Annotated in this window: 52 protein-coding genes and 1 riboswitch (1 of these 53 running past the window's edge); of the genes, 27 read left to right on the top strand and 25 right to left on the bottom strand. The window is 33.4% G+C overall.

The window, feature by feature from the left end; all coding sequences use genetic code 11:
- A protein-coding gene (gene mmp11, locus QZV68_RS00260; RefSeq protein WP_296877443.1) for a methanogenesis marker protein 11 crosses the window boundary here: on the top strand, positions 1-492 show its 3' portion. Its footprint begins 447 nt before the window's first position; the window shows 492 of its 939 coding nt (coding positions 448-939); its start codon lies beyond the left edge, outside the window; the stop codon is at positions 490-492.
- A 34-nt stretch (positions 493-526) separates the two neighbouring features.
- On the opposite strand, the gene QZV68_RS00255 is transcribed toward mmp11, so the two are convergent.
- Entirely contained in the window at positions 527-2224 is a 1698-nt protein-coding gene (locus QZV68_RS00255; RefSeq protein ID WP_363136708.1) for a glycosyltransferase, read from the bottom strand.
- 144 nt (positions 2225-2368) lie between these two features.
- On the opposite strand from QZV68_RS00255, the gene QZV68_RS00250 reads away from it, so the two are divergent.
- Genes QZV68_RS00250 through QZV68_RS00240 form a run of 3 tightly spaced genes read left to right on the top strand, consistent with a single transcriptional unit; the run spans position 2369 to position 6861 of the window.
- Complete coding sequence (locus tag QZV68_RS00250; protein WP_296877439.1) at positions 2369-4522, top strand: Tex family protein; 2154 nt, start codon at positions 2369-2371, stop codon at positions 4520-4522.
- A gap of 55 nt (positions 4523-4577) precedes the next feature.
- Entirely contained in the window at positions 4578-5597 is a 1020-nt protein-coding gene (gene purE / locus QZV68_RS00245) for a 5-(carboxyamino)imidazole ribonucleotide mutase (RefSeq protein WP_296877437.1), read from the top strand.
- Positions 5598-5604: 7 nt separating this feature from the next.
- Positions 5605-6861 (top strand): UbiD family decarboxylase, encoded by a 1257-nt coding sequence (locus tag QZV68_RS00240; protein ID WP_296877436.1) that lies wholly within the window; start codon positions 5605-5607, stop codon positions 6859-6861.
- A 35-nt stretch (positions 6862-6896) separates the two neighbouring features.
- On the opposite strand, the gene amrS is transcribed toward QZV68_RS00240, so the two are convergent.
- From amrS to QZV68_RS00215, 5 genes are all read right to left on the bottom strand, one after another.
- Positions 6897-7769, bottom strand: coding sequence for an AmmeMemoRadiSam system radical SAM enzyme (gene amrS / locus QZV68_RS00235; protein ID WP_296877435.1), 873 nt, complete (start codon positions 7767-7769; stop codon positions 6897-6899).
- Entirely contained in the window at positions 7756-8679 is a 924-nt protein-coding gene (gene thiL, locus QZV68_RS00230; RefSeq protein ID WP_296877433.1) for a thiamine-phosphate kinase, read from the bottom strand. The genes amrS and thiL overlap by 14 nt, the downstream gene beginning before the upstream one ends.
- 58 nt (positions 8680-8737) lie before the next feature.
- Positions 8738-9220, bottom strand: a complete 483-nt coding sequence (gene cfbA, locus QZV68_RS00225) for a sirohydrochlorin nickelochelatase (protein WP_296877485.1) — start codon at positions 9218-9220, stop codon at positions 8738-8740.
- Positions 9221-9299: 79 nt separating this feature from the next.
- A complete protein-coding gene (gene cfbA, locus QZV68_RS00220; RefSeq protein WP_296877431.1) occupies positions 9300-10211 on the bottom strand; it encodes a sirohydrochlorin nickelochelatase in 912 nt (303 codons plus the stop codon).
- Positions 10183-10581, bottom strand: a complete 399-nt coding sequence (locus QZV68_RS00215) for a Zn-ribbon domain-containing OB-fold protein (protein ID WP_296877429.1) — start codon at positions 10579-10581, stop codon at positions 10183-10185. Before QZV68_RS00215 ends, cfbA (QZV68_RS00220) begins: the two co-directional genes overlap by 29 nt.
- 172 nt (positions 10582-10753) lie before the next feature.
- On the opposite strand from QZV68_RS00215, the gene QZV68_RS00210 reads away from it, so the two are divergent.
- Positions 10754-11698, top strand: coding sequence for a hypothetical protein (locus tag QZV68_RS00210; protein WP_296877428.1), 945 nt, complete (start codon positions 10754-10756; stop codon positions 11696-11698).
- A complete protein-coding gene (locus QZV68_RS00205) occupies positions 11688-12554 on the top strand; it encodes a hypothetical protein (RefSeq protein ID WP_296877426.1) in 867 nt (288 codons plus the stop codon). Before QZV68_RS00210 ends, QZV68_RS00205 begins: the two co-directional genes overlap by 11 nt.
- An 11-nt stretch (positions 12555-12565) precedes the next feature.
- On the opposite strand, the gene QZV68_RS00200 is transcribed toward QZV68_RS00205, so the two are convergent.
- From QZV68_RS00200 to QZV68_RS00185, 4 genes are read right to left on the bottom strand one after another with little or no spacing between them, the layout of a single operon-like run.
- A complete protein-coding gene (locus QZV68_RS00200; RefSeq protein ID WP_296877424.1) occupies positions 12566-13825 on the bottom strand; it encodes a magnesium transporter in 1260 nt (419 codons plus the stop codon).
- A 35-nt stretch (positions 13826-13860) separates the two neighbouring features.
- The gene (locus QZV68_RS00195) at positions 13861-14460 is read right to left on the bottom strand and encodes a potassium channel family protein (RefSeq protein WP_296877423.1); all 600 of its coding nucleotides are present in this window, start codon (positions 14458-14460) and stop codon (positions 13861-13863) included.
- A gap of 9 nt (positions 14461-14469) precedes the next feature.
- Positions 14470-15543 carry a precorrin-3B C(17)-methyltransferase gene (gene cobJ, locus QZV68_RS00190; protein WP_296877421.1) on the bottom strand — a complete coding sequence of 358 codons (1074 nt, stop codon included), beginning with the start codon at positions 15541-15543 and terminating at the stop codon, positions 14470-14472.
- Positions 15544-15555: 12 nt separating this feature from the next.
- Positions 15556-16218, bottom strand: a complete 663-nt coding sequence (locus tag QZV68_RS00185) for a hypothetical protein (protein WP_296877419.1) — start codon at positions 16216-16218, stop codon at positions 15556-15558.
- Positions 16219-16379: 161 nt separating this feature from the next.
- Here QZV68_RS00185 and QZV68_RS00180 point away from each other — a divergent pair, with 161 nt between their 5' ends.
- Positions 16380-18104, top strand: coding sequence for a DNA-directed DNA polymerase II small subunit (locus tag QZV68_RS00180; protein WP_296877417.1), 1725 nt, complete (start codon positions 16380-16382; stop codon positions 18102-18104).
- A gap of 12 nt (positions 18105-18116) precedes the next feature.
- Positions 18117-18704: a class II aldolase/adducin family protein gene (locus tag QZV68_RS00175; RefSeq protein WP_296877415.1), complete on the top strand. Its 588-nt coding sequence runs from the start codon at positions 18117-18119 to the stop codon at positions 18702-18704.
- On the opposite strand, the gene QZV68_RS00170 is transcribed toward QZV68_RS00175, so the two are convergent.
- On the bottom strand, positions 18701-18868 hold the full coding sequence (locus QZV68_RS00170) for a ribbon-helix-helix protein, CopG family (RefSeq protein WP_296877413.1): 168 nt from the start codon (positions 18866-18868) through the stop codon (positions 18701-18703). The two genes, QZV68_RS00175 and QZV68_RS00170, sit on opposite strands and share 4 nt — an antisense overlap.
- A gap of 150 nt (positions 18869-19018) precedes the next feature.
- On the opposite strand from QZV68_RS00170, the gene QZV68_RS00165 reads away from it, so the two are divergent.
- Positions 19019-19267 (top strand): UPF0147 family protein, encoded by a 249-nt coding sequence (locus tag QZV68_RS00165; protein ID WP_296877411.1) that lies wholly within the window; start codon positions 19019-19021, stop codon positions 19265-19267.
- 19 nt (positions 19268-19286) lie between these two features.
- Here the strand turns inward: QZV68_RS00165 and QZV68_RS00160 are convergent, their stop codons facing one another.
- Complete coding sequence (locus QZV68_RS00160) at positions 19287-20303, bottom strand: cobalt-precorrin 5A hydrolase (protein WP_296877409.1); 1017 nt, start codon at positions 20301-20303, stop codon at positions 19287-19289.
- Positions 20300-21337, bottom strand: coding sequence for a cobalamin biosynthesis protein (locus tag QZV68_RS00155; RefSeq protein WP_296877407.1), 1038 nt, complete (start codon positions 21335-21337; stop codon positions 20300-20302). The genes QZV68_RS00160 and QZV68_RS00155 overlap by 4 nt, the downstream gene beginning before the upstream one ends.
- Before the next feature lie 63 nt (positions 21338-21400).
- Between QZV68_RS00155 and QZV68_RS00150 the strand changes: the two genes are divergently transcribed.
- Together QZV68_RS00150 and QZV68_RS00145 are read left to right on the top strand one after the other, a co-directional pair.
- Positions 21401-21883, top strand: a complete 483-nt coding sequence (locus tag QZV68_RS00150) for a DUF2299 domain-containing protein (protein ID WP_296877405.1) — start codon at positions 21401-21403, stop codon at positions 21881-21883.
- Positions 21884-22517: 634 nt separating this feature from the next.
- Positions 22518-23681 (top strand): Cdc6/Cdc18 family protein, encoded by a 1164-nt coding sequence (locus QZV68_RS00145; protein ID WP_296877403.1) that lies wholly within the window; start codon positions 22518-22520, stop codon positions 23679-23681.
- On the opposite strand, the gene pyrB is transcribed toward QZV68_RS00145, so the two are convergent.
- Together pyrB and hisG are read right to left on the bottom strand one after the other, a co-directional pair.
- A complete protein-coding gene (pyrB, locus tag QZV68_RS00140) occupies positions 23674-24609 on the bottom strand; it encodes an aspartate carbamoyltransferase (RefSeq protein ID WP_296877402.1) in 936 nt (311 codons plus the stop codon). The genes QZV68_RS00145 and pyrB overlap by 8 nt on opposite strands.
- 4 nt (positions 24610-24613) lie before the next feature.
- Positions 24614-25474, bottom strand: a complete 861-nt coding sequence (hisG, locus tag QZV68_RS00135) for an ATP phosphoribosyltransferase (RefSeq protein ID WP_296877400.1) — start codon at positions 25472-25474, stop codon at positions 24614-24616.
- A gap of 242 nt (positions 25475-25716) precedes the next feature.
- Here hisG and QZV68_RS00130 point away from each other — a divergent pair, with 242 nt between their 5' ends.
- Both QZV68_RS00130 and QZV68_RS00125 read left to right on the top strand, forming a co-directional pair.
- On the top strand, positions 25717-25923 hold the full coding sequence (locus QZV68_RS00130; RefSeq protein ID WP_296804509.1) for a histone family protein: 207 nt from the start codon (positions 25717-25719) through the stop codon (positions 25921-25923).
- A gap of 40 nt (positions 25924-25963) precedes the next feature.
- A complete protein-coding gene (locus QZV68_RS00125) occupies positions 25964-27283 on the top strand; it encodes an amidohydrolase family protein (RefSeq protein WP_296877398.1) in 1320 nt (439 codons plus the stop codon).
- Here the strand turns inward: QZV68_RS00125 and tfrA are convergent.
- Positions 27276-28919: a fumarate reductase (CoM/CoB) subunit TfrA gene (gene tfrA, locus QZV68_RS00120; RefSeq protein ID WP_296877396.1), complete on the bottom strand. Its 1644-nt coding sequence runs from the start codon at positions 28917-28919 to the stop codon at positions 27276-27278. The genes QZV68_RS00125 and tfrA overlap by 8 nt on opposite strands.
- A 221-nt stretch (positions 28920-29140) precedes the next feature.
- Between tfrA and QZV68_RS00115 the strand changes: the two genes are divergently transcribed.
- Positions 29141-29515 (top strand): DUF120 domain-containing protein, encoded by a 375-nt coding sequence (locus QZV68_RS00115; protein WP_296877394.1) that lies wholly within the window; start codon positions 29141-29143, stop codon positions 29513-29515.
- A gap of 23 nt (positions 29516-29538) precedes the next feature.
- Here the strand turns inward: QZV68_RS00115 and QZV68_RS00110 are convergent, their stop codons facing one another.
- Both QZV68_RS00110 and QZV68_RS00105 read right to left on the bottom strand, forming a co-directional pair.
- Positions 29539-30348 (bottom strand): Ig-like domain-containing protein, encoded by an 810-nt coding sequence (locus QZV68_RS00110; protein ID WP_296877392.1) that lies wholly within the window; start codon positions 30346-30348, stop codon positions 29539-29541.
- Positions 30320-32353, bottom strand: a complete 2034-nt coding sequence (locus QZV68_RS00105) for a right-handed parallel beta-helix repeat-containing protein (RefSeq protein ID WP_296877390.1) — start codon at positions 32351-32353, stop codon at positions 30320-30322. Before QZV68_RS00105 ends, QZV68_RS00110 begins: the two co-directional genes overlap by 29 nt.
- Positions 32354-32821: 468 nt before the next feature.
- A riboswitch (FMN riboswitch) is annotated at positions 32822-32953 on the top strand.
- A 50-nt stretch (positions 32954-33003) separates the two neighbouring features.
- On the opposite strand from QZV68_RS00105, the gene ribB reads away from it, so the two are divergent.
- Complete coding sequence (gene ribB, locus QZV68_RS00100) at positions 33004-33687, top strand: 3,4-dihydroxy-2-butanone-4-phosphate synthase (protein WP_296877388.1); 684 nt, start codon at positions 33004-33006, stop codon at positions 33685-33687.
- Here the strand turns inward: ribB and QZV68_RS00095 are convergent, their stop codons facing one another.
- The 3 genes from QZV68_RS00095 to gatA all read right to left on the bottom strand — a co-directional run bounded on the left by QZV68_RS00095 (position 33688) and on the right by gatA (position 37050).
- Complete coding sequence (locus tag QZV68_RS00095; RefSeq protein WP_296877386.1) at positions 33688-34092, bottom strand: hypothetical protein; 405 nt, start codon at positions 34090-34092, stop codon at positions 33688-33690. It lies immediately after the preceding gene.
- On the bottom strand, positions 34092-35585 hold the full coding sequence (locus QZV68_RS00090; RefSeq protein WP_296877384.1) for a DJ-1/PfpI family protein: 1494 nt from the start codon (positions 35583-35585) through the stop codon (positions 34092-34094). The genes QZV68_RS00095 and QZV68_RS00090 overlap by 1 nt, the downstream gene beginning before the upstream one ends.
- A gap of 94 nt (positions 35586-35679) precedes the next feature.
- The gene (gene gatA / locus QZV68_RS00085; RefSeq protein ID WP_296877382.1) at positions 35680-37050 is read right to left on the bottom strand and encodes an Asp-tRNA(Asn)/Glu-tRNA(Gln) amidotransferase subunit GatA; all 1371 of its coding nucleotides are present in this window, start codon (positions 37048-37050) and stop codon (positions 35680-35682) included.
- A 108-nt stretch (positions 37051-37158) separates the two neighbouring features.
- Between gatA and QZV68_RS00080 the strand changes: the two genes are divergently transcribed.
- The gene (locus QZV68_RS00080; protein WP_296877380.1) at positions 37159-37953 is read left to right on the top strand and encodes an HAD family hydrolase; all 795 of its coding nucleotides are present in this window, start codon (positions 37159-37161) and stop codon (positions 37951-37953) included.
- Positions 37954-38046: 93 nt separating this feature from the next.
- Here QZV68_RS00080 and QZV68_RS00075 read toward each other — a convergent pair whose 3' ends face one another.
- Positions 38047-38760: a sugar phosphate isomerase/epimerase family protein gene (locus QZV68_RS00075; protein WP_363136698.1), complete on the bottom strand. Its 714-nt coding sequence runs from the start codon at positions 38758-38760 to the stop codon at positions 38047-38049.
- 67 nt (positions 38761-38827) lie between these two features.
- Between QZV68_RS00075 and QZV68_RS00070 the strand changes: the two genes are divergently transcribed.
- The 6 genes from QZV68_RS00070 (at position 38828) to albA (ending at position 44713) form a co-directional block, all read left to right on the top strand.
- Positions 38828-39241, top strand: a complete 414-nt coding sequence (locus tag QZV68_RS00070) for a PadR family transcriptional regulator (RefSeq protein ID WP_296877376.1) — start codon at positions 38828-38830, stop codon at positions 39239-39241.
- Entirely contained in the window at positions 39225-40271 is a 1047-nt protein-coding gene (locus QZV68_RS00065) for an ATP-binding cassette domain-containing protein (protein ID WP_296877374.1), read from the top strand. Before QZV68_RS00070 ends, QZV68_RS00065 begins: the two co-directional genes overlap by 17 nt.
- Positions 40258-41412, top strand: a complete 1155-nt coding sequence (locus tag QZV68_RS00060) for an ABC transporter permease (RefSeq protein WP_296877372.1) — start codon at positions 40258-40260, stop codon at positions 41410-41412. The genes QZV68_RS00065 and QZV68_RS00060 overlap by 14 nt, the downstream gene beginning before the upstream one ends.
- 11 nt (positions 41413-41423) lie before the next feature.
- Positions 41424-42623 carry a PQQ-binding-like beta-propeller repeat protein gene (locus QZV68_RS00055; protein ID WP_296877370.1) on the top strand — a complete coding sequence of 400 codons (1200 nt, stop codon included), beginning with the start codon at positions 41424-41426 and terminating at the stop codon, positions 42621-42623.
- An 87-nt stretch (positions 42624-42710) separates the two neighbouring features.
- Positions 42711-44246, top strand: coding sequence for a 2-isopropylmalate synthase (locus tag QZV68_RS00050; protein ID WP_296877368.1), 1536 nt, complete (start codon positions 42711-42713; stop codon positions 44244-44246).
- A 191-nt stretch (positions 44247-44437) separates the two neighbouring features.
- Positions 44438-44713: a DNA-binding protein Alba gene (gene albA, locus QZV68_RS00045; RefSeq protein ID WP_296877366.1), complete on the top strand. Its 276-nt coding sequence runs from the start codon at positions 44438-44440 to the stop codon at positions 44711-44713.
- A 9-nt stretch (positions 44714-44722) separates the two neighbouring features.
- On the opposite strand, the gene QZV68_RS00040 is transcribed toward albA, so the two are convergent.
- Both QZV68_RS00040 and QZV68_RS00035 read right to left on the bottom strand, forming a co-directional pair.
- Positions 44723-45382 (bottom strand): PHP domain-containing protein, encoded by a 660-nt coding sequence (locus QZV68_RS00040; RefSeq protein ID WP_296877364.1) that lies wholly within the window; start codon positions 45380-45382, stop codon positions 44723-44725.
- A 5-nt stretch (positions 45383-45387) separates the two neighbouring features.
- Positions 45388-46416, bottom strand: coding sequence for a DUF1786 domain-containing protein (locus tag QZV68_RS00035; protein WP_296877362.1), 1029 nt, complete (start codon positions 46414-46416; stop codon positions 45388-45390).
- A 92-nt stretch (positions 46417-46508) separates the two neighbouring features.
- Here QZV68_RS00035 and QZV68_RS00030 point away from each other — a divergent pair, with 92 nt between their 5' ends.
- The 3 genes from QZV68_RS00030 to QZV68_RS00020 all read left to right on the top strand — a co-directional run bounded on the left by QZV68_RS00030 (position 46509) and on the right by QZV68_RS00020 (position 49558).
- A complete protein-coding gene (locus tag QZV68_RS00030) occupies positions 46509-47810 on the top strand; it encodes a TrpB-like pyridoxal phosphate-dependent enzyme (RefSeq protein WP_296877361.1) in 1302 nt (433 codons plus the stop codon).
- A 395-nt stretch (positions 47811-48205) separates the two neighbouring features.
- On the top strand, positions 48206-48985 hold the full coding sequence (locus QZV68_RS00025; protein ID WP_296877359.1) for a ParA family protein: 780 nt from the start codon (positions 48206-48208) through the stop codon (positions 48983-48985).
- Positions 48986-49558: an AAA family ATPase gene (locus QZV68_RS00020; RefSeq protein WP_296877357.1), complete on the top strand. Its 573-nt coding sequence runs from the start codon at positions 48986-48988 to the stop codon at positions 49556-49558. It abuts the gene before it with no gap.
- 196 nt (positions 49559-49754) lie between these two features.
- Here QZV68_RS00020 and QZV68_RS00015 read toward each other — a convergent pair whose 3' ends face one another.
- On the bottom strand, positions 49755-50867 hold the full coding sequence (locus QZV68_RS00015) for a radical SAM protein (RefSeq protein ID WP_296877355.1): 1113 nt from the start codon (positions 50865-50867) through the stop codon (positions 49755-49757).
- A gap of 405 nt (positions 50868-51272) precedes the next feature.
- On the opposite strand from QZV68_RS00015, the gene QZV68_RS00010 reads away from it, so the two are divergent.
- Positions 51273-52139 (top strand): hypothetical protein, encoded by an 867-nt coding sequence (locus QZV68_RS00010; protein WP_296877353.1) that lies wholly within the window; start codon positions 51273-51275, stop codon positions 52137-52139.
- A 598-nt stretch (positions 52140-52737) separates the two neighbouring features.
- The coding region (locus QZV68_RS00005) for a hypothetical protein (RefSeq protein ID WP_296877351.1) at positions 52738-57671 on the top strand (4934 nt) is incomplete at its 3' end.

Below are 57671 nucleotides of genomic sequence, written 5' to 3'. Positions count from 1 at the left end.
AAAAAAGTTGTTATTGGTGTTGATGATACAGACACTAAAGATGCGGGAGCTACTTGGACAATGGCTCATAATTTAGGTGTTGAACTTGCAAGCGAAGGCTATGAATACTTAGATCATATTATTGTTCAATTGTATCCTCATAATCCTCATAAAACTCAAAATTGCGTATCAATTGCTCTTACATTTGCTGTTGAAGAATCAAAAAAGGAAGATTTGATAAACAGAGTTATCGAAATTCTTAAAAGAGATACATTATCTGATAAAACAGCTATAGCCATATTGGAAGGTCTTGATATTCCTGAAAAATTAAGGGAATATTCAATAGCTACAAAATCAGGTATGATGGATATTGAAACTGCAGAAGAAACTGCCGAAGAATTAAACATTCCTTTGATTGCAGTAACTGGTAATCAAGGAAAAGTTGGTGCTTTAGCGGCACTTGGACTCTATAATGATGTAGAAGAAGCAGTAAAAGCTTATGATAAAAAATAATCTAAGAATTTTTTCTTAGATTTTAACTATTTTTTTAATCAAATATTAAATTCAGGAAACTGCCCTGACTGTCTCTTACAAACTGTCTTGTTGATGTGTGTTCCGAATCTTTAAAGACAATGTCTATTTCTGAACTTCCATAGTTAAAAGTAGTATTTTCAGGATTGGTTAACGTAGCAACATTTTCACCATCGATTGCTATGGAATAGGATGAATTAGCTCTGAATACTCCAGAAGAATTGGATACAGATACATTATCGACAAATATCTCAAAGTTTGAAGAATTCCTGTCTCTTGAAGTGATTATAAATTTTTCGACAGAGGTAATATTTTGATTATCCCTGCTTTGTGTGACAAGGGATTGTTCAAAGATTTCTTTCATGCGACTGTTTTGAATAATATAACCAGGTTCAAGGTTTAATGTTTTTCTAGCCTGACTAGGTAACCTAATAATGTCATCTTCACCATTTCTTGACTCATTGACAATGTAGATGGAATCTCCAATCTGAATTGTGTCATTAACCTTTATGCCCAACGTCATCATTGCCTCATCGGGCATGCGAATTTGATCTGATTCATTTTCGATTGCAACATCGATTGTGAATGGCCCCCTGACTGAAATTGAATTGTCAGTGGTGGAATCTGCATAGATAATTAGATTTCTTGAGTTCGGCTCAATTGACAGTACTCCATTTTCAAAGTGAGCCGCACCGATGAATGTTGAAATCATAAGCAGCAGGATAATTATGGAAATAATTAACGGAAAATGAATTTTGACAAATGATTTTAGCAAGCTGATACGCGGTGTTTTTCTAAACATTACGATTGACTTTACAATAACCTTGACAATATAGAATATTGATATGATAATGCCCAGAACAGAAATTAAAACTCCTATTGTAAGAGGAACCATTTTTACAAAAAATACTGTAAACAGACCAAGAATGATTAAAGATAAACCAACAACAGACATACGAATGAAATAACCAATTTCATCAATCATTATGACCCTACCGTACTTATTTGCACGGCTTATAATAGTTCTAACGACTTCATTAGCCATCATGTTTAAATCCGCAAGAGGGGACATGTCATGCTCTATAGCACCAATGTCAACTTCAAGAATAGAAATTCCAAGTACATCAGCATCAATAACGATTCCTACATCAACACCGTAGTCCTTTTCAAAATTGATTTTTTTCAATGTGTCTTTACGTGCCGCAAACTGACCGCTTAACGGTTGCTCAAAAGAAATTTCAGGGAAAAAGAAATTAAGTAATGGTTTGGCTGTAAGTTCAGTTACACGTCCACTGGCACGTGAAAATTTAGTTTTAGTGATTTCAGCTTCTCCAAGTAAAATTGGCTTGATCATTGATTCAACTTTTTTAGATGTCAGATTGTAAATGTCAGCATCAATAAAAGCTATGATATCGCATTCCGCCTGACTATATCCAGTATATAATGCTTCCCCTTTACCCTTATTTGATTCATGATTGATAACGATAGCGCCTGCTTTAATAGCTTCCTCTTCTGTGTTGTCAGAGGAACCATCATTAACAACGATGATTTCATCTACAAACGACACATTGTTAACTACTTCCACAACCTTAGCTACGGTATCCTCCTCATTGTATGCGGGAATAATAACTGAAACCTTTTGATATTTTTTCTTAGGCTTTTCAGTTCTAATACTGGCAAGCAAAAATGCAAGAATTACAAAAAACCAATACAATAAATTCACCTGAAAGTTTAATTATTTATAAATATATCATTCAAGTACTATAAATATATCAGTTTTTAAGAGACTAAAACAATAATTTAAAGAACACGTAAAACAAAAATTAATCTATTAAACTCATTCCAAAGGTAGTAATTAATGATAGTAGATAAACTTCAAAACGAACTAAATTTAGCCAATTGGCAAGTTGAAAAAGTAATCAAATTGATAGATGACGGAAATACTATACCATTCATTGCAAGATACAGAAAGGATGTTACCGGTTCATTGAACGATGAAACATTGCGAAAATTTGATGAAAGATTGAAATATCTAAGAAACCTGGAAGATAAGAAAGAAAAAGTTATAAAAAGAGTTGAAGAACTTGGAAAGCTAACAGATGAGCTTAAAAATAAGATTTTAAATGCTGACACACTCGTCGAACTTGACGATTTATACAGGCCTTATAAGAGTAAAAAAAGAACAAGAGCCACAATCGCTCGTGAAAGAGGTCTTGAACCATTGGCAGAAATAATTCTAGCTCAAGACATTAATGAAAGTGTCAAAAAAATAGCCAAGAAGTATATTAATCCTGAAAAAGAGATAAATACCGCTGAAGATGCTATAAAAGGTGCAAAAGACATAATTGCAGAAATAATTTCAGACAATTCAGAGTTCAGAAAAAAGATTAGACATAACACTTTTTTTACAGGTCAAATAAAGACAAAAGCTAAAGACAAAGATTCTACCAGCGAATATGAAATATATTATGATTATACCGAAGATTTAAGAAAAATACCTCCCCACAGGATTTTAGCTATAAACAGGGCTGAAAAAGAGGGCGTGATTAAAGGAAAAATCGTGTGCCAAACAGATGAAATCATAAAGTATCTCAACAGGCATATGCTGAAAAACATATCAAGAATTCCGGAAAAAATAGAATACAATAAATTTACTACACCAACCATTATGGAATCTGTTGAGGACTCATATAAAAGACTGATTTCACCTGCAATCGAGCGGGAAATCAGGAATTTCCTAACTGAGAAGGCCGAGGAAAAATCAATTAATGTATTTGCAAAAAACCTAAATCAGTTACTTATGGAAAGTCCTCTTGTAGGAAAGACAATCCTTGGCTGGGACCCTGCTTTTAGAACCGGGTGTAAACTAGCAATAATTGATGAAACCGGGAAAGTTCTTGATACTGCATTGATCTATCCAACAGAACCTCAAAATAAAGTTACAGAATCAATTAAAACTGTTCGAGAGTTGATTGACAGATATGGAATTAACGTAATAGCTATCGGAAACGGTACCGCTTCAAGAGAATCTGAACAGATTGTAGCAGACATCATTAGGGGAACAGATGTTGAATATATCATTGTCAATGAAGCAGGAGCATCTGTTTATTCCGCATCAAAATTGGCTGATGAGGAATTTCCTGATTTTTCAGAAGGTGAAAGAAGTGCGGTTTCAATTGCAAGAAGACTTCAGGATCCTCTTGCTGAACTTGTTAAAATAGACCCAAAATCCATTGGTGTCGGACAATATCAGCATGACATGAACCAAAAGCAGTTGACGGAATCATTGGGAGGGGTTGTAGAAAAGGTAGTGAATGAAGTTGGAGTTGACCTGAATACCGCATCAGTAAGTCTGCTTAACTATGTATCCGGAATTGGAAATTCAACAGCAAAAAACATTATCAGCTACAGGGAAGAAAACGGAAGCTTTAAAAATAGGGAAGAACTATTGAATGTTAAAAAACTTGGTAAAAAAACTTATGAACAGTGTGCAGGTTTTGTAAAAATCGATAACCCGGAATATCCTCTGGACAACACCACAATCCATCCGGAATCCTACGATGCCACATTCAAGTTACTTAAAAAGCTTAACTACACAACTGATGACATTGGAAAATCCCATCTTAAACTAAACGACATTGACATGGATGAAATCTCTAAAGAACTGGATATTGGAGTTGAAACCCTAAAAGACATAGTGAAAGAACTCAAAAAACCTGGTCGTGACCCTCGTGAAGATATGCCGAAACCGATTCTTAGAAAAAATGTCTTAAATCTTGAAGATCTCGAAATTGGAATGATAATGCAGGGAACTGTCAGAAACATTGTTGATTTTGGTGCATTTGTTGACATTGGAGTTCATCAAGACGGATTAGTCCATATATCACAATTAGTGGAGGACAAATATGTAAAACACCCTCTTGACATTGTTGCTGTTGGAGATATTGTTGACGTTAAAGTTCTGGATGTGGATATTAAAAGAAGAAGGATTAACTTATCAATGATAATTTAAATATTTAAAAATCAATATAATATAATAATAAAAATTTTTTTTAGAAGGGATTTTTATGACACCAAAAATAATGATTATTCTTGGAAGTGGATCTGATATTGCTGTTGCTGAAAAAAGTATGGATATTTTAGATAAACTCGAAATACCATACAGTTTGAAAATTGCTTCTGCACACAGAACCCCTAATTTAATTCGTGAAATTGTCGAACAGGGCACTGATGCTGGAATTGAAGTGTTTATTGGAATTGCTGGTCTTGCAGCGCACCTGCCAGGTACAATTGCCGCATATACACCTAGACCTGTTATCGGTGTTCCGGTTGATGTAAAGACTGGTGGAATAGATGCATTGCAATCAATTGTTCAAATGCCTTATCCATCCCCTATTGCGACCGTAGGAATAGACAGGGGAGATAATGCAGCTATATTGGCCGCTCAGTTCATTGGACTTCACAACGATGAAGTTCGCCAAAAGGTTATAAAACTAAGAAAAGAATATGCTGAAAAAGTTAAACAAAGCAATGAAGATATAGTCCAAAAAATTGAGAGAAAATACCTCCAAAATGATTTTTTAAGAATTAAAAACCTAGAAATAAATGAGATAGAAGTTGATGATTCAGTATGTGTCAAAAATAAGGATGCTGAAGTTGTGATTATTGTTGGAAGACAAACCGATGTAGGAACGGCCAAAAAAGTTGGAATCATACTAGACAGGCTTAAAATTTCATACGACTTAAAAGTCGTCTGTCCGATAAGGTCAACCAAGAAATTCACAAATTACGTTAAATGCATGAAAAATGCAAAAATTTTCATTGGAATCAGTTCAAACTCTTCACAGGTAACTGGAGGGATTATAGGACTCACTGACAGACCGGTAATTGGAGTCCCTTGTACTAATGAACAGGGAAATGATTATATGCTCACTACAGTGAGTATGCCTCCAGGAGTGCCTGTTGCAACTGTTGGAGTTAACAACGGTAAAAATGCTGCAGTTTTAGCCGGTGAAATCCTTTCTATTGACGATCCTAATATTACAGAAGTTTTAGAAAAATTAAAAGACAAAAAAATTAACTTATAGTGATAATATGAAACTCGAAGGCGACAACATTATTGAAATTACAGATGAACTTTCATCAGAATTTGAAGTTTCAAAGGTATTAAGAGAGTATCCAAAGGATACAGTCATTGTTAAAAACATCAAAGGATACGACATGCCAGTAGTTACCGGAATCTGCAATACCCGTGACAAAATAGCAAAATCCATTAATTGTGAAGTTTCTGAAATTACCCAAAAAATTATTGACGCTATGGAAAAACCGATTAAAGTGGATAAATTTACTGATTTTTCAGACTATGACAACTTAGATGTGGATTTGGATAAAATTCCAATTTTAACCCATTACAAAAGAGATGGCGGAGCATATATTACCGCAGGCGTTGTCTTTGCACGTGACCCTAAAACTGGAATTCAAAATGCTTCAATTCATAGAATGATGGTTTTAGACAACAAAAGACTCGTCATAAGGATTGTTCCAAGAAATCTCTACACCTATTTCCAAAATGCTCAGGAATTGGGTGAGGATTTGGAAATTGCAATAGCTATCGGAATGGACCCTGCAATTTTACTTGCAAGTACCACCTCAATTCCTATTGACTACAATGAAATGGAAGTTGCCAATGCATTTAAGGACGGCGAACTCGAATTGATTAAGTGTGGAGATTTGGAAGTTCCTAAAGCTGACATCATTCTGGAAGGAAAAATTTCAGTAACAGAAACCGTTGCTGAAGGTCCTTTCGTTGATTTGACTGACACTTACGACATTATCCGTGACCAGCCAATCATTAACTTGTCTAAAATGCACATTAAAAAAGACAATCCTTGTTATCATGCAATTGTTCCGGCAGGATTTGAACATAAACTACTTCAAGGCCTTCCACAAGAGCCAAGAATATACAAGGCAGTTAAAAATGCAGTTCCTACTGTTGAAAATGTTGTTTTAACTGAAGGCGGCTGCTGCTGGTTGCATGCTGTCATATCCATCAATAAGCAAACCGAAGGAGATGGAAAAAATGCAATTATGGCGGCATTGTCTGCACACCCTTCACTCAAGCACTGTACTGTTGTAGACACTGACGTTAATGTGTTTGATGCTGAAGACGTTGAATATGCAATAGCTACACGCGTAAAAGGTGACCGTGACATTATGATTGTTCCGAATGTGCGAGGCTCCTCTTTAGATCCTGTAGCTGAAAGTGATGGAACAACTACCAAAATTGGTGTTGATGCCACTAAATCACTTAAAACATTGGAAAAATTCGAAAGAGTTAGTTTTGGAGAATAAACTAACTTTTAATTTTACTTTTTTTTAAAAAAAACTTAAATATTACCTAAATATACATTCTCTATTCCTTTTTCTTGAGCAATTTCTTTTGCCTTAAACAATATTTCAGGCCTTGTTGGTGTAATATCATTTAATTTATAATAGGGAAATGCTCTTGAGAAATGCAGCGGAACATCAGAACCCAATTCACTGACTACAAAATCACACAGTTCATTAATTTCATCTAAAGAGTCATTATAATCATTGATTATTAAGTTTGTTATTTCCAAGTGCTTGCCCTCATCATAAACTCTTTTCAAATTATCCAATACAATGTCAAGGTCTGCACCACAAACTTTCCTATAGAAATCTTTAGACATTGATTTCAAGTCTATATTGAAAGCATCGACAAAAGTCAAAACCTCTTCGAGAGATTTATCTGAATAATATCCGTTGCTTACATAGATTACTTTCAAACCCTTTTGCCTTGCAAGCAGTGAAGTTTTTTTGCTGAAGGGTAAGTGTATCGTAGGTTCATTATATGTCCAAGCAATTGACTTACAATTATAGTTAAGTGCATTTTCCACAATCGCTTCTGGTGTTATTTTAATACCTCTTGAATACTTATCATATTCATGAGATATCATATAGTTCTGGCAATGCAAACAGGTCATGTTGCATCCAAAACCTCCTATGGAGTATGTTAATGTTCCCGGCAGGAACTGATTCAAAGGCTTTTTTTCAACCGGATCAGGACTTAAAGACGATACAATACCATATGATTCATCAAATAACTCACCGTTAATATTTTTGTGCTGTCTGCAAATTCCATACTTGCCGTCGGCAATCTTACAGTAATTAGCGCAAATCTCACAACGAATTTTCTGTGTCTTTGAACTTTTTTTATACAGCTCATTACTCACTAACATAATGCTCATATCCTTTATTTCTGATTTCCTCAACAAGCCCGTTTTCCAGCGTGAGTTCAACAATATCTGAATCTGTTACCTCACCAATCACATTAAATTCGATTGGCAATTTTTCCGAATCATCTTTACTGATTGTGAAAAGAAGTTCAAAATCTTCTCCAACATGGAAAATCAGATCCAAATAATCCAAATCTAGTTCACTAGCCAATGATTTATACTCATCGGAGATGTTTAACATTTCTTCATAAATCATGAAACCGTAATTATTCTTCTTGATTTCATATAACTCGCTGGCCAGTCCATCGGTAATATCAGTGGCTGAAGTAGCAAAATCCCTTAAAATCAAACCTTCCCTAATTCTGGCCTCCGGCTTTAATGCATGTTTTACATAAACATTATCCATCATGTCCAATTCAAAACCTAAAGCTGCAAGCCCAATATCACCTGTAATAGCTATCAAATCACCTTTATTATAAGAATCTTTCATCAGGGGTTTTTCTGTCAGTCCCAATGCGGTTCCTGTTATGATAATTTCTGATGCTTCATTAGTATCTCCTCCAATCAGAGGAATTCGGTAATAGTCACAAGCGCTCAGGACTCCTCTAAATATTTCCTTAAAATCATCCAATTTCAAGTTTTTAGGCATTGCGATTGCCAGTAAAAAACCTAAAGGCTCAGCCCCCATAGCCGCCAAATCACTTACATTAACTGTCACGGACTTAAAGCCAATGTCAAAATAGGACATGTTTTTTGGAAAGTGTTTTGACTGAATGAGCATGTCGCATGTAGAAATCAGATTTGAACTGTTTAATGGTGTGATGGCTGTATCATCAGGGGTAATGTCTTTGGAATTAGCAATAATATATCGAACCAATTCTTTTTCACCAATATCCGATACCTTAAGAGTCATGAATAATAGTATAAATTTCAAAATAAATAAAATTTTAGAAAAAAAGTAGGGCCCAGAACTATAAGTGTTCTGAGACTCTGTCTTTAATGATTTCGTACATCCTTTTATCGACGCCGAGAGGGTCGGTTAAAACGATTTCGCCATCAAACTCCACCGGTTCGTCATCATGGTCATGATGGTGGTGATGATGTCCGTGATGGTGACCATGGTCATGTCCGTGGTCATGATGGTGGTGATGATGACCCTCATCTTCATAATCACTTTCAATGCCAAGCAATGCAGGTATGTCCCTTTTTGTATGAAGCCCATGAGCTACAAATACAGGCACTACAATGATTTTATCCAAATCATTTTCAGATGTCAATTTTTTAATAGTTGCCGGTATTCCTGGTTCTCTAATTTCCATAAAACCGTACTCTACTGGCATTTCCGGAAATTCTTCAGTATACATTTCCTTATAAGCTTTAATTACTTCTTCACCATCGTCCAATCTTGAACCGTGGCTTAAAAGTAAAATTCCTGTTTTTTTATCAGACATAATATCAACCATAATTAAGTTTTAAGTTAAAAGTTCTTAAGTTATATTGAATAAAAATTTTTTCAAAAAAATATATGAAAAATTATAATTTTTCATTAACCATACTAACCAAAATATCAATCAGGATATCATCGGCCTTGATAGGCTCAGGATAAAGTATTTCCCCGTCAAATTCAACAGGAGTCAAATCATGAACGTGGTCATGGTCACCATGGCCATGTGAATGTGAATGCTCATGTTCGTGATCATCCAAAAATCCTAAGATATGTGGAATATCGTGAGTTGTGTGCATTCCAGGAGCAATAAAGACCGGCACTACAACCAATCTTTCCAAATCATTTTCATCAACCAATTTGTTAATAGATTCGGGAATGCTAGGGCCGCACAATTCCATGAATCCAAAACTTGATGGATATTCACAAGTCTTTTCAAACTTATTGTATAATGCGGTTGCAAACTCTTTATTATAATTTAACCTAGACCCGTGGGTTACAAGTAGAATTCCAGTTTTTGCATTATCATCCAGTTTGGATTCGGCTAAAGCTTCATTGATTCTCTTATCAATAATATCTAAAAGCTCATCTCTCGGTCCTATAGAACTCAACAGTTCAATATCGCCATCAAAGTCCACATCATCGGCAATTGACAGGTAATGTTCAGGTGGATAGTTTCCATCAGGACATCTTGGGTCGACTTCCAAAGGTTCAAGACCCAACAATTGCGGAATATCAATGTTAGTATGAATACCAGGAGCTAAAAATACTGGAAGGGCAATAATTCTCTGTAAATCGTCCACTTCCTCTTTTAAAATCTCCACAGCACCTGCAATAGTAGGTTCGGATACTTTCATGTATCCTATTTCAGTTGCAAGGCCTGTTTTTTTGATAAATTTTTCTTTAATTTCAACAAATACTTCTTCAGCATAAGGCAAGGTACTTCCATGACTTACCAAAATAACTGCAGTATTATTTGATAACTTTGAACTTGTATCCATAAGAGATTACTCCGTCTTCTCCATCTTCTCTAATTCTTCTAAATACCATTTCTACATCGTCACCGATTTCAATATCCTCAACATCACAATCTACAAGTTGTGAAGTTAATTTGGCACCTTCTTCAAGTTCAATTACAGCTACCGCATAAGGAGCTGATTTTTTAAAGTTATCCGGTGCTGATCTGATAACTGAAAATGTGTAAATTTTACCTTTTCCTGAAAATTGGAAAGGTTCAAGATTTCCTTTTCTTCTACAATTAGGACAAACTACACGAGATGGGAAGAATAATTCTCCACAAGTTGTACATTTAGAACCTATAAGATTGTATCTTTGTTGTATATGACGCCATGTTCTTACAGTATCTGACATGCAAATCCTCCATATATTTTCTAATAAGTATAGTTTCTAATCAATAATATAAATAAGTATTTTTTTTATTACTATTTCTGCCGAATTTCCAAAATTGTAATACATTTTTGTGCAAAATCACGCTTTCGCAGTTGGGAAATAAATTTATCAATATTAGGTCTATTTCAATATTATGAAAATCGACTCCAAAGGAAATATACTGGTAGGTAGTGTTGCTATTTTAATTATATCTTTGTTGATAATAGCCATTTTTATAATTACAAGTATAAATTACCTTGAAAATGAAAACATAGAATTAAAATCAAATAATAATTTTAAGTATATCATTGATGACTACTCAAGAAATTTAGAAGTTCTTGGAAGAGATGCAATAGCTGATGCAACTCAAAAGGTATACAACGGACTGCCTGTTTTCAACAGCGAAAACCAAATAAAAAAGAACCTGAACAAAAAATTGGAAGAAAAAAACAAAGAATTTGAAAACAAGTACGGCGTAAGAATTTCATCTGAAGTGCTGTCAGTTGAAAACAGCGGCAGTCCCTGGAAAATTCTGTTTAAGGTAAAACTGAAAGTTAAAAAAGATAACATCAACTATTCAAACATCATTGAGAAAAATGCATCGATTGAAGGTTTAAGAGATCCATTGCCACTGGCCAAACTAACAATAGCATCAGGAATTCTGACATATGATAATAAAATCCATTATAAAAATGCAATAGCTGGGTATATGGTTATACATCATTTCAAATCGCCTGAATCCTACATTGAAGCAACAGCACCATTATACATTACCAAATGTCCATATGACCCATACATTCACCATGGAGACCCGGGAGTATTGGATGATTGTCTGAAAAAAGGATATTTCCATGAAAGCGCCGACGGAAGCTGTTATCTTTGCAGACTCGAGGGAAAGGGAAAATGCCCACATTATGGCTTTGAAGTATTTATACAAACACATACTCCAATTAAAAACGAGTCTTTATCGTGTAGTGACCATGTAGTCTTTGCAGACCATTACAATGGGGAAAAAATAGACCCAAATGACTGGGATAGTCTAATTTTAGATTCATCCCATAGAAAGAAATACGGATTGGTGAAGGAAAATGGACAGTAGAGGAACTCTAACGCTTGAAATAGCAGTCATCATGATAATTCTCATAATGATTGCGGGAATCGTTCTTTCATTAAGTGAAATAAGTACACACAAAATCGCAAAACAGAGCGAAAATGAACATATTCAGACATTGATTGAAGAGAGTATTGTCAATCTAATAAACAATCCAGGAACTCCAAGCAACTGGGAAGTTCACAAAAAAGGAACCCCTGGTCTTGCAATTGTAAATGAGGAGGGACAGATTATTCCAAACAGTGTGGCATATTCAAAATTTCTAGCTCTTGGAAGTAATTATGAAAAGTACGTGACCAAGATATTGTTTAACTCAAAAATTAAAACCTCAATGGAACTCATTCCGCATGAGAGTACAATTTCAAGTGTAAAAATAGGTGGTGATGCCGGCTCTGGAAATGTCCACTCGGTCAACAGACTGGTGAAATGCGACTTTTTCAAAAAATATGTACTAAAAGACTTTCAGCTTGAAGGCAAGTGCAACAGAAATCATGACCAGGATTCACACAGCTGCAACTACTTTAAAGTATTCAAAGGCAATTTGAGGGCTTCAGATTACTATCTGCTCACTGATGAAAGGGAACAAAACGAACTGAAATATTATATGGATTCAACAAGAGTTGTCAAATCAAAAAGCTGGCAGCCCATATACGATGATGTAATCTATTTGAACGATGAAATCAACTTTTACGATGATTCCAGTTCAATTGTTTTCATTCATCTTGATAAGCCTGATGCCAAAGCTGTTTTGGTAAGCGTTCCGAAAAATTTCGATAGAAATAATCTAAAATACGACTATTTCAGAACGAATGAATGTGAACTGATTTTAAAGGCATGGAATTAGCTTCAAATCGATTAGATTAAAACACCCAACAACAGTAAGGAGACAGAAATTAAAACCAAACTTGAAATTGAATCAGTAACACTGGTTGAAATTGGAATTACAATATTGTCCGGGTCCAGATTATGACTATATGAAATTGTTGAAATGTAATAGACAATAAATACCATTATAGTAACCAGAATAAGGCCGGACAATGTACTGATTTCAATGATTTTATCAAATCCAACGCCGACCACTCCGAAAATTAATGAAGACCCTTCGGCCAATATTCCTATAAATGGGAATATAATAAGTGCTAAAATAAAGCAAATCAAAAAGTTAGGAATGGAATATCCTTTAGGAATTCTTAACGGCTCTACCAAACCTGAGTGAAGACCTGATGAAAGTCTTGCTCCTAAAATACTAATCAAACTTCCGCATTCGCCTGAAAACAATGGAAGCAGGGTAAGCAAGCTTGGATTGGTAAGCAATGTCTCAACTGAACTGTTTAAAATTCCCCCTGCTGAACCTCCTAAAAATGAGCATAGGAGTAAAATAGGAGTAGACTGCTTTAATATTGTCTTTGTCTCATCAGACAATCTGTAGCAATAAATAAATCCAATAAAAACACCTATTAAGATTATTCCCAAAACAATATCCTTTATGATAATATTAATGTCAATGAAACTTAAAATAAAGATTGATGCTATAATAGCCGGTAAGGTAAACAGATCTCCAAAAGCGGCAATTATAGGGCTGGTAATATTGTCCGGATCCCATCCATGCTCAAAGCTTTTAAATGAAACGAACATGGTTATCGGAAGCATTATTAAATTTGATATTATGCCTGCCAATGTACAAATCAAAATGAAATCAATCAGCTCCATTGAGTTATAATGAAGCAGAATACAGAATATCTTTCCAACTATGCCTAAAAATATTGACAATACCAATGTCAAAACAAATGAAGAAAAAATGTTATGGTTCAAATGCTCTGAGAATTCAAATTTAGGAGATATCAAACCAATGTGAAGGTTAGTGGAAAGTCTTGAAGCGAATGAACCGAAAATATTTCCCCTCATTCCAATAGCTCCAGGAATAACAACCAACAGTCCGGGAAATGCTTCAAGGAAAAATGTCATTTTACCAAGGATAATACCTGCTACTAAATCTCCTATAGCGCAGATTAAAAGAGCTATTAATCCTTCTTTTAAATTAGATTTATTATCCCCATAAAATTTAGAAACAGATGCAGATAGTGAACTGCGAGTCATCTTCTGTTGATTTTTCACACATATCACTACCTTTAATCATCTAAATCACTTCTCTAATCTTCATCTTCCAATTCATCTGGAATATCATCTAAGGAACATGTTCCTGCCGCTAATTTTTCAAGCAAATCGGCACCTTCATCTGTTCCTTTTAAAATTAATGTATCATCTGGTAAAATTGTAGTTCTTTTATCCGGACCGTAAATCCAGGATGAACCTCTTCTAATAGCAATTACTTTCATTCCTGTACGATTAACTAAAAGCAAATCTCCTAAAGTATTATTTGCAATTTCTGATGACTCATCAACTGTAACTCTAACAATGCTTTTATCTGATTCTTCCATAACTACTTTAAATACAGGATGTGGTTTGAAACCTTTAATTACTAAATCAGCTAAATCTTTTGCAGCGTTTGCTATACTTTCAGCCGCTTCCGCAATTTCAAGTAGTGCAGTCAATTTTTCCGCATCTTCATAAGATCTAGCAGCAACCAATGATTCCTTTTTAATTTCAAAATTCATCATGTTTACTTCATTTTCCAATGTAATTACTTCTTCAGCGGCTGTTTTACTGTTGAACAATACGGCGGAATAAGCTAAATCTACCATAAGTTCCGACATATTCTTCATTTCTATTAAAAGAGTTTTTATTGTCAATTGAATACCTCATAAATCCTTTGTATCTACATGTAATAAGCATGCTCTTCTAAGCTTTAGTAAAGTTTTTTTCTTTGTTTTCAAATCTTCAACTTCTTCCAAAAGATCTTCTAAAGGCGGGCGTAGACATTCAACTGCCTGCTTATCGTGCAACCAATGACAATTGGTACAGTTCCAAACACCTTTTCCTTTAATCCATTCTCCTCCGGTTGAAGAATCTCCACATGGATAAAACGGACAATAACAGAAATCACAGTACTGACCGTCATAATGACAAGGGTAAAACTCACATTCACGATTAGGTCCGTGAGCTACTTCACCATTTAAAAATTTTTCATAATGATTTTGTGATAATTCATGGATTTTGGACCTGATTACATATCCTCTAGGGGTAATCAGCTTACCGTCCTGTTCATAAGTTAAATCATTTCCGACAATCAATGTACAGGACATGTTTACAATATCTTCTGTTAAATCTTTAATTTTAACAATAGTGGCTTTTGGTGGCTCATAGGTACTATCAATAATGCCAATTAAAGCATCTTCTCCTTTAATATCTAAAACACATTCTTTAAACCTTTTAAAAGGTTCTCTTCGTGTTTTACTTAATGGATTATAAATAGCTACAATCAGATTGGCTTCAAGAGCGTATCTTAATTTTTTTTCTATTTCAGACAGCGGAGTCAAAATATTGCTTAAACTGATGGCAGCAAAATCATGCAAAGGAGCACCAAGGTGACTTGATGCATAATTCAACGCCGATACGCCAGGATAAACCTTAATTTCAATTCCTTCATATTTGCTGACTATCTGATATAATACATTGGCCATTCCAAATACGCCGGGATCTCCGGAACTAATTAAAGAAACAGTCTGGCCTTCAAGACTTTTTTGAATTGCCATTTCAGCACGGGATATTTCATCACCCATTCCTTTCTTAATTATTTCCTTATCTTCAATCAGATCTTCAATCTGGTCTATGTATTTTTTATAGCCTATAATAACATCAGACTCTTCAATAGCTTTTAAAGCTCCTAAAGTCATGTTTTCTCTATTTTGACCAATTCCAATTACATTAATCATAATATCAAATTATTAATAACTGCTATTACTACTGCCACTGCTACTGCTGTCATAACTGCTATAGCTACTACCACTGCTTCCGCTACTACTGCTGTAGCTGTTATAACTGCTATAGCTACTATCACTGCTTCCGCTGCTACTGTAATCTGTATAGGAAGTTTGAGAAGTATTGCCTGTATTGTATAATTTCAATACTGAAGTAATTACTATACTATTTTCATTAACGGTAAGTCCGTTGTCCTTATAAGTAGCATTTCCTTTAGCTATAATTTTATAGTTTGGAACTTTACTAATAACAATTTGACCGGAAGTTGAATTAGGGGAGTCATATCCTAACGCTTCAATGGTGACTGTGAAATTGCTTTTTTTAGGGTCATCATATGTAGAAACGTTCATTGAGTCATAATTAACGCCATCAACCTGCGATATAGATTCCATCTTCAAGGCAACATCTTTTTTATTGGTAATATTAACAGGACTTGGATCTCTAATTAACATGTCATTTACTTTTTCTGGGGTAAACATCCCAGTTATTTTAGAAATTTGCATATCTATTAATCCCTGAACGTTAGGAGCTTCAGAAGTCACAATAGTGTATGAACTGACTAGCCCTACTTCAAAGAATATAAAAAATATTACAACTATTAAAATAATTCTAAGTACCTTATTTGCCATTTTTATCACAATCATTGAAAACTTATTAATTAAATAACAAGTACATTATAATGATTTAACTTTTCTTTTTAATATATAATAAATATAACGAAAAAGACTAAATCATGTTGAGTAAAATTCTCAAAGTTTATTAATTATAGAAAATAAAAATTTTAATCAATATGTCAACTACTAATAAAATTCTATTAAAATTTGCAAAAAAGGGAATCAACCTATCACCTGATGCTTATGATAAAGTTATTAATGCAGAAAATCCTATAGATTTTGCATCTTCACTCATAGTCAAATTAAAAAGTGATAAATTCACATCAAAAGACTTGATATCAGTTAGTGGTGAAACAGTTGATGAAATAACAGGAAATAAAGAAATACCTGAAAAGGATAATCAAAAAACATTAACAGATGCCGGTGAGGTTAAAACAGAAAAACCTCAAACAACACCAACAGAAACAAAAAAACCAATACAAAACCAAACACAAACAACACCAACAGAAACAAAAAAACCAATACAAAACCAAACACCACAAAAAAAGGATATTAGTATAGAAAATCTAAAAAAAGACAGTGACGTGAAAGAAAAACATATCAATAAAGCCATTTTAGAAGCTTCAGAAACTGTAAAAGATGAAAAAATCAAATTTAAAAGGAATTTGGAAAAAAGTAATGTCGAATATGATTTTGAAATCATTCAAGACACCAGTAAAAAATCATACACCAGCGGAGAGCTCGAAAACCTAATCTCATATTTCCAAAGCAGATATGAAAAGTTATATAACATCCTATCCAAAAGACCAGAGTTAAGAAATCCTATTAAGGTCGCTGACATTGACGACTCACAGGATAGCTTAAGCATGATTTTAATGGTTAAAGAAATCAGGTCAAGTAAAAACGGTCATAAAATCGTTGAATTTGAAGATGATACAGGAAGCATTTCAGTCCTATTCTCAAACAACAATGATGAATTGTTTGCAGAAGCTGAAAAACTTGTCAGGGATGAGGTAATTGGTGTAATTGCAAACAAGAGTAAAGACAACTCCTTTGCATTCGGTCAGCAAATAATCAATCCGGGAGTTTTAAGAATCCCCGAAAAGGAAATGGACTTCGGAATTGTATTCCTATCTGATGTTCACATTGGCAGCTTAACATTTCTGGAAGATGCTTTTACAAGATTTATCGATTGGATTAACTGTGATTATGGTAGCGAAGAACAAAGAAAAATTGCTGAAGACGTTAAATATCTAGTCATTGGTGGAGATATCGTGGATGGGATCGGTGTTTATCCAAACCAGGAAAAAGAGCTTGCAATTAAGGACATTACAGAACAATACAATGAAGCTGCCAGATTTTTAGGAAACATTAGAAGCGATATCAAGATAATTATCGCTCCTGGAAACCACGACGCTTCAAGAGTTGCAGAACCTCAACCTGCAGTGCCTGAAGAATACGCTAATGCACTATATGAACTAGACAATGTTGAATTCATTTCTAATCCGGGTGTGGTGTCATTGGATGGAATAAATGTTTTGATATACCATGGACGTAGTTTTGATGATTTGGTAATGGCCGTGAAGGAATTTACACATGAAAGAAATGACCTATTAATGGAAGAACTACTTCAAAAAAGACATTTAGCTCCAATTTATGGAGAAAGAACACCTTTAGCATCTGAGCTTGAAGACTATCTTGTGATTGAAGATGTTCCTGACGTATTCCATACAGGACACGTTCATATTAATACATACAGAAGATTCAAAGGAGTTCATATGATCAATTCAGGTACTTTTCAGACACAGACTGAGTTTCAGAAAATTTATAACATTGAACCGACTCCTGCAGAAGTTCCTGTACTTCACAAAGGTAAATATAAACATTTAAAATTCTTATAATGAGGTTATCTAATGAAAAAAAATATTGCTGAGATTATTGACATTTCAAATGAGATTTATGGCAAAGGTTTAGTATCAGGAAAAGCTGGAAATATCAGCGCAAGATTTAAGAGTGAAATTGGAGATGTTGTAGCGATTACACCCACTTTGAAATCCCTATCAAACCTGAATGAAGAGGATATTGTATTGGTGGATTTGGACGGAAATATATTAACAAAAGGAAAGCCTTCCTCTGAAGTCAATATGCATCTGGAAATCTATAAGAAAAGACCTGACGTTAACGGCATAGTTCACACACACTCTCCTTATGCAACAGGATTTGCTCATTCATCTAAAAAAATCAAAAGATATGAAGGTTTTGGCGAAATTAAAGTTCCATATTTAGCTGAAATTGATTATCAAAAACCAGGTAGTGATGAATTAGCTAATAATGCTAGTGAAGGTCTTGGAGAAGAAGATGTACTTGTTTTAAAAAAACATGGGGTAATCTGTGTCGGTAAAAACTTAAAAGAAGCAGAACTGCTGGCAGTTTTTGTCGAAGAGACTGCTAAAACTCAATTCGTTACATATATGTTAAATTCAGTTGAAGATAACATTTAATCTTCATCTGAAAAAACATTTGGTTTATTTCTTTTTTCCATTCCTTCTTCAATCATTTTGATGATTAAAGCGGATAATGAAATTTCTTCATCGATTGCAATTTTTTTCAATTCTTTTTTCATATCTTTAGGAAGATTTATAGTTGTTTTGCTTACATCTGACATGTATAATAATTCATATTTAATTTAATATATATTTTACTATAATTCCAATCTCTGCCTGATTACCAAAAAATATTTAAATATATAATAAAAGATATATTAATTAATATATCTTTGACTTATTTTTAATTAATATTTTTGGAGGGGTTTTATATGAGCAATCAAACAATTGATGAAGTTTCAGAAATTCTTGAATACATCATGGATAATAATACTGTGCCTCGTAACATTCGGGAAGCAGCAAGTGAATCTAATGAACTTTTAAAGGATGAAGAACAAGACCAATCTGTTAGGATTAGTACCGTCTTAGGAAAATTAGACGAAATCAGTAACGATCCAAATATTCCTGTTCATGCAAGAACATTGATTTGGGAAGTTTTATCAAAATTAGAATCAATCTAATTTACTTTTTTTTATTATTTTAAAATTTTGAAATAGCGATAGCTATTGTAACACCATCATAAGAGGTTTTTTTGTAAATCAATTTTGAATCATATCCTGCTGTTATCAGTGCTGATGGTTCACAAACGCCATAAATTCCAAATTTTGACTTTACAAACTCTGATTTTTGTATATCATTCGATTCAAATAATCTTAACTTATCTAATTCTACAAAATTAATAGGAATATTCAATTTATCTGACAGTTCCAACATTCCCTTTTCATCTTTCTTGATTTCAGCTGAGGACAATTGATTAATTCTTGATAAAGGAATATTTAAATCTCTGATTGATTTTTTCAATCCGTCATATAATCTTATGCATTCCTTCCCACGTCTGCAGCCTAGTCCGACAACAAGTTTCCGCTCTTTTAATATAAGTTTATGGTCATCAAGCATGACATGAATTTCATCTGTATTAACTTCTGAAGAAAATTCAACTGAAAGGTTAATTTCAAGTGTATTATTATTTAGATACTCAAAAAAATACTTAAAATTTTTATCGGAATTTACAATAAATGAAATTTCTTTTCCTTCTAAAATTGACTTGTTGAAAAATAGAATTTCACTTGTATCATCAATTGACAGATATAGGTCTTTGGCAATTACATCAATTCCCAATTTTTTATTAACATCAGTGGAAGTGGTTATAACGGGTATAGCATCAATCATACTAGCAACTTTTTCTGTTAGTCTGTTTGCGCCTCCCAAATGACCTGATAGAACAGATATTACAAAATTACCATTATCATCAATATTCAATACTGCAGGATCTGAAGTTTTTGATTCTATCAATGGAGCGATGGATCTTATCAATATTCCAGATGCCATTATTGCAATTATTGCATCATATTCATAAAATAAAATTGGAAACTTATTTTTGACATCCTTGTGAAAAAGATCAGTTCTTATTATTGTAGAATCATTATTCAGTTTCTCTTTTAATGAAACTGCTAAATCCTGACCTTTTTTTGAAACAGAAATGATTGCAATTTTCATAATATCACATTAACCAATATCAATAATAATATTATAGTTATAGTAAATAAAATAATTGTCAATTTTGATAGATTGACTGCCTTTTCAATGTCATTGACTTCAATAGGCTTGTTTTCATCTCCTAAAATATATGTATCTTTTTTAACCAGCCTTATATTCAGGGCTCCAGCTGCTGATGCCATGGTATAACCTGAATTTGGACTTGGACAATTTCGAGCATCTCTCATCATTATCTTAAAGCTGTTTTTACCATCAAGTTTAAGAAGATATGCGGAAATAACAACATACAGACCTGCAATTCTTGAAGGGATGAAATTCAAAATGTCATCGATTTTAGCTGGAACATAGCCAATAAACTTCAATTCATCTGTTGTGTATCCAACCATTGCATCAAGTGTGTTGAACATCCTGTAGAGAATAGGAACTAAAAGGAGTAGGTACAGACAATTATCAATTGGATTTAAAATTATTATTATTGAAAATATGAAGTAGTAAAAAATCGGAGCGACATATGAATCGGTAATGTTTTCAGTCATGCTTTCTATTGTTGCCGAAACGATGAAGCTTTCTGTCAATTCATCAGTACTTCTGCTAACAAGATATGATACTGATTTTCTTGCTTTTTCCAAACTATCATTCAGGTCATTTTCAACACTTATTGCTGTTTCCAATAACATTTTAACAGAAAATGAAGATGATAATAATATGATAAACATGATAAATAACAATATTATATTAAATTTACATATAAAATAAATTATATATAATATCAGGCTTGAAACAAAGCAGGTACACAATACCAACAATATTCCTGATATCCTGTTTCTAAATCCTATAAACAGACCTCTGAAGAAATTTATTATTGATCCTATTATGACAACAGGATGAATCTTTCCTGGAAGTTCTCCAAAGATGACATCAATTGCAAGTGAAAACAATAATGAGAATATAATGAATAAGAATAAGTTTAATGAATTAATATTTCCTGTTTGGGTAAAAATAATATCATTAATTAGATTATTATATTCAATCATACTTTATAATATATATAATAAAAAAATATATAATTTATTATTAAATTTTCAGATGATGATAATATGGATTTTGAAGATAACATTAGAAACTGGTTAATGGACGAAGAATGTTTAATTGAAAAAAAATTCGATGAAAATGCAGACTTTCACTATATTATTGAATTTCCAAAAGAAAATATAATGGATGTTGTCAAACCTGTTGGAAAGGATTGCATCATTATTGCATGTGCGACACAAGTTGCTCAGGAACATGTCAATTTAATGGTTGCTTCCAGTCCTGATGTTAGAAAGAATTTCATTTTGGATTTGCAATTTGGACTTAACAGTTATCTGGTAGATTTTGAGCTTAGTATTAATCAGGATTTATTGCAACAGTTTGTAGTAACTGATACAATATATGAAGATGGATTGAGCAAAAATGAACTAATGAAAACCATTAAACGTGTTTTTAAAGCTAAGTTACATTGTATTTTTTTAATAGACAAATCTTTTGGTAGCATTTCTGTTAAAAACCCCTCCTCCAATGAAAACGATATGTTCATTTAGAGAGGGAGAGGTGCATTTCAAGTATAACCATTTTGTGGATATATTAAGACTGAAGAGGTATATTTCAACTGTAAACACTTGAAATTTATCTTTCAAATTTTTTCTTTATTTTAAATTTTAGCTGATTTTAACATTATTATTTGAGATTTCTGATTTCTTATCATTTTTTCATTTTCGATACACTTGAAATACATCTCTTGAAAATTGATTTTTGGATGAAAAGTCATACACTTGAAACACATCTCTCTCACTCTGACACTACTAATTTTTCTTTGAAAAATTTTCCTTAAAGTTAAATATGGTTATGGATTTTTATCAGATGAGTGAATTTTTACACTTGAAATAGTTATTTTTATAATTGAAATTTTACTATTTCATGTTTTAATTTTAATTGGATATAAATCATTATTTTATGAAATTAAATTGATTTATTTTTTTAATTGTAAAATCATAAGTTTTAAGATTAATATATTTGATTTAAAGAAAATATATTTATCCGATTATAATTTTTTTATCACTATTGTAATAAAAAACTTTATTTATTAGACTTGCAATATATTATCACTAGAAATTATACTTACAGTTTTTTTCTAATTTTTACTTTAATTTATATTATCAATTTACTGGTGTTAACATGTCAAACATTTTCGATGAAATAGAACATACTGACTCATCAAGCAAAATCATCTTTAAAGATAAAAAACCTTTGGATCATAGATTTTTACCTGATAAGTTAGTTCACAGGGAAGAACAAATTAGACAAATCGCGAAATATTGGGTTGATGCATTAAACGAAGTAACCCCATCTAATGTAACATTATACGGTAAGACAGGAACAGGAAAAACAGCAGCATCTAAATTTGCTCGTGAACAATTGATTGATGCAGCCAACAATAAAAATGTTTTTGTTAAAGTGGAATACATAAGATGTACTGATTATACAACAGAATATCAAGTTATAGCCCAATTATGTCAGAAATTAGGAAGGGATGTTCCTAACAGAGGTTGGACAAAAGGAGAAATTGTAAATACATTTAGAGATATCTTCAAAACAAATGCTTTTGGAAAAAAATTGATTTTGATTGTTATTCTGGATGAAATAGACATTTTGCTTGACAAAGATGGAGATGGGATTCTTTATACATTAACAAGAACAGACAATGTTTCCGTTTTGTCAATCAGTAATTATTTGGATTTCAAAAACTTAATTAAATCCAGGGTTACAAGTAGTCTGAATGATAAGGAAATTGTATTTCCTCCTTATGGAGCAGATCAATTGAGTGATATACTAACAGAAAGGGCTCTATTGGCATTTAACGATGATGTTTTGGAAGATGATGTAATTCCTTTATGTTCAGCTATGGCAGCCAAGGAAGAAGGTGATGCAAGATACGCTTTGGACCTGCTTAAGAATGCTGGTGAATTGGCATTTGATGAAGATTCAGTTAAGGTTACAAGCGAACATGTCAAGATGGCAAAAGATAGAATTGAACATAATAAGGTTACTGAAATTATTCAAACTTTGCCTTTACAGCAACAAAGGCTTTTGGAAGCAATCTTAAACTTGACCAAGAATGGTGAGGAAATCAGTTCCGGAAAGTTATATGATGAATATAAGGAACTGTCCAAGAAGGATGCAGTTACCTATAGAAGAATTTTCGATTTCATTAATGAACTTGAATTGTTGGGTATTATTTCTACAAATACAATTTCAAGAGGTCGTGGAAAAGGAAGAACCAACATTATCAAGTTGCAATGCGATGAAGATTTACTTGAAACAACCCTCTTCTCTATTTAGGGTTGTTTTCTATTAATGTTTTCAATATTGCCATTCTTACTGGAACGGCATTGAAAGCTTGAATGAAGTATTTATTGTATTTTGTATCGTCAACATCACCGTTGATTTCATCAATTCTTGGTAGGGGATGCATTACGATGACATCTTTACCTTCCAACATTTTTTTGTTTATTATATAAGCTCCTTTTATTTTCATATAGTCGTTAATATCTCCGAAGCGCTCTTTTTGAATTCTTGTTACATACAAAACATCAACATCATCAATTATGCTTTCAATGTTTTCAACTTCTTCATATACAATGTCGGTCTTATGCAGGTCATGAAGAACTTCTTGAGGCATTTTGAGTTTATTTGGTGATACAAGATAAATTTTAACGTTATTGTACAGGCATAATGCATTTGCCAGGGAATGTACTGTACGGCCAAACTTCAAATCCCCTATTAAGGCTATTTTTAAATTGTCGATTTCACCTATTTCCTTTCTTATTGTATATAAATCCAGCAATGTTTGTGTTGGGTGTTGTCCGGCACCGTCTCCTGCATTAATAACAGGAACGTCAACAATGTCTGAAATGAATTTTGAAACCCCTTCAAGTTCGTGCCTGATTACCATTGCATCAGTGTAACCCTCAAACATTTTTGCTGTATCTGCAATGCTTTCACCTTTTGACACTGAACTGGATCCGCTACTATCAAAACCAATACATTTTCCACCTAAACGTTTCATTGCTGTTTCAAAAGATAGTCTTGTTCTTGTGGATGGTTCAAAAAACATTAAACCTAAAAGTTTTCCTTTAAGTTCTTCTGAAATCTCTTTTGACTTGGCAACATCTTCTAACTTTTCAGCTTCATCAAGAAGGTAGTCAATGTCTTTCCTTTCAAAATCTTTTATGGAAATAATATTTTTTAGTTTGAAAATTTTAATCAACCCTTTAAATTATTCTTTCAATAGGTACAACGAGTATATCCTTTGCTCCGGCATTTCTTAACTTGTTTACTAAATCGAAAACTTCATCTTCATCAATAACTGCCTGTGCTGCTACGGTTTCCTCTTCAGACAATACATCTGATATTGTAAGACCGCCCATTGATGGCATAACTTCCTTTACACAGTTCAAATCCTTTGTTTTCACGTTCATCATTAACAATTTTTTACGAGAAGCGTCTAGTACTCCCTTGATGCTTGTGCTTACTGAATCAATCAGATCTTTTTTGTTTTCAGCGCTTTGCTTGTTTGCTATAAGAACGATTGAACTTTTAAGTAGTGTATCAACTATTTTCAAATGATTCATTTTCAAGGTTGTTCCTGTGCTTGTCAAATCAGTTATCAAATCAGCGACGCCTATAAATGGAGCTGCTTCTGTAGATCCGCTTAATTTAACAATTTTTAAATTTAAATTATTTTTTTCTAAGTATTTTCTTGTTAATGTTGGAAATTCGGTAGCTAATGTCATTTCAGGTGTAATGTCATTTATGGATTTAATGTTTGAGTCTTCAGGAGCAGCCAGGACCAAACTTGTTTTTCCAAATTTTAAATCAAGCAGTTCGGTGACATCCGATTCGCTCTCTTTTATTAAATCTATACCTGTAATTCCGATATCTGCTATTCCATCTTGAACAAATTCAGGAATGTCTGATGCTCTTGCGAATAAAACATCAATATCTTTGTTATAAGTTTTAGAGATTAATTTTCTGCTTTCTTTATCTTTTAATCCTAATCCTGCTTTTTCTAAGATATTAATTGAAGGTTCACTTATTCTTCCTTTTGATGGAACAGCAATTTTTATTTTCATTTCAATCTTTCCAGTTTTTTTATGATTATATTTTTTAATCCTTTTATTTAATACTTTTTTTTATCAATTAGTATTATTAATCATTATAAATCTTATTTATATTAAATATTTGTTCTTATTTTTAATAATAATCACTAATTTAAGCAAAATATTTAAATATTAAGTCGTATTATAATGTATATTTAACTTAAGATTAAATCTCTTTAGTCTTAAGTTTTAATAAATTTTACGAGGTGAAAATTATGTCTGAAATACCAAAAGCTCCTATCGCTAGAATCATCAAAGAAGCTGGTGCTGAAAGAGTAAGCGAAGATGCAAAAGCTGAATTAGCTGCTTACGTAGAAGAAGTTGCTCGTGATGTTGCTAAAGAAGCTGCTCAAGTTGCTAAAATCGCAAAACGTAAAACTATTAAAGCTGATGATATTAAATTAGCTATTAAAAACTTATAAATAAGTTTTTATCACTTTTTTTATTTTTTTGGGTGTTATTATGGAAGATAATACTATTTTAATTAAAAATGCATTAATTTTAAATCCGAATGATAATTTTGAAAACAAAGAACAATCTCTTTTAATAAAAAATGATATTATTTCAGAAATTTCAGATGAAATTGATGAAGCCAATGTAGATAAAGTAATCGATGCTAGCGGAAAAATATTGCTCCCTGGATTTATTAATACTCATACTCACTTATCAATGGCTTTATTCAGAGGATTGGCTGATGATTTGAGTTTAGACAGTTGGTTGAATGATCACATATGGCCGATGGAAGCTAATCTCAATGGAGAATACTGTTATATCGGAGCATTATTGGGTGCTGTCGAATTGATTAAATCAGGTACAACAACTTTCAGTGACATGTATTTCTACATGGAAGATGTTGCCCGTGCAGTTGATGAAGCTGGAATCAGAGCAGTCTTATCATATGGGATGATTGATTTTGGTGATGCTGAAAAAAGGGAAAATGAATTTAAGGAAAACCTTTCATTGTTTGAAAATTGCAATGGGATGGCAAATGGAAGAATTAAAGTATTTTTCGGACCTCATTCCCCTTATACTGCATCTGAGGAATTGCTAATCAAAGTTCGTGAATTGGCTGATAAATATAATATGGGTATTCACATTCACGTTTCTGAAACCGAAAAGGAAATCAATGATTCATTGGATGAAAAGGGACTAAGGCCTTTCGAATACTTGGACAAAATTGGATTTTTAGGTCCTGATGTCGTTGCTGCACACTGTGTATGGTTAAGTGATGAAGAAATTGAAATTATTAAGAAAAACAATGTTAAAGTTTCACATAATCCATGCAGTAACATGAAATTGGCTTCAGGTGTTTCTCCAGTATCCAAATTGATTGAAAGTGATATCTGTGTAAGCATTGGAACTGACGGTGCTTCTTCAAATAATAATTTAGATTTAATTGAAGAGCTTAAGACAGCAAGTTTACTTCAAAAAGTTTCAACTCTTGATCCTAAGGTTTTATCATCCGATGAAGCTATTGCAATGGGTACCGTTAAAGGTGCTGAAGCTTTAGGTCTTGATGATGAAATAGGTTCTATTGAAGTTGGTAAAAAAGCTGATATTATTTTAATTGATACCAATTCTGCAAATATGGTTCCGAACAGTTCAAATTTAAGTTCCAATATTATTTACTCAGCAAACGGTTCAAATGTTGACACCACTATCTGCGACGGTAAAATACTAATGGAAAATAAAAAATTAGTTGTTTTGGATGAACAGGAAATTTATGACAAAGCTAGAAAAGCTATTGAAGAATTAAAAGAATTAAAAGAAGCTTCTATCTAGCTTCAAATTCTATTTTATTTTTATTTATTACAATACTCTTTTTCCATGAATCTTGAGTTTCGGGGAAGTCTGATCTGAAGTGAGCTCCTCTGCTTTCTCTACGTAATATTGCTGATTTTACTGTTAATATACAGATTTCAACCATGTTTATCACTTCAAGAGCGGTTACAAGTTCATTGTTGTATTGCTTTTTGTCGGGCACATCCAAATCTTTTAACTCAGTTTGCATTTCCTGAAGTTCTTTTAGAGCATCGTTTAAAGTTTTTTCGTCTCTTACGATAGCTACCTTTTCCCACATTAAATTTTTGATTCTATTTTTGAATTCCAGTGGTTTGACTGAACCTTTTTTAATAAGTCCTTCAATTCTTGAAGCTTCATCTTCAGCCATTTCTTCGTTTGTTTTGAGTTCGATTTCCTTAGCGGCTTTAGATGCGTTTTCACCAGCTATTTTTCCAAACACTTGTGTATCTGCAAGGGCATTACCGCCTAAACGGTTTGCTCCATGAACCCCTCCGCAAACCTCACCGGCACCGAATAGGTTTTTAAGGGAAGTTGACCCATCTGTATCAATTTTTAAACCACCCATAAAGTGATGTGCTGTAGGAGCTACTTCTATCGGTTCGTGTTTAATGTCTACACCTACATTTTCAAATTGAAGTACCATTGTTTCGAGTTTTTCATCAATGACCTCATCAGGCAGGTGTGAAATATCCAAGTATACTCCTCCATTTTCTGTTCCTCGTCCTTCTATGATTTCCTGATATATTGAACGGGCAACAACATCACGGGTAGCCAATTCCATCTTTTCGGGAGAATATTTGGACATGAATCTTTCTCCATCCTTATTGAGAAGTTTTCCTCCTTCAGCCCTAACGGCTTCTGTTACAAGAACTCCTTTTTTGGATTCCGGTTTTACCATTCCGGTTGGGTGGAACTGAACTTGTTCCATATCTACTAAGTTGGCACCGGCTCTGTAAGCTATTGCATAGCCGTCTCCATTTTTTTGGAATGTGTTTGAGGTTACAGGGTATAATTGACCAGCTCCTCCGCTGGCCAATATTGTTGATTTTGCCTGGAAATATATTAAACTTGAATCTTTCAGATTCAATCCACAGGCACCTATTACCTGGGTGCCTTCACATACAAGAGATGTTATCATTACTTCCTCAATACATTCTATATCTCGTTTAATGATTTCTTCTTTAAGTGCATTTAATAATTCTGCACCTGTTCTATCACCTTGATAACATGTTCTTCTAAAAGATTGTCCTCCAAATGGTCTTTGGTCAATTTCACCAGATTCCTGGCGGTCAAATAGAGCTCCATAATTTTCTAAGTCTATTAATCTTTTTGGGGATTCATTGACTAATATTTCAACAAGTTTCTCATCGTTGAGGTAACTTCCACCTTTTAATGTATCCATCCTATGGGCTTCTATTGAATCCTCTTTGTCAACTGTTTTAAAAACAGCATTGTATCCACCTTCTGCCATTCCAGTACAACCAGATCTGAATGAAAGACCTTTTGAAACTATGAGGGGTTTTAAACCAGCATTATCAACTTCTATTGCTGCTCTAGAACCAGCCCCACCAGATCCAATTATTAGCACATCTGTTGAGATAGTTTTTATTTCCATTTCTATTACCCTGTAAATTCTATGGTATTACTTTTATTTTTTTATTATTATATAAATTTCTTAAAAATCTTTATTAATAAAAAATTAATTAATTTATAGTATTGATGTATATTTCTAAAATAAAGTTTTAAGATAATATTTGACAATGTGATTAAATTAAAATCATGTTTAAAATTTTTACATTAATGTTATTTGTATTTAATTTTATTAGAGGTTATTTCATGAAAATTGATGGTGAAGTTACAACCGGTTTGGGAAAGGCGGCTTATTTTTTATCACAGGATTTTTACAAAATGGAATTTAAAAAAAATTTGGGATTTGTTCCCTATCCTGGAACCTTAAACGTTATTGTCGGTGATGAATATTTGGATGAAATCAGCGAAACTAAAAACAATTGTCAAAATCTGATAAAGCCTGATGAGGGTTTTGGTGCTGTTAAATATATTGAAGCTTTATTGAATGATAAAATTCATGGAGCGATTGTATTTCCTGCTAAGACAACTCATGATGAAAATTATTTGGAATTTATTGCAGAAAGTAAACTTAGAGATGAACTTGATCTCAAAGATGGGGATAGTGTATCTTTGGAATTTTAAATATTGAAATTTTAACAATAAATTCAATTAAAAAATAAAAAGAGAGTATAGGTTTTACCATCAACTTCAATAGTTACAGTTCCAGTTGCATCTGTAGGAAGAGTTATTACAATTTTACCGTCTTTACCTACAGCTATATCTTTAGAATCAATATTTAAAGTTGGTAAAATTTTATTTACTTTAAATTTAACTGAATCTTCAATTGGTGAGTATTGGTCGTCACCAGAGTAATATATCTTTGCAACCTTATTTCCTGCAGTTAAACCCGGAATATGAATAATTGCTTTTCCATATTTAACTGGAGCAGTATAATTTTTACCGTCGATTTCAACAGTAATAATGCCTGTTGCATCATCTGGAAGAGATACTTCTATTTCAAGTGTATCTCCTACATTAATATCATTTACTTTGATATTTATTGACGGCTTGATTGGATTTACATTAAAGACGTCTGATGTGTTTACATTTTCATAGTTTTCATTAGCATTGTATATGGCAAATGCTGGGTATTCACCAACAGGTAAGTTATATATGTTCCAAGTTGCTTTTTGATCTTCTTTTAAAAGATACAATATTGAGTAAGACAATAAGCCATTGGATACACTGTTTAACTCTAAAGTGTTAGTCATGCCATTCACTGTGACATTGACAGTTCCCGGAGCAGTGGATGTAATATTTAACACTTCAACTTCACCATACATAATATCGACAACTTGAATTGTGATGATTGGAATGGCTTTATTGATTGTTAAATTAGCTTCAGCGGAAACTGAGGAATGATTATTATCAGTGACAGTAGTAACCTTAACTATAATCACCAACAGGCAACTCATAAACATTAATGTCTTTTCCAGGCTCAACAGTACCTTCAGCAACTACAATGCCATCACCATTAATGATAATGTAATCAATGTCTGTTGCATTTTCACAAGAAATAGGAATAACAATCTCTTCACCATAAACAGCTTTAACAGAATCAACACTAACAGAAGAATCTGCCTTTTTAACAGTTATGGTGGACATTCTATTTATAGCAGTAGTATGGTTAGCATCTACAATTGTAATTAAATTAACTGTATAAACACCTGTTGCCAATTCAAGTCCTGTGATGTTTTCATTTACATTGATTATTCCGAGAGTTACTATAGCAGAACCTTGGGTTGCATTATTGGCATTGAAATAAGCTAAATCGATGGTTGCATTTTTTCCCTCGGAATATATTGCACCACCTTTTGCAACGGCAGAATTTAATTCATAAGTGGTATTGAAAATAACTGCATTATTTCCTACTGAATAAATTGCTCCACCTTCTTCACCTGCAGAATTTAATTCATAAGTGGTATTGAAAATAACTGCATTATTTCCTCTTGAAAAAATTGCACCACCGCTTGAAGTAGCATTATTGGATTTAAAAGTACAATTTGAAATAGTGGCAGATGTTCCAACTACATAAATTGCACCACCATTACCTACAGATGTGAATCCTTGTAAATCCATGGTAATAGCCTGATTTGATGTGAAATTAGAAGCATAGATATTTATATCATTATAATCGTAACTTATTGCTCCACCCCAATTAGCAGTATTATTTTCAAATCTACAATTGGAAATATTTGTAGGTATGGTAGAATCTATAGCTCCACCCAACGATTTAGCCTGGTTAGACTTGAATGTAGTGTTATATATGAATAAATGTGCATTAGTTCCACCAGCAGCGATTGCTCCACCATTCACGCCTAAATCTAAATCCATATAATTGGATTCGAAAATGGAATCAGAGATATTTAATATACCCTCAAAGGGTTCTTGTTGTTGTTCATAGTTTAAATTAATTGCACCACCAAACCAAGCACCACAATTTGATTTAAATCTGGAACCAATAATTTTTATATTATTATAATTTTGGGCAAAAATGGCTCCGCCACCATGTCCTCCATCATTAAGTTCGAAAGTGGAATTAAAAATAACCACATCACTTTCATCGAAAAATAATGCACCCCCAGATAGACTTCCAATAGAATTTTCTCTAAAAGTACTGTTGGATATGTTGAGTTTTGTTCTTTCAGAATTTATAGCTCCACCAAAACCAGTTGTGCCGTTGTTGGATTCAAATGTACAGTTATTTACCTGTAAATATTTTCCTTTTGTTCCTAATGCACCACTACCTCCGGCTCGGTTTAACTTAAACGAACAATTATTCAAGGTCAGATTGATTCCTTCAAAATAAATTGCTCCATGAACGTTCGCATAATTAGAATCAAAAATAGAATTTTTTATAGAGGATTGTTTGCCTTTAATATAAATTGCTCCAGCATGATGATTACTACCTTTAGTCTCATTATAAGCATCATTTGACTTAAAAGTAGAATCTTCTATTGTTATATTGCCTAAAGTGTATATTGCACCACCATCTTTTGCATGATTTGAATTGAAAGTACAATTAATTATCTTCAAATTATTCGCGCTGTTGTAAATGGCACCACCAGAGTTTAGAGTTGCATTAGCATTGACAAAATTAATATTTTTTAAAACGACATCGCCGGCAGTGACATTGAAAATCCTTGCAGTATGATTACCATCAATGGTATATCCATTACCCTCAATTTCTATGGCTTTAGTGATATTTATACCTGTTATATATGCACTATCTGTACTATCATAAGCATAACTTCTATTTAAACTAATTTGGCCAGTAGTTGATTTGTCGATATATTTTTGAAGCTCATCAAATGTTCCAATCGTTGCCGGATCCCCTAATGTATTCTCTTCACTTAAAGAAATTACTTCTTTTGTTGTATTATCCCCAGCACTTGCAACATTTATGCTTAATACTAGCAAAATAGCTAATGAGTATTAAAAATTTTTTCTTCAAATTTACACCCTATTTTTATTTTACTAAGACTTTACCAGTTAAAATCAAAGTTGCACTTACAACATGTGCTAAATTTTCATTCGTAAAAGACATTTTTCCACAATCAACCAATAAGGCTGATATAATAAAAATATATGGATATTAATATATAAAATTTATAATCATTTTTTCATTATAGAACAAAAATATATTTCTTAACTTCAATAGAATAAGGGGAATTGAGATTTTTTTTAAGTGATTGTTATTTTTTACATATCTTTATTAGTGAAATAAAATTCATTTCACTAACTTAATAAAATGCTGTGGAAAATAATTAAAAGGAGAAAAATGAACAATGTTCTAAATCAAATAATTTCTGCCAATACTCTCGAATGCAATTTTTCTTAAAAAAATACACCAAAAAGTATTTTATATATGATTAATATATTATGTTAATACGTTCTCAGGGCGGAGTGAAATTCTCCACCGGTGGTGATTTTTGATAAATAAGTCCACGAGCACGAGGAAGTGTTGATTTGGTGTGATTCCAAAACCGACGGTGATAGTCCGGATGGAAGAGAAGAAATAGTTATTTAGTTATTTTTAGCCCTGGTTCTAGTAAATAAGGAGTGTTACTATGAATCAAGAAACAAATTTAGATAAAGCTTTAGAAGCTATTAGAAATGGTGAATTCGTACTTGTTTTTGACGATGATGATAGGGAAGGCGAAGTTGATATGATTATCGCTTCTGAGTTTGTAACCCCTAAATCAATTGCAACAATGAGAAATGATGCAGGCGGATTAATCTGCAACTGTTTACACAATGATTTTTGTGATGCTATTCACTTGCCTTTCATGGTTGATATTATGAAAGCGGCAACTGAAACCTATCCGGAACTTGCTGAGCTTGCACCTAATGATATTCCATACGACGAAAGATCCTCATTTTCAATTTGGACAAACCACAGAAAATCTTTCACTGGTATCACAGACCATGACAGAGCAATGACAATTAGTGAAATGGCTTTAATGATGAAAGATGAAAGATTTGATGAATTTGGAGCTACTTTTAGATCTCCTGGTCATGTATGTCTCTTGAGGGGAGCCGATGGATTGGTTAAAAATAGGCAAGGACACACTGAAATTGGTCTTGCATTATGTGAGCTTGCAGGTGTTACTCCTGTTTGTGTTGTTTGTGAGATGATGGATGGTGAAACAGGACAGGCTACTTCAATTGCTGACGCTCGTAAATACGCAGAAGAAAATAATTTGGTCTTGCTTAGAGGCGAAGACATTATCAATAAATATTTAGAAGAATAGCTAATTTGCTTTATCAGCTATGTAATTTGCAATAAATTCCATTATTTGCTGATATTTGTAGGAATTATAAATGCTGAAGGAGACGTATTTTCCGTCTCTCATTTTAATTTCTAAACCGTTTTTCATTTCTGTTGATTTATTTATTGCAAGCACTTTATTCCATTGAATTCTTAGTGTTTTGCTTTTCAATGCTTTTTCTATATGAATTCCGTCATCAAGAATCTTGACGATTCTGACAATTCTGCGATTTTTATCTGAAGCTATTTGTATATTTCCGTTTTCATCGAATACATAATCGGGAATCAGACAAGTTGCTTTCCAGCCTTGTTTAATCTTTTTTAAAACATGAGCCCTATCTTTTTTTGTAAGTTTAACGCCTGTTTCTGGACTTAAGTTAAGAGCCATTATATCACCTTGCTTTTTATTTCATCGAATGAATAGATTTTTTCAAATTCAACTTCGCATGCCATGTTAATAATTTCATCGACATTCAGGTTTTCCTCAATCAAATCAAGGGCATGCTCTGTAAACAGTTCGTATCTTATTTCTACTTCTGGAATAAATCCTCTCATATCTGCTGATTTTAATTTTGGAAGTTTTAAAACATTTTCAACATTGGTGTTATCTTTTATGTATGGAACAACGGTGTCGAATATGCTTTCATTATATACCTTGTTCAGCAGTACGGCCTTAACATCCACGCCGAGATTGTTCAGCATATTTGCATGGGCTACAATGTCGACTGCTGCAGATTCTATTCCTCCTTTATTAACGCCTGTAGCCAATATCATTGGTATTTTTGAAGACATTGCAATTTCAGCTGCAGAAAATGGAACTTTTTCGTTTAGAAGTCCTGTAAACACGCTCATTACGCCTTCAATAAGGACAATATCATAATCGGAATTGTTCAGCTGATTTATTGTTGTCTCAATGTCCTGCCATCCGAGATGTCCAATCTTTACTGAAGCGAAATCCTCCATTTTTCCCTTTGTGAGGTATAATCCTGGGATGATGTCACGAACATCAGGGCCGACTTTAAGAAGAGCCACTTTATATCCTCTTTTTCTTATGGCACCCGCCAAACCGGTCAATATGAAAGTTTTTCCAGAGTCGGATCCGTTGCTTCCAATCATCAGGTATTTTGGCTTCCTGTTTGCTTTGATGGAAGGTACTTCAATGCCGATACCGATACCGACTTCGCTTTGGAGAAATTTTTTCACTTCCTTATTTCTGCTGTAGATGTCTTCGAGGTTTTGTATGCCTATTTCTTCCTTTAGGTTTTCTACAAGAATCGGATTTTCATCCAGAATGCCATGAATCATTGTTCCGATAACGTTTCCATCATCATTGCATGCTCCGGAAAATATGTTATAGTCCCCTTTTTCGTTGGTATCTCCATAATTCATTCTTTGAACTTGTGAATAGAATAGGGGCTTTGCATCCCCTTCCACTTTACCGTAAGTGTGGGTGTGGAATCCGTCAACATCTTCTGTCTGGTTTCTGACCAAAAAAGAGTTGTTGAATACTTTTGCCTTTACTCTGTCGCTTGTTATCAGTGGTGAGAAGTTAACGTCTATTATTCCAAGGCCTTCCTTTACAATAGGCACTGGAGATTTTCTGCCGATGTCTATTTGGTTTGAAAGCAGTTGAAAACCTGCACAAATTCCGATTATCGGTTTTCCGTCACGAGCCATTTTTTTAATTTCACTATTTAAATCCATATTAATGTCATTTGACTCTATTAATGTTCCGCCTGGAATTATTAATGCATCTAATTCTTTTGAAGCTTTATTACCATTGACTAGACCATTTTCTTTAACAATGTCTGTTGGAAGGTTTCCAAAATCTTCAAATCCTGGAACAGCTCCACTAACATAAGCAAGTCCGATTTTTGTCATAAGAATAACCTCTTACTTATTAGTTATACCTGATAATTTATAAAATTTTAGAGGTGGATTTCAAGTGTAAAAAAAGTCAATAAAAAAAAAGGAATTATTGAGTGTTTTCAAATACACTCATAGCTTTAATGATTTTTTCATCGTCTAATGGTTTAGCCTGAATTTGTAATCCGACAGGGATGCCATCCACTTCACCGGCAGGAATGCTTGCTGCAGGAATTCCGGCGAGGTTAGCTATTACTGTTAGGATGTCGTAAGCATACATTTCCATAGGCTCTAATTCAGCTCCGATTTCGTGAGGAAGTTTAGGCACGGTCGGTCCTACAATCAAGTCAACATTTTCAAGCATTTTGGTGATTTCTCCCCTGATTACTGATCTTGCTTTTAGTGCCTGTTTGTAGTATTTACCACTGAACTCAGCTTCCGCAATATGTGAACCGATTTTAATTCTTCTCAATACTTCGTCTCCACATACCTCTTCTATTCTATAACCGTAATCCCTTCCGTCATATTTTCTTGTTGCTGAGAAGAATTCCACATAGTTGATTAGGTAGTATGTCGGTAAACAAAGGTCAATGTAGTCAAAGCTTACTTCAACAAGTTCCGCTCCGGCATCAACCAATTTGTTAATGGCCTTGTTGACGGTTTTGTTGATTTCTTCATCTGTAACGTCGATGAATTCTTTACATACTGCAATTTTCATGCCTTCAAGGGAAGTTTCTTCCAATACTTCGGTAAAGTCAGGTTTGTCCCAATCCAAGGTTGTACATTCGGTTTCATCGTATTTTGCAATAGTGTTCAATGCTAAAGCTATTCCACTTACGTCGTTTGCCAATGGTCCAATTTGGTCTAAACTCATTGACAAGTCAAGCAAACCTTGTCTTGAAACTGCACCGTAGGTTGGTTTGAATCCGACAACACCACAGTGAGAAGCAGGATTTCTGATGGATCCTCCAGTATCTGAACCGATTGAGATATCACACATTTCAGCTGCAACTGCTGCCGCACATCCTCCTGATGAACCTCCAGGAATTCTTCCCATAGCTTTAGGATTCTGGGTAGGTCCGTAATAGGAAGTTTCTGTTGAGCTTCCTGCTGCAAATTCATCCATATTCAAAATACCGATGATTATTCCGTCTTCAGCAAGGATTTCTTCAACGACAGTTGCGTTGTAGCTTCCGATGTATTCTTCAAGGGTTTTGGAAGCTGCGGAAATGATTAAATCTTCAACATTAATGTTTGCTTTAATACCAAATACTAATCCAGCTAAAGCGCCAACATCTTCACCGTTAGCTATTTTTTCGTCAATAGCTTCTGCTTGTTTTAATGCATTTTCATAGTTTAATTCAATAAATGCATTAATACTTTCGTTATTTTCATCGATAACTTTAATGAAGCCTTCAACATTTTCTTTAGCTGTTATTTCTCCATTTTTAATGGAGTTTAATTTTTCAATAACGCTCATTAAAACACCTAATAATCGTAATTTATAATAATATTAGTTTATTTTTCAAGGTTTATATAGTTGTTTTTTTTGAATACTTTTAAATATTTTTTTTAACTATTATTAATCATGAAAAGGGCTGTTGTATTTGATAATTCCGGAACTTTGATTGAAAGGTATAGGGTCATTAAGGATGTTTTCAGTGGAGATATTTTTACAAATATCAACTCCTTGGATTTAATAGATTCAGCCGATTCGTTGGCTTTGGTTGTTCTTCAGTTCAATACCAATAAACTTTTGAATTTGAATCCAAACACCTTAATTTCTGATGTTATCAAGGAATACGATATTGATTTCGATGTTAGCTTTTCAACAAAACAGGTTTCTAAGGCAGAAATTAAGGAGATTTTAGACAAGGAATCGGATACCACAATTTCCGACATCACAGACGGTTTTGAAATTTTGGGCGAAAAGATCCCTCATATGGAACTGTGCAACGGCTCTGCCCTTATTGTTGACATTGACTTAGGTCAGGTTGCATATACCATTACTTCAGCCGGCAAGTTTTTCCCAAGAGTCTTTGAAACTATTGAAACTTTGAAGTCTAGGGGAATAGAAATATACATTGCATCCGGAGACAGGAAGGGAGCCATCAACAGGTTGGCTAATATGCTTGATGTTCCCGAAGATAATGCTTATGGAACCGTTTCTACCAGAGGTAAAGGTGAAGTAGTTTCCATTTTAAAGGAAGGTGGCTATAAAGTCATGATGGTAGGTGATGGTCTTAATGACTTGCTTGCATTTAATAAAGCTGATGTAAGTGTATTAACTATTGAGCAACAGGAAGAAGTATCTCCTAAAATGATGGACAAGACAGATTATGTAATAAAGGATATTTTTGAGGTTACTCAAATTGAATTTTAATTATTTTTTTCGATAATTTTACTTATAACTTATAACTTAAAACTAATTATCACTTATAAGTTATAACTAATAACAATTAAAAAAAATTATAAGTTATAAGTTTTCAATAACTTTTTTACTTTTTAAAATATTATCGAAGTTGTTTAGCTCGATAATGGCTGTATCAATCTTTTTCAGTAAATTTAAATCCAGTGTTCCTTCACCTAGCGTGATATGCTGATCTTTTACACCATCATTATCATTTAAATGACAATAGCTAATATTTTTTAATGATAACATTTCTTCAAGGTTTCCGCAAGTATTTCCATGACCTGTATCTATTGTCAGGCTGCACCCGGTTTCGGCCTGAATCATCTCAATTTCTTCAACCGTATTTGCCAAAAATTTTCCTCGAACAGGCATGTTTTCGACTGAAACTTCAACATTGGTATTGTCTATTATCTCACCGATGCTTTCAACTGCAATTTCCAAAGCCCATTTTCTAAGGTGCGGTTCATTTCTGCCAATGATTCCAGGATGTACAGTAATGGTTTTCGCGTTAATGCTTTCTGCATACTGGCCACAGTGAATCATCTGTTTAACGCTTTCGTCTCTTATTCCCTTGTTCAAGCTGGCGATGTTAATGTCAACTGTTGCCGCATGGATTCTAATATCCAGACCGCAGTCCTTAAATTCACCGTTGTCCTTTTCGTAGAAAGGACCTTCCCCAAGGATTTCTATCATTTCAAATCCATGTTTTTTTGCCAGATTGATGATGTCGTTATTGGGTTCCATAAATAGTGCCAGTGTTGTAAATCCAAGTTTCATATTTATATATTTGTAATGATAATATAATAAATATTAATATATATCAAATTTTGACATATGGTGAATTATGACTGAGAAAAGATTTAGTGAATCTCATAAAAAAGTTTTTAAAAACTTCTCTAATGGAATCATTCATAATTTAATCTTATGGATTATTTCTAAAGAGTCGATTCATGGTTATGGAATCATGAAAAGACTAAATGAATTTTTTAGTTTTGAAAATTCAAAATGTGAGATTAACGTTAATTCAAGCAAAGTATATCCTATTTTATCTAAAATGGAGGAAAATGGTTTGATTGTCGGTGATTGGAAAGTAAATGAAAATAATAAAAGTGTTAAGTTTTATTCAATAACCGATGACGGAAAGGACTTTTTAAATGGCATTCAAATTCACATGAATGAAATTTTAGAAAATCCTTCTTGGCAAGCTTTTTTTGAAGATATGACTGGAAAGGAGCTTAATCATGAAAAATGCAATTGAAACAAAAAATCTAACGAAAAAATACAATAATTTTACAGCGGTTAATTCCTTAAACTTGGATATACCTAATCATTCAATTTTTGGCATGCTGGGCCCAAACGGTGCAGGCAAAACAACAACAATTAAAATGTTGACATGTTTGATTCAACCTACTTTCGGTCAGGCTATTGTTGGTGGATATGATGTTCAGAAGAATCCTGATGAGGTTAGAAACCTTTTGGGCATGGTACCGCAGCAGGTTAGCTTGTATAAGGATTTGACTGTTATGGAAAATTCACAGCTGTGTGCCGATTATTATGGAGTTCCTCAAGATGAACGGGATTCCCGTATTGAGGATCTGATGGAACTTGTCGATATCAAATATGCAAAGGATAAAAGAGTAGGCCAACTTTCAGGCGGTCAAAAACAGAAGGCATCACTTGTTGCCAGTTTGGTTCACAGACCGGAAATACTGTTTTTGGACGAACCTACTATTGGTCTTGATCCTACTACCAAGCGTACATTATGGGATTTGATTCGCGAACTGAATGACAGCGGACATACAATAATCCTATGTTCTCATGACATGCATGAAGTTGATATGCTATGTGACAATGTGGGCATCATCAATACTGGTAATTTGGTAGCTTATGATACTCCACAGGGTCTTAAGGATTCTCTTTTGGAAAGCAACAAGATTGAAATGAAGGAAGCCTTGGATAAAATTTCAGAAGAGAATGAAGTGTCTACTTCTACCAAGGAAGATATTGAAAATCTTAGTCTGATTAAGATGTCTTTTCTTCTTAAAAATCAGAATGATGAAATTATTGATGCTATTAAAAAATCAAGCGATGTTGAAAGTATTGAAATAGATCATAATGGCCGTATAAACTTGAGAATCGATATTTTTGATGATATGGCTGTTCAGAATGTCATCAATGATATTAATTCCGCAGGAGGAATTATAAAATCTATTTCAACCGAAGAACCCTCTCTTGAAGATGTATTTATAAAAGCAACATCAGAGGTGAATGAAGATGATAGAGCCTAAAAAGTTTTGGTGGATGATTAAAAAGGAATTGATTTCCCTTAAAAGACACCCTGCAAGATTAGTTTCTATTTTGGCATTTCCAATAATCATGATTTTACTTTTTGGTTATGGAATGGGTGGAGAAATGACAGATTTACCTATTGTGGTTGTTTCTCAAAGTGATGGAAATTTAACTGATTTGACTCTTGATACTATAAAGAATACCGAAACTTACCATGTTGTAGAGGTTATTGACGATTTGGATGAAGGAAAAAGCCGTGTTGAATCGGGTGATGTAAAGGCAGCGATTATTCTGCCGTCAGACTATGACGATGATGACTCGTCGCAAAAAGGAGTAACGCTCTATCTTGATTCTTCAGACCAGATGGCTTCTCAAATTATTGAATCTTCAACACAGGGAATATTTTACAGATTGTCAAACATGGTCGCTTCCCAAACCAGCGTTTCAACTGAAAATGCAAGTGTTACACCGTCAATCGCTCACTCTTTAGACAATTTCAAGGACGATATCAGTCTTCATATCAACAAGATTTATGGAAATATTAAGTATATTGACTTTTTAGTTCCTGCAATTTTAGGAATGACTGTTATGATGAGTTGTATGATGGGTATGGGCGCTACCATTGCTGGTGAAAGGGAAACTGGTGAACTTGCCAGATTGTTCATGACTCCAACTTCTGTTTCAACTGTTATTGGTGGTAAGATTGCTGCTAAACTTTTAATTGAATTAGTCAGAGCTTTAATTCTGATTTTCCTTGCGGTATTATTGTTCAGTGTAAGTATTAAGGGTGGCTTTTTGCAGACATTTGTGGTCCTGGTTATTGGAGCATTGTGTTTTGTCGGATTTGGTATAATGCTTTCCGCAAGGACTTCAACCCAAGAGGATTATGCCCAAATATCACTTCCGTTTTCAATGCCGATGATGTTTGTTTCCGGAGTCTTTTATCCAATTGAAACAATGCCTTGGATATTGCAAAAAATAGCCTACATTTTCCCATTGACATATCTCAATGATGCTATGAGAGGTATAATGCTTAAGGGACAATCCTTAGGCGATGTCTGGGCGGATTTGGTCGTACTTTTAGGATTTACAATTTTATTCTTTATAATTGGTGTAAAACGATTTAATAGGGATGTATAGGAGGTTTTAAAGTGTATAAAAAATTATTAATCGTATTGATTATTGGTATATTATGTTTGTCTCCAATTGCCGCTGAAAATTGGAATTCATTTGCGGGAGATGTTAATCATACTGCCTATAGGCAAGGGGGTTCTGGCTTTGTAACCAATCTTTGGACTTTTAACATGGAGTCTCCTATTCATTCATCACCTGCAATTTATAAGGACAATATCTATGTAGTTTCCAGTGAAGGAATTTTGAAAGCTATTGATATGGAAACAGGCGAAGAGCAGTGGAAGCTTGATTTGGAATCTAAAACCAATTCATCTCCTATAATAAATTCAAATAGGCTGTTTATAGGATGTGACGATGGACTTAAATCAGTCAACATTAACAATCATGAGGTATCATGGAAATATGACTGCAGCAATGTTGAATCCACTCCATTTTTCATAGATGATGAGGTTTACTTCGGAAGCAATGACGGTCATTTGTACGGATTGAACAAATCAAATGGGCATGTTAACTTCAACAAAAAGCTGGACGGTGAACTCAAATCCTCTCCAATCGTTGTCAATGATTCCATTTATATCGGTTCAACCAACGGTAAAATCTACTCTGTTGGAACTGATAAGGATTTAAATTGGGATTTCACAACAGGAGATGAAATTTTATCATCACCTACCTATGTAAATGAAACTGTTATTGTCGGATCCACTGACGGCAGCTTATATTGTCTCAATGAATCAGATGGAGCTTTAAAATGGAAAGTTGATTTGAACAATAAAATACTCTCCTCACCAACCGTAGACGAGCATGACAACAGTGTATTCGTAGGTTCCGATGAAGGTAACCTGACATGTTTGGACGTTCGTGACGGTACAGTCAAATGGAGTCATCCGACCGGCGATAAGGTTCAGTCTACACCTGCCCTGAAAGACAAATTGGTTTCATTTGGAAGCAACAACGGTAATTTTTATGTCTTGAATAAGTATACTGGTCTTGAAGAGTTTAAATACAATCCAGGTACTTTATTGTTCAATTCAAAAATCACCTCTTCACCGGTTATTAATGGAAACAGTTTATTCTTTGGTGATGATGGAGGATATTTATATTCTTTAAACATTGAAAAATATGAAGTTCCAGGCTCAATGCAGTTGTATTACTCAATTGCCGTTTTGATAATCATAATTCTTGTGGCAATTGTTGTTGTTAAAAAAGTTAAGAAATAATTCATTTATTTCTTATTTTTTTCTTTTTCAATTAATCTTATTAATGTCCAGTTCAATACTATGTTTAACAATAAGGGAAGTAATTAAATGAAAAATATAGAAACCCTAAAAAATGAAAATATGAATTTGGCCGATAAAATTTATATATTAGACACGACTTTAAGGGATGGTGAACAGACACCAGGTGTTGCGCTTACAGTTGATGAGAAAATTCAAATTGCCCGAAAACTTAATAATTTGGGGGTCGATAAGATTGAAGTTGGTTTTCCGGCTTCATCTAAAGGTGAAATTGAATCATCTAAAAAAATAGCTTCTTTAGGTTTGGATTCTACTCTTGTTGGTTTGGCACGTTCTCTTAAAAGTGATATTGATGCAGTAATTGATTCAGATTTGGGTTATGTTCATTCTTTTATAGGTACTTCCCCATTGCATCGTGATTATAAGCTTAAAATGCCTAAGGAAAAAATCATTGAAACTGCAGTAGATGCTGTGGAATATGCCAAAGACCATGGTTTAACTGTTGAATTTTCAGCAGAGGATGCTACCCGAACTGAAAGGGATTTTTTATTCGATGTATTCGGTGAAGTTGTAAATGCAGGAGCTGACTTTTTGGATGTTCCCGATACTGTCGGTGTTTTAACTCCAATTGTTGCCCATGAGTTAATTTCCGATATTAAAAGTAATTTTTCCACTCCAATAAGCGTGCATTTCCACAATGATTTTGGTCTTGCTACTGCAAACTCTTTAACTGCACTTGAATGTGGAGCCAATCAGGTTCATGTTACCGTTAACGGATTGGGTGAAAGGACGGGGAACTGTTCACTTGAGGAGCTGGTCATCACCCTTAAAGTTGCTTACGGAATTGATTTAGGTTTGGATACTACAAGACTATACAGTTTATCTCATTTGGTAGGCCGTTTTACAGGGGTTAAAATGCCTGTCAACAAGCCGATTGTTGGTGAAAATGCTTTTGCTCATGAATCCGGTATTCACGTTCATGGAATTTTAAATAACTCCAATACCTATGAGCCAATGTCACCTGAACTTGTCGGTCATTCAAGACGTATTGTTTTAGGAAAGCATACTGGCGCCAATGCTTTAAAATCAAAATTAAAAGAGTATCATATTGATTTAAATGATGATCAATTTTGTAAGGTTTTTGATGAAATTAAATCGTTGGGGGACAGTGGAAAATGCGTTACTGATGATGATTTGGTTGCTATTGCTACCATTGAGTTGGGTTCAGCTCGTGAAACTCCTATCGTTATTAAGGGATTGAGTATATCTTCAGGAGCTAATGTTTCTCCTACTGCCACTGTAAAATTGGAAATTGACGGTGTTGAAAAAGAAACTGCAAACACTGGTGTAGGACCTATAGATGCGGCCTTGAATGCTATTAGAAATTTAATTCAGGATTCTATTGATGTTGAACTAGAGGAATATAATCTTGAAGCTATTACAGGGGGTACAGATGCTTTGGCTGAGGTGTTTGTTATCAGTTCGGACTCTAAAGGGAACAGGTCAACTGGTAGATCAACCAATCAGGACATTGTGATGGCAAGTATTTTGGCTGTTTTGGATTCCATCAATAAATTATTATTAATCCAAAGGGTTGACAGTTAAAATTTTTTTAATTTTTTTATTTTATATATCGAAAATTATTTTTCTGTTATTTTTGTTTATTTTATTTTCTTTTTTTTATTTTTTATCTCTTTTTTTCCCTAAATGCTTATTTTTTGTTTATCTCTTTTTATCTCTTTTAATGTAAAATTTTATATACATTAATCAACTTAAATTTAAACTGGTGAGTTAAGATGGAAAATAATACAATTTTTGTAGGTAGTAAACCTGTAATGAATTATGTTTTAGCAGTAGTAACACAATTCAATGAAGGTTCTGACAGTGTTTTACTTAGAGCTAGAGGTAAAGCTATTAGCCGAGCTGTTGATGCTGCTGAAATTGTTAGGAATCGTTTTGTACCAGATTCCGTTATTGCAGATATTCGTATTTCTACAGAAGAAATCGAAAATTACAACAATGAAAAAACAAATGTTTCTATTATAGAAATTTTAATTGAAAAGAGCGAATAATTCCTCTTTTTAATCAAATTTCTTTAAAACATTTTTTTCAAACAGATATTTTGAAAGTAGTATATTAGAAGTGCCTTTTCCATGAGCTTCCGTCTTATTTTTTTTGATTGCTTTCAATACACTGTCAATATCTTTTTCACAATCTATTAGACTATAACAGTCACCGACGAATTTATAGTAGTGGGCATCGCTTGCACCTAGTGACGGGATGTTTTCTTTAATTGATAATTTTTTTGCTTTTCCGTTGCAATATCCTACAATAAATCTTGCATTTTTTGTTTCAATTGCATCTATTTTCAAGTCATTATAGTCAGTTTTATGCAACAGTCCATGTCTGTAAAAACAGTAAGGATGTGGTATTATTGCAAGGCCACCCAAATCATGAATTTTGTCTATTGTTTCTTGAGGACTTAAGTCTTTAGGTATATTTTCCTCACACCCAAATCCAAGAATATGGCCATCTGTTGAAGAAATTTCTATAGATGGAATTGCTAATATATCTGTGTTTCTGGTTTTTTGCACAACTTCGCTTGTTCCATCTACGGTATTGTGATCGCTGATTGCTATTATGTCAATGTTTTTCTTTTTCGCAACATTTAAAATATCATCGATTTTAGAATTTGAGTCCGGTGAATATTCACTGTGAATGTGGGAATCCATCTTAAGCATTTTATCTATCCCAATATAGTTTTTATTAATCCGATTGTTCCTGTCATCATCACATCCCCTCCGGGAGCTGCATGATGCCAATCAAGATTTGTTTTTTCAATCAATTCTCTTTTAGGGCCGCTGACAATTACCCTTTCAATTTCTGATATTGGATTTAAGACATGCGCCCCATGCCCATGGTCATCATAGACTTCCTTGTTTGTTATCTCGCCTGAAGCCAATCTTTTAATGTATCTTTCCAGAGATTCTCCAGTCAGGCTTGAAGTATGATGTTCAAATATTCCCTGAATTTTGCCCTCTTCTATTGAAGCTGCTGTAGTATGTCCATTTCCTATATCTATTACAATAAAGCTGTTTAATTTTTTAGCTACTTCATCATAGCACATTCCGGCTATTGAAGCGAATTTAGTATCCATTAGAAGAGGAACTTCTTCAATTCCTTCATTTTCAATTATTCTTCTTACGGCCTGCATTCTTGTATAATATTGGGGAAGATCGTTTGTAAATCCAAATTCCAGAGGAGATATTGGTTGAGATATTTTTTCTCTGATTTTTTCAAATCTGAAGTCTCTGTCTCCCATGTTTTCATTGTATCCGTGGTCTTGAACTGCAATTGCTATTTTGTCAAAGTCGAATTCCAAATCGTAACCCAGCAAGAATTCAGCAAGTTTTGTTATGTTTATGTCTCCCATGGTTATTTTTGTATAGTCTTTGTAATCTTTTTCTTTATCCGCTATTTCAATTCCAATGGATTTTACTTGATTTAAATCATCACGAATTGTTTTAGCACATGTTGGTTCCATAACAACCTTATAACCTTTTTCCATATGTTCTATGATGCTTTTTTTGATTTTACCTCCGCCCATTATTTCTCCTTTGAAATATATGTCGTTTTCAATTTCTCTTATTTGCTGGGAAATATAAAGGTGCGGTGATGGTAAAACTAGCTTTATTGAATTTTCCAGCTCTTTTTGTGTATCATAAATCATAATGTCCTGTGTTCCGGTTCCAACATCGATAGCTAAAATTCTCATGTTTTTTAATTGTTTTTTATTATATTAATAATTAAAGTGTACATTTTTGTACAACAAAGTTTTAAATAGTACATTACAATATAATAATATTCATGACATATAAAATAGAATTATCATCAGATGAAGTGCCTAAACAATGGTATAATATGCTTGCTGATTTACCAGTTCCTCTTCCGGCACCAAAAAATAGTGAAGGCAAGGACCAGATTGCCGCTTTGCAATTGGCTTTCACCAAGGCTGGTTTGGAACAGGAATTTGCTACTGATCGTTATATTACTATACCAAAAACTGTTAGGGAATTGTACATGGAGATGGGAAGGCCTTCTCCATTGGTAAGGGCTAATAAACTTGAAGAATACTTAAATACTCCGGCAAAGATTTACTTTAAAAGGGAAGATTCATCCCCCACCGGTTCACATAAGCTAAATTCAGCTATTCCACAAGCTTATTTTGCTAAAAAAGAAGGTGTTGAAAGATTAACTACTGAAACCGGTGCAGGCCAATGGGGTACTGCTTTGTCCCTTGCTTGCAATTTGCTTGATATTGACTGTACTGTCTATATGGTTAAGGTTTCATTCAACCAAAAGCCAGACAGAAAAAATATCATGCATATTTATGACAGTGATATTTTTGCTTCTCCAAGTGAAAATACCAAAGTAGGACGTCAGGTTTTAGCCGACAATCCAGACCATCCTGGTTCACTGGGTGTCGCTATTTCAGAAGCTATGGAAGAAGCTCTGGAAAATGAAGAGGTTAAATATTCTTTAGGAAGTGTTTTAAACCATGTAATGCTTCACCAGACTGTCATTGGTCAGGAATTGAAAACACAATTGGAAATTGCCGAAGAAGAGCCTGACATCATGATAGCATGTGCAGGAGGCGGAAGTAATTTGGCTGGTTCTTTATTCCCATTCATTAAAGACAAGATTGATGGAAATTCAGATACCCAATTTATTGCAGTGGAACCTAGTGCTTGTCCTACACTTACTGAAGGAACTTATGATTATGATTTCGGAGATTCCAACGGATTTACTCCAATGCTTAAAATGTTTACTTTAGGCCATAACTTTGTCGCTCCTTCTGTTCACGCTGGAGGATTAAGATACCATGGAATGTCTCCAATTGTTTCTCTTTTAACTAAGGAAGGTTACATTGAACCTAGATCTGCTCACCAAAAGGATTGTTTCAATGCAGGTATTACTTTTGCTCGTAACCAGGGTATAGTACCGGCTCCTGAGACTACTCATGCAATTAAAGTTACTATTGATGAAGCTCTTAAATGTAAACAAACTGGAGAAGAGAAAACTATTGTTATGAACTTCTCAGGTCATGGAATGTTAGACTTAAAAGGATATGCTAGCTATTTTGAAGGAAATATGCTCAATGCTAAATAATCCTTCTTTATTTTTTTTTAAATTTTTTTTGTTATAAGTTATAAGTTATAACTTATAACTTATTACTTATCTCTAATAACTTCCAAGTGTTAACTAATAACTGAAAACTTATTAGAAGTTATAAAATATAACTTATTTGTTAAAAGTTAGTTATGATAAGTTATTTCTTAAAACTTATTTTTTATAATTTAGAAGTTTTAACTTAAAACTTAATTCCTATCCCTTAGAAGTTAAAACTAATAATTTATTTCCTTTAAGTTTTACTTTAGAAGAGATAACTTTTTTCTTTTAACTAATACTGAATAACTTCAACGTTATTCTTTAAAACTTTGAATTTTTAAGTTATAAATCATAACTGATAACTTAAAACTTATCAGATAAAGGAGAATTCTTTAATGAGTGAAGTAATTGCAGTGATGAATCAAAAAGGGGGTTGCGGAAAGACAACTACAGTTGTTAATACTGCAACATCTCTAGCGGTGATGGGTAAATCTGTTTTAGTTGTTGATATGGATCCTCAGGCTAATGCTACAACTAGCTTTGGGATTGATAAGACTAAAGTAGAAAATACAATTTATGATGCTATCATGGGGGATATTAGTATTAAAAAAGCGACAATTCCTACGTTTATAAAAAATTTGTTTATTATCCCAAGTAATATATCCCTAAGTGGTGCAGGAATGGAACTTTCAAAACGTGAAAATTACCATATTGTACTGAAAGAAACCCTAAAAGATGTAGTTCCGTTATTTGATTATATCTTTATTGACTTACCTCCTTCATTAGGTGTAATTACTGTCAATGCATTAGTAGCTTCCGATAGTGTTTTAATTCCTATCCAAGCTGAGTATTATGCTTTAGAAGGAGTTGCTGATTTAATTAATACAATAAAATTAGTTGAAAAAAGGCTTAGAAGTCCTACACCTATTAAAGGAATTCTCCTAACTCTATTTGATAAAAGAACCAGACTTAGTAAAGATGTACATAAAGAACTCAAAAATTACTTCGGCGACACAGATTTGTTGTTTAAGACAATAATTCCAAGAAACATCAGATTGGCCGAAGCGCCTAGTTTTGGCAAACCTTGTTTAATTTACGATCCTGAAAGTACAGGTACTAAAGCTTATTTAAAATTAGCTAAAGAAATTCTTAAAAGAGATGGAGAGGAGTTATAAATGGCTAGAAAAGGGCTTGGAAAAGGTTTAGACTCATTAATTCCTGATTTCTATAATGAAGATTTTGACAGTAATTCAACTCAGTCACTTGAAGATATGTTAAATGATGAAGGAGATTCAGGTGAAGAAGTGGATGTATCTAAAAATGAAGAGGATAATGAAAAAGAAAACATTTTTGATCAGATTGAAAAGGAAATCGAATCTCAAAAAGAAGACTCTTTAGAAGAAGATGAAAAAGATAATGAAGAAGAAATAGTTGAAGAGGAGGTTTCTCAAAATGAAGATAAGGAAGTTGATGAAGCATCCGAAGACATATCTAGCGATATATCTACTGAAGAAAGCTTACAAACACCACAAGAAGTCCAAATACAGAAAGAACATATAGCTGAAGTTAAAGAAATTGTTGATAAAAATCCAAGAATAACACTTTGGTCTTCAAGGTCTTCAGCTGTTTTTAGATATTTAAGAAAAACAGAACCTGAATTCAGTATTTCAAAAGAAGCATCAATATTAATTGAAGAGGCAGTTTCTAAAAAATACCCTGAAATTTGGGCTTTGTTTGAAGATTTCTAATTTTTCTATTTTTATATCCTATCTATTTTTTGCTGTTCAATATATTTTATAATATAAATTTTTTCACTTGAAATTCTATACTGTATATTTTCGATAAATCTACTATTTAAAAAATTTACCATATATTATAATTAGTTTCTTTTTCAATTATTTTGGATACCTATAATCAGTTCATTAAAATAAACAAAAGGATAGTTTAAAAATCAAAAACAGTTTGATATTCACCGTCAATTTTAATATAAGGTTTAGCCCTTTCTATTACAACACCTAATTTTTTGAGTTGATGTTCTGATGTAAACGGCATTTTTTTTCGAATAGATATTATTTCACGTGCTGATTTCACACCAATTCCCGGCACTCTTATTAAATCTACCAGTGGTGCTTTGTTGATTTCTACAGGGAATATATCCATTTTTTCTGCAGCCAAAATCTTCGGATCTTGAGTAAGTGAAAGCTTGTCATTTTCATCAAATACAAGTTCTTTAACTTTATAATGGTAATCATTAAGCAGACTATCTGCATTATATAGTTTTGCGGTTCTATCGGTTGAACAGGCTTCTTTTTTTGAAAATTCCGTTTCTTCAATAGGAGTGAATGCAGAAAAATATGTTCTTTTCAAGTCTGATTTTTTGTATATTTTTTCCATTCTCTCAAGTATTTCCCTGTCACTTTCGTCATTTGCCCCAACTATCAACTGAGTAGTGTGAGTAGAATTTGGATATGTTGTGCTTTTGTTTTGTAGACTGTTAATCCATGACAATCTTTTGAGAATGTCTTTATTATAATCTTTGGTTGATGACAATTCGGCAAGACCTGACGGTGTTGCGGCTTCGATATTGATACTTACCCTATTTGCCAATGCCATTGCCCTTTTAATGGAATCTTTGCTTGCTCCGGGCACGACTTTCAGATGGATATAGTCATCATAGCCATATTTTTTTCTCAAAATGCTGACAGTTTCTATTTGTTTTTCCATAGTAGAATCTACATCGCCTGAAATACCTGAACTTAGGAACAGTCCATTAACCATTCCTCTGTTATAATAACCCAAAAAGGCTTTTGCAAGTTCTTCTGGTGATAGTTCAAGTCGGGTAAAGTTTCTTTTGGATTGGTTTATGCAATATTTGCAATCGTTTTTGCATTTGTTTGTTAAAAGAGTTTTGAAAAGAGGAATTTTGCATCCATTATGACCAATTGCTTCATAAATTCCTGGAAGGTTAACCTGTGAGCTCTTATTGTGACTGACATAGTCGCAAAGGTCATATTGAGCGGAATCTGTTAAAATTTTCATCTTTTCTAAAGTGCTCATAATATTACTATTATCTTTTATATTATATAGGAATTGGTTTTACAGTAGATTTTCTTGTCGACATTTTGGTGTTTAGCTATTTTATACATATTCCAGATTTTTTATTGAAATATTTTTTTTACATGAAACATGTCCATTGAAATTACTGGATTGTTAGAAATAATCTATTTTTTGCAAAAATATTGAATTTAGTGATAAAATATATCAAATAGATATTAAACTGTATAGTTCTTATAAAATTTAGTAATTATTTGTAAAGTATATATATGATGACTAAATTATATAAGATAAGTTATTATTTGAGGTAGTTGTGAAAATTATTGTCAATAATAACTATTGGAAAAATATTGTTATACAATAGTAATATTATAATTGAAAAATGAATGAATATGAAAGGTGTCGATAATGAACTTCAAATCTAGAATATTAAAATTATCTATTATTATAATGTTAGTTTTAGTATTGATTCCAGTAGTTGCTGCAGAAGATTCAAGTGAATCTTTCTTCATCGAGTACGCTGATCAAATTGATGAAGAAGTCGTTGTCGAAGAGTCTTATTCAATTGAAGAAGTTGAATATGCTCAGGAAGATGTATCCGTTAGTTCTGAAGTTCCTGCTGTTGAGGAAAAATATGAGAAAAATTTTGCTCATATGGAATCTGGCGAAGAAATTGAAGAATTTAATAGTGATATCTCTATTTCAGAGCAGGATTGTTCTGTTGTTGAAGCTCATGATATTGTCGAAGAAAAAGAGGATATTCCAAATTTATATTGTGAAAATATTAATGATGTTGTAGATTTCAATAATATAAATTATGAAGACATGAGTGAGTTGGAAACTAAGGAATTGACAATAGAAATCAATCAGGTCATTAATCAAGATTCTATTTTTATTTCTAAACATGATTATAGTAATGTAAATTTCATTTTAAAAAATGATTTATTTACTGAAACTACAAGTTTTGAAACTACAGGCGGTTTTAAACGTAGTTTATTTAAGGTTTTAGAATTAAAAAATAATCTTTTAATCAATCAGGATATTCAATTTGTCTTTGTAGATAATTTTTCATCTGACGTTGATGGCGATGTAATTGTCAGCACAGATAAAACTGCAAATGATTTTGTTTTCAGTATCGATAACTCTGTTGTTGGCGATGAAGGATTAATCATTTTTGAAAATATCTCTTTTTGTTTAAACTTTAATACTTGTTTTAATGCTTTTTTCTGTTGTAAATTTTTAGATGTTGAATATTTTTGTGGTGATTTTTTGTGATTGCCGCTGATCTTTTTTGTGATGGAAATTTTCAATAATATATTTTTGATAATTTTTTCATGCAATTAGATATTATCATGTAAATGTGAATACAATCTATTAGTTTTAATAGAATGTTTTGTAAATAAAAATTTAACCTGAATCAGGGGTTTATCTGGTCAAAAGTTATATGTAATTAAATAGCTATAACCAATTCAATCGTTTTAAATCATTGAATAATGATTCATTGTGGTTGGATGTAGGTTTGTTGATGGTATATCTTGTCAGATTAGTCATTTTAAATCTGAAACGGTTTTTATATGGCTAATTGAATTAGTTATTTTAATTCAATATAATCTATTAGAAAATATTTACCCACAATAGTATCGTGTCAAAAAATATTTTTTAATAAAACTTAATTTTTTCCTATTTTTGTGTAAATTTTAGAAATCTTTATATATGATTAAAAAGATAATATTTTTTAGTACAGAAATGTACCTCTTTCATAATTCAATTCTTATTTTATTTATTAATATTTATTCGTATGCAAGTTTTTCTTCAGATATAGGTTTAATTGGAAAATATTCGATTAACTCTTTTAAACTAATGAGGTAAAAACATGAAATTTAATGCGAAACTTTTAGTCGTTGCTTTTATATTTGCAATGATTTTTGCTGTTGGATCTGTTTCAGCAGTTGAAAATGGTACTGCATCTTCAAGCGACTTAACTCAAGTTCCACATGAACAAGTTGTTTCAGTTCCTGATTCAACAGTTCAGGAAGTTGAAACAATAGATTTAGAGACGTCTGGCAGTAATGAAAAGGCTCAAACCAATGAAATCACATTAGGCTCAGACAATCTAAAAAGTACTGATTCCAATAAAGAATCTTTAAGAAAAGTCAAAATGGGAACTCCTTTATTAAAAGCATCTAATAATGTGGATGTTTTAGGAGTGCCTCCTAAAGGGAATACATTTGCAGATTTACGTGATGCTATTCGTGATACTCCTATTGGTGAGGTAATTGATTTACAGGGTGGAATTATCTACGGATACGGTGGCAAATTAGAACCTAATAAAAATATTACTATTGCAAATGGGGTTTTAAATGGTAATTCCTATAAGTCCACGTACTCTTTTACTAATTGTAAATTAGAAAATTTAACAGTAAAGAATTTTTATACTGGTGGAGGAACTGGAATAATTAACGCTAAATTAAACAATGTTGTTTTTGATAATTGTACATCAGATACTTCCTGTACATTTGCGGTTAGGAGTTCTACTTTAGAAAAAGTTAATTTTACTAACTGTAAGTGTTTAAGACCTGAAGATCCGGATAAGAAAGATTATGAACATGCAGTAATGATTGTTACTTATAACTCTAGGTATAATAACTGTTATTTTGTAAATTGTTCTTCAAATAGACATTCAGGTGCAATTTGTGTAGCTGGAGAGGTAGGTAACACTGCTAATATTACAAACTGTGTTTTTGATAATTGTACTTCGGGTATAGGTGGAGCAATTTATTTGCACGGAACAGGTCTTAGCGAAACCCGTCATAGTAATGTTATTAACTGTACCTTTACAAATTGTGTAGCCTCTCATAGAGGTGGGGCAATTGGTTCCAGTCAAAATTATTTGAATGTTGAAAATTGTAGATTTATCAATAATACTGCTAAACAAGGTGCTGCTTTCATGGTTGGAGGTATTGATAAGTATGCTTTAGATGGTGACAATACTCAAGGTCACTACAATACTATGAAAAACTGTTATTTCCACAACAATACAGGTACCGAAGAAGGTGGTGCTGTCCACATTACAGGTAATAATAATTCCGCTATCGGCTGTCATTTTGATGATAATTATGCACATAATGGAAATGGTGCTGCTATTTATGTAAAAGGATTAAATGCAAAAGTTTACAATTCCGAATTTTATCATCACGACTGTCAAAAAGGAACAGTATATATTGAAGGAGACCATGCCAATGTTACTTCTTCAAAATTTGAAAATAACACCGCATCTATGGGTGGTGCAGGTGTATATGTGCTTGGAAATTATTCAGTATTAGACGATAACATTTTTGCTAACAATAACGCTACCATCCACGGTGGTGCTATACACAGTGAAGGAAACCATGCGCTTATTCACAATTCCCTTTTCCAAAAAAATAATGCTATTCCTAATATTCATAATAAAGATCAAGGATTAGGTGGTGCAATTTACATTAGAGGGGATGATAATGAGATTTCTTTATGTGATTTCGAAGGAAATACTGCCCGTAACGGTTCTGCAATTTATAATAAAGGAAAAAGGTTACATTTAAATGATGATGAGTTTTTTAATAATCAGGCTTGGAGTTATTTATTATTTACTACAGCTCAACCAAAACTTTCCTATTATAATGAATCAGAGTCTGTTGAAGTAGAGGCAACTCATGTCGGTGGAGACAATATTATTAATGCAATCCACAATGCCGGTTTGGTAACTGATATTTCCTTCCATAATGTAACATACCTTCACTCAACTGGTCCAAAAAATTCCGGTAGTCAGATTCATCCGGTTCCTGGTGTCGAAAAAAGTGAAGGTGGAAAATTAATATACCAGGATGACCGTGAAGATTTACAATCCATTGAACTTGTTGTATCAAATTATAAAACCGGTGAGGAAACTTTAAGAATAGTCAAAACAACAAACTTGATGGGTGCTATTTCACATAATCTGACTGGATATCTTCCGGGCGTTTATAAAGTTGTTGCAACTCATCACGACAGTGCAAACTATACTGAAATTACCAACACTACATTCTTTGAAATCCTTCCGCAGGTTGATGTAAGTGTTACTAAAACCAGTGATAAGGATGTCTATATCAGAGGGGAAGATGCCACATTTACCATTAAGGTTAATAATATAGGAAGTAATGCCAATAATGTTAAAGTAGAGGACATTCTTCCGAAATCTTTAAAATATGTTTCAGATTCAGCTACTAAAGGTACTTATGACCCTGTAAATAATGTATGGAACATAGGCCTCATGCCACATGGTGCATCAGAAACATTAAAATTAATAGTCAAGACTACTCAAATAGGCACCTTTAACAATATCGTTAATGTAACCTGTGATGAAAGGGATTGGGATTTGTCCAACAATGTTGACAATAAGACTATCCATGTAGATTTGTACTACACAAAAGAGGCTAATGCAACCGATGTTTCTGCCGGTGAAAACCTCGAATACTATTTGACCGTATTCAATAAAGGAAATACAGACTATACTGAAGAAATCCAAATTAGGGATACTCTTCCTCAGGGAATAAAATATCTCGGAAAATATGAATTGGAAGGTGCAGACCTTGTAAGATACGTAAATTATGGCGATCAGCAAATCTGGTATATCACCAATATTCGTGCAGGAACTAACGCAAGAATTACAGTAAAATGTCAGGCTTTAGAGGATGGTGTTTGGGAGAACACTATGAACGTATGGGATTTACCTCCTGTAAAAGAAACCGTTGAAGTAACTCACAATGCTGATTTACAAATTATCAAATCAGTATCCGTTCCTAAAGTAAGTAAAGGCGATATCATCAACTGGACCATTGTTGTAATTAACCACGGTCCAAGTGTCGCATCTGATGTGGTCGTTAAGGATTTATTGCCTGAAGGATTGGAAATTTACGGTGTTGCAATTCCAGATTATCCAACCAGATTTGATAGGGATACCGGTACCTGGACTATCGGTACTTTGGAAGTTGAAAAACCTATAAAATTAATCATTCCTACCAGAGTGACAATTTCAGCAAGAAGCATTACCAATTATGCTAATGTAACTTCAACAACTCCAGACCCTGATTTGTCAAACAATGAAGACAATGAAAGCGTTGAATTCTATCCCGACATGAGTGTTGTAAAAACAGTATCAAAGAGAATAACTTCTCACGGAGCTGTCGTTTCATGGACTATCAAGGTAACCAATAACGGTCCTCACGACGCAACAGGCGTTTATGTAATTGACAATCTGCCTGCAGGATTAAAATACATTAGTTCAGTAGCTGCTGTTGGAACCTATAATCCTGGCAGTGGAAGATGGACAATCGGTGATTTGTCAGAAGGCAGAACCGTAACATTAACCATTAATACTGAAGTTACTGCATATGAAGGTTATATTTCCAATAATGCTACAGTATATGCGCCAAATGACGGCGACCCTTCAAACAACTATGATGAAGACTTCACTGAAGTAATAACCAAAGCCGATGTTGGTGTAGTTAAATTGGTATCTGATCAGATTTCCCACTACGGCGATGAAATTACATGGACTGTCCGTGTAACCAATTACGGTCCTAGTATGGCTGAAAATGTTGTATTAATCGATTACTTGCCTATTGATGATTTGGTTCAAACAAGACAACCATATGTGTCCAAAGGTCAAATTTCCCACCAAGGCATTACCGGAAGATGGGATATCGGTAATATGGCAGTAGGCGAAACTCAATACATTGAAATTTACACCAAGGTTCTCAAAATCAATAAGGACATTATCAATGTAGTTACTGTTACTTCAGATACAGAAGATCCGAATCCTTCCAACAACCGTGCTGAAAACGGTACATACGTTCCTCCGGAATGTGATGTTGAAGTTATCAAAAGGGTAAGCAACTCCACTCCAAACAAATACGACATCGTTGAATGGACAATTACCATTTTCAATGCAGGTCCTGAAGTTGCAGAACATGTGGTTGTAACTGATGTGCTTCCTGAAGGATTGGAATTTGTTTCTAACGAAATTCCTGATATTGGAATGTATCATAAAGAATTAAACAAATGGGATGTTGGCAATTTGGAAGTTGGTGTGAGACACTCTTTAAAAATCTCCACTAGAGTTGTCGATACAGAATTGATTACTAACGAAGTAAACATTACCACTTCAACCTATGATGTTGATTTGGAAAACAATTATGATAATGAATCTATCATGGTGCCTGCTCTTGCAGACTTGCAGGTTACAAAAACCGTATCCAACAAGAATCCTAAATTCGGTGACTTGATAGACTGGACCATTGTCGTTACCAATAACGGTCCGGATACTGCAAGAAATGTGGTCGTTAATGACCTTTTACCGGCAGGATTAATTTATTTAAAACACAAATCAAATCCTGCCGGTTTGGTATATGATTCAACTTTAGGTATTTGGCAAATTGGAACCTTATTATCCTCTAAAAGCGTTTCATTAGTCATTACCACTAAAGTAAACATTACCAATGCTGCCATTACAAACGTTGCAGTAGTAACTTCTACAACTCCGGATGACAATCCTGACAACAATAAAGACAATGACACAGCTAACGTTAATCCTGAAGCTGATGTCAAAGTAATTAAAACAGTGTCCAATCCGACACCTAAAACTGGAGATGTAATTACATGGACTATCACAGTTATCAATTTAGGTCCTGATGCAGCTGAAAACGTTGCTGTAGAAGATATCTTGCCTGGAGGATTGAAATTATTATCCGCAAAAGGAACAAAAGGAAAATTCTTGAATAAAATTTGGACAGT

The organism is uncultured Methanobrevibacter sp. (assembly GCF_902801725.1).
GTDB lineage: Archaea > Methanobacteriota > Methanobacteria > Methanobacteriales > Methanobacteriaceae > Methanocatella.
Note: the sequence above shows the minus strand (reverse complement) of the source record. Positions and strands in the feature narration are given on the sequence as shown.

Excerpts from the sequence above, each read along its gene's own strand:
- QZV68_RS00250 (WP_296877439.1), top strand. The coding sequence starts at position 2,369 with ATGATAGTAGATAAACTTCAAAACGAACTAAATTTAGCCAATTGGCAA.
- purE (WP_296877437.1), top strand. The coding sequence starts at position 4,578 with ATGACACCAAAAATAATGATTATTCTTGGAAGTGGATCTGATATTGCT.
- QZV68_RS00240 (WP_296877436.1), top strand. The coding sequence starts at position 5,605 with ATGAAACTCGAAGGCGACAACATTATTGAAATTACAGATGAACTTTCA.
- amrS (WP_296877435.1), bottom strand. The coding sequence starts at position 7,769 with ATGTTAGTGAGTAATGAGCTGTATAAAAAAAGTTCAAAGACACAGAAA.
- thiL (WP_296877433.1), bottom strand. The coding sequence starts at position 8,679 with ATGACTCTTAAGGTATCGGATATTGGTGAAAAAGAATTGGTTCGATAT.
- cfbA (WP_296877431.1), bottom strand. The coding sequence starts at position 10,211 with ATGGATACAAGTTCAAAGTTATCAAATAATACTGCAGTTATTTTGGTA.
- QZV68_RS00215 (WP_296877429.1), bottom strand. The coding sequence starts at position 10,581 with ATGTCAGATACTGTAAGAACATGGCGTCATATACAACAAAGATACAAT.
- QZV68_RS00210 (WP_296877428.1), top strand. The coding sequence starts at position 10,754 with ATGAAAATCGACTCCAAAGGAAATATACTGGTAGGTAGTGTTGCTATT.
- QZV68_RS00205 (WP_296877426.1), top strand. The coding sequence starts at position 11,688 with ATGGACAGTAGAGGAACTCTAACGCTTGAAATAGCAGTCATCATGATA.
- cobJ (WP_296877421.1), bottom strand. The coding sequence starts at position 15,543 with ATGATTAATGTAATTGGAATTGGTCAAAATAGAGAAAACATGACTTTA.
- QZV68_RS00185 (WP_296877419.1), bottom strand. The coding sequence starts at position 16,218 with ATGGCAAATAAGGTACTTAGAATTATTTTAATAGTTGTAATATTTTTT.
- QZV68_RS00180 (WP_296877417.1), top strand. The coding sequence starts at position 16,380 with ATGTCAACTACTAATAAAATTCTATTAAAATTTGCAAAAAAGGGAATC.
- QZV68_RS00175 (WP_296877415.1), top strand. The coding sequence starts at position 18,117 with ATGAAAAAAAATATTGCTGAGATTATTGACATTTCAAATGAGATTTAT.
- QZV68_RS00170 (WP_296877413.1), bottom strand. The coding sequence starts at position 18,868 with ATGTCAGATGTAAGCAAAACAACTATAAATCTTCCTAAAGATATGAAA.
- QZV68_RS00165 (WP_296877411.1), top strand. The coding sequence starts at position 19,019 with ATGAGCAATCAAACAATTGATGAAGTTTCAGAAATTCTTGAATACATC.
- QZV68_RS00160 (WP_296877409.1), bottom strand. The coding sequence starts at position 20,303 with ATGAAAATTGCAATCATTTCTGTTTCAAAAAAAGGTCAGGATTTAGCA.
- QZV68_RS00155 (WP_296877407.1), bottom strand. The coding sequence starts at position 21,337 with ATGATTGAATATAATAATCTAATTAATGATATTATTTTTACCCAAACA.
- QZV68_RS00150 (WP_296877405.1), top strand. The coding sequence starts at position 21,401 with ATGGATTTTGAAGATAACATTAGAAACTGGTTAATGGACGAAGAATGT.
- QZV68_RS00145 (WP_296877403.1), top strand. The coding sequence starts at position 22,518 with ATGTCAAACATTTTCGATGAAATAGAACATACTGACTCATCAAGCAAA.
- hisG (WP_296877400.1), bottom strand. The coding sequence starts at position 25,474 with ATGAAAATAAAAATTGCTGTTCCATCAAAAGGAAGAATAAGTGAACCT.
- QZV68_RS00130 (WP_296804509.1), top strand. The coding sequence starts at position 25,717 with ATGTCTGAAATACCAAAAGCTCCTATCGCTAGAATCATCAAAGAAGCT.
- QZV68_RS00125 (WP_296877398.1), top strand. The coding sequence starts at position 25,964 with ATGGAAGATAATACTATTTTAATTAAAAATGCATTAATTTTAAATCCG.
- tfrA (WP_296877396.1), bottom strand. The coding sequence starts at position 28,919 with ATGGAAATAAAAACTATCTCAACAGATGTGCTAATAATTGGATCTGGT.
- QZV68_RS00115 (WP_296877394.1), top strand. The coding sequence starts at position 29,141 with ATGAAAATTGATGGTGAAGTTACAACCGGTTTGGGAAAGGCGGCTTAT.
- QZV68_RS00110 (WP_296877392.1), bottom strand. The coding sequence starts at position 30,348 with ATGAGTTGCCTGTTGGTGATTATAGTTAAGGTTACTACTGTCACTGAT.
- ribB (WP_296877388.1), top strand. The coding sequence starts at position 33,004 with ATGAATCAAGAAACAAATTTAGATAAAGCTTTAGAAGCTATTAGAAAT.
- QZV68_RS00095 (WP_296877386.1), bottom strand. The coding sequence starts at position 34,092 with ATGGCTCTTAACTTAAGTCCAGAAACAGGCGTTAAACTTACAAAAAAA.
- QZV68_RS00090 (WP_296877384.1), bottom strand. The coding sequence starts at position 35,585 with ATGACAAAAATCGGACTTGCTTATGTTAGTGGAGCTGTTCCAGGATTT.
- gatA (WP_296877382.1), bottom strand. The coding sequence starts at position 37,050 with ATGAGCGTTATTGAAAAATTAAACTCCATTAAAAATGGAGAAATAACA.
- QZV68_RS00080 (WP_296877380.1), top strand. The coding sequence starts at position 37,159 with ATGAAAAGGGCTGTTGTATTTGATAATTCCGGAACTTTGATTGAAAGG.
- QZV68_RS00075 (WP_363136698.1), bottom strand. The coding sequence starts at position 38,760 with ATGAAACTTGGATTTACAACACTGGCACTATTTATGGAACCCAATAAC.
- QZV68_RS00070 (WP_296877376.1), top strand. The coding sequence starts at position 38,828 with ATGACTGAGAAAAGATTTAGTGAATCTCATAAAAAAGTTTTTAAAAAC.
- QZV68_RS00065 (WP_296877374.1), top strand. The coding sequence starts at position 39,225 with ATGAAAAATGCAATTGAAACAAAAAATCTAACGAAAAAATACAATAAT.
- QZV68_RS00060 (WP_296877372.1), top strand. The coding sequence starts at position 40,258 with ATGATAGAGCCTAAAAAGTTTTGGTGGATGATTAAAAAGGAATTGATT.
- QZV68_RS00050 (WP_296877368.1), top strand. The coding sequence starts at position 42,711 with ATGAAAAATATAGAAACCCTAAAAAATGAAAATATGAATTTGGCCGAT.
- albA (WP_296877366.1), top strand. The coding sequence starts at position 44,438 with ATGGAAAATAATACAATTTTTGTAGGTAGTAAACCTGTAATGAATTAT.
- QZV68_RS00040 (WP_296877364.1), bottom strand. The coding sequence starts at position 45,382 with ATGCTTAAGATGGATTCCCACATTCACAGTGAATATTCACCGGACTCA.
- QZV68_RS00035 (WP_296877362.1), bottom strand. The coding sequence starts at position 46,416 with ATGAGAATTTTAGCTATCGATGTTGGAACCGGAACACAGGACATTATG.
- QZV68_RS00030 (WP_296877361.1), top strand. The coding sequence starts at position 46,509 with ATGACATATAAAATAGAATTATCATCAGATGAAGTGCCTAAACAATGG.
- QZV68_RS00025 (WP_296877359.1), top strand. The coding sequence starts at position 48,206 with ATGAGTGAAGTAATTGCAGTGATGAATCAAAAAGGGGGTTGCGGAAAG.
- QZV68_RS00020 (WP_296877357.1), top strand. The coding sequence starts at position 48,986 with ATGGCTAGAAAAGGGCTTGGAAAAGGTTTAGACTCATTAATTCCTGAT.
- QZV68_RS00015 (WP_296877355.1), bottom strand. The coding sequence starts at position 50,867 with ATGAGCACTTTAGAAAAGATGAAAATTTTAACAGATTCCGCTCAATAT.
- QZV68_RS00010 (WP_296877353.1), top strand. The coding sequence starts at position 51,273 with ATGAACTTCAAATCTAGAATATTAAAATTATCTATTATTATAATGTTA.